The organism is Clostridium paraputrificum (assembly GCF_900447045.1).
GTDB classification, from domain to species: Bacteria; Bacillota; Clostridia; order Clostridiales; family Clostridiaceae; genus Clostridium; species Clostridium paraputrificum.
In genome coordinates, this window is sequence record NZ_UAWH01000014.1 from 56,813 (window position 1) to 114,483 (window position 57,671).

The window sequence follows — 57,671 nt, forward strand, 5'->3', positions numbered from 1 at the left end:
AAATAATCCTAAGAAAAAGAATCTTAAGCATTTAAGTATTATATGTAATATAAATGAAGATGTAAGATTATCGATTTTAAGAAATGAAAAAAGTACTGATTTAAAGATTAAGAGACTTCTAAAATTAAAGGGCATTGTTAAGGAGGGTTGATTACCTTATGTCAAAAGACGATGTTATAGAAATGCAAGGTACTGTTCTAGAATCATTACCCAATGCTATGTTCCAAGTTGAACTTGAAAGTGGGCACACAATTCTAGCACATATATCAGGCAAATTAAGAATGAACTTCATAAGAATTCTGCCTGGAGATAAGGTTACAGTAGAATTATCTCCATATGATTTAAGTAGAGGTAGAATTACATGGAGAGCAAAATAAAGCAGTATAAAATCTACTGTTACTAATACAAGGAGGGTTAGCTATGAAAGTAAGACCATCAGTTAAGCCTATTTGCGAAAAGTGCAAGATCATAAGAAGAAAAGGAAGAGTAATGGTAATCTGTGAAAATCCAAAGCACAAGCAAAAACAAGGCTAATATAAAATAATATTAGACAAAAAATACAAATTAGGCATTTAAAATTTATTGACTTTTTTAGTAAAGTCAAATATGATTATATAGTCAATAATCTAATAATTAGGTTTTAGGAGCGGCTGCATTAGTGAAAATATCACTAATGACCTAAACTTTATTATATATATTAAATTACTATAGAATCTATTTTTTAAGGCATTTTAATTACCAGGAGGTGTAAATTTTAATGGCAAGAATAGCAGGTATTGACCTACCAAGAGAAAAAAGAGTTGAAATAGGTCTAACATATATATTCGGAATTGGTTTAGCAACATCTCAAAAGATTTTAGCTGAAACTGGAATAAATCCGGATACAAGAGTTAAAGATTTAACTGAAGATGAAGTTAATGCAATTAGAACATTTATAAAAGAAATGAATGTTGAAGGTGATTTAAGAAGAGAAGTTGCTTTAAACATTAAGAGATTACAAGAAATCGGATGCTACAGAGGAATTAGACATAGAAAAGGTCTTCCAGTTAGAGGACAAAAAACTAAGACTAATGCGAGAACAAGAAAAGGTCCTAAGAAGACTATCGCTAATAAGAAGAAGTAATAAGGAGGGAAGATAATGGCAGCTCAAAAAGTTAAAAAGACTAGAAGAAGAAAAGAAAGAAAAAACGTTGAGCATGGTGCTGCACACATCAAGTCAACTTTCAATAACTCAATAGTTACTTTAACGGATGCAGCAGGAAATGCTTTATCATGGTCAAGTGCTGGAGCTCTAGGATTTAGAGGTTCAAGAAAGAGTACTCCTTTCGCAGCGCAAATGGCAGCTGAAACAGCAGCTAAGGCAGCGATGGAGCATGGATTAAAGAGCATCGAAGTATATGTAAAGGGACCAGGTGCAGGTAGAGAAGCAGCTATAAGATCCCTACAAGCAGCAGGATTAGAAGTAACTTTAATTAAAGACGTTACTCCTATCCCTCATAATGGATGTAGACCACCAAAAAGAAGAAGAGTCTAGTATTAACCATCATAGGAGGTGTAATTAATGGCAAGATATACTGGAGCTACATGTAGATTATGTAGAAGAGAAGGTATGAAACTGTTCCTTAAAGGGGATAGATGTTATACAGATAAATGTGCTTTTGCAAGAAGAAGCTATGCGCCAGGACAACATGGAGCTAGCAAGAAGAAGTTATCAAACTACGGAATTCAATTAAGAGAAAAGCAAAAAGCTAAGAGAATATACGGAGTTTTAGAAAGCCAATTCAGAAATTACTATGAAAAGGCTGAACACATAAAAGGAATTACTGGTGAAAACTTATTAAAGTTATTAGAATTAAGACTTGATAACGTAGCATATAGATTAGGATATGGTGCATCAAGAAATGAAGCTAGACAACTAGTAACTCATGGACATTTCTTAGTAAATGGAAAGAAAGTAGATATTCCATCATACAAAGTTTGTGTAAATGATGTAATAACTGTTTGTGAAAAGAGTAGAGGAAGCGAAAAGTTCAAGACTTTCGTTGAAAATCCAAAGACTTTACCAAAATGGTTAGAAGCAAATATCGAAAACTACGAAGGCAAAGTAGTTGCTGAACCAACAAGAGAAGATATTGACGTTCCTGTTAATGAAACGCTTATCGTCGAGTTATACAGCAAGTAGTATATTAATATTTGTTAATCATACATTTCGTATGATTACAAATATGAGAATCAGTTGCCCTCAAAATAAGGTTGCCATTTTAAATATAAGGAGGGTTTGTGTATGTTAGAGATTGAAAAGCCAATAATTGAGTGTGTAGAATCAAACGAAGATGGTACTTACGGTAAATACGTAGTAGAACCACTTGAAAGAGGATACGGAATTACTTTAGGTAATGCTCTTAGAAGAATTTTATTATCATCTTTACCAGGTGCTGCAACAACATCAGTTAAAATTGATGGAGTTCTTCATGAGTTCTCAACAGTTACTGGAGTTAAAGAGGATGTTACAGAATTAATTCTTAACATTAAAGCTTTAGCTTTGAGAATGAATGGTGAAGGTCAAAAGACAATTTATATAGATGCAAAAGGTCCTGGGGTTGTAACAGGAGCTGATATAAAGACTGACGGTGATGTAGAGGTTGTTAATAAGGATTTACATATTGCAACGCTTGATGAAAACGGAAGACTTTATATGGAACTAACAGTAAACAAAGGTAGAGGATATGTTACTCAAAATAAAAATAAGAGTGAAGATTTACCAATATCCGCTATTGCTGTAGACTCAATATACACACCAGTTAAGAGAGTTAACTTTACAGTTGAAAATACTAGAGTTGGTCAAATTACTGACTATGATAAGTTAACTTTAGAAATCTGGACTAATGGTACAATTAAGATTGATGAGGCTATAAGCTTATCAGCTAAAATTCTTATAGAACATTTCAAGTTATTCATGTCATTAACTGACAATACGAATGATGTTGAAATCATGATAGAAAAAGAAGAAGATAAAAAAGAGAAAGTACTAGAGATGACTGTAGAAGAGCTAGATTTATCAGTTAGATCTTATAACTGTTTAAAGAGAGCTGGAATTAATACAGTTCAAGAACTTGCATCAAAGTCAATGGATGATATGATGAAAGTAAGAAATTTAGGAAAGAAATCTCTTGAAGAAGTTGAAAGAAAATTAAAAGAACTAGGCTTAGGTTTAAGACTAAACGATGAGTAAGGAGGTAAATCCATGGCAGGTTATCGTAAGTTAGGTCGTCCTACTGACCAAAGAAGAGCTATGCTAAGAAGTCTTGTAACAAGTTTCTTAAAATACGGTAAGATTGAAACAACTGAAACTAGAGCTAAAGAAGCAAGAAGCCTTGCTGAAAAAATGATTACTCTTGCGAAGAAGGGTGATTTACATTCAAGAAGACAAGTTCTAGCTTTTGTACAAGAAGAAGCTGTTGTAAAGAATCTTTTTGATAATATAGCTCCACAATACGCTGAAAGAAACGGTGGATATACAAGAATGTATAAGAAAGGTCCTAGAAGAGGGGACGGAGCTGAAATAGTTATACTTGAATTAGTATAATAATAAGGGGATTAAGTTGATACTTAGTCCCCATTTTGTAATATAAAAATATATTTTTAGAGTATAAAGAATGTTCTATATAGTCTAAAGATATATGTCAAATAGGAGGTAGTATATGGATAACTTTATGATAGACATAGATAATGTAACCTTTAAATATACATCAACTGAAGAACAAGAGGGTAAGGTGGTAATTAAAGGGGTTAATTTAAAAGTATCTAAAGGTGAATTTGTAGTAGTGCTAGGACATAATGGGTCTGGAAAATCAACTATTGCAAAACATATTAATGCATTGTTAACACCTTCATCGGGTACTGTATTAGTGGATGGGATGGATACAAAAGATCAGCAAAACTTATGGGATATTAGAAGCAAAGCAGGAATGGTTTTTCAAAACCCAGACAATCAACTTGTAGCAACAATAGTTGAAGAAGATGTAGCTTTTGGTCCTGAAAATTTAGGGGTAGATCCTAAGGAGATAAGAAAGCGCGTTGATGATAGTCTTGCTAAGGTTGGGATGAGTGAGTATAAGAGACATGCTCCACATTTATTATCTGGTGGGCAAAAGCAAAGAGTTGCCATAGCAGGAGTTTTAGCTATGCAACCTGATTGTATTGTATTTGATGAGCCTACTGCAATGTTAGACCCTAGTGGTAGAAAAGAAGTTATAAACAACATTAAAGAGTTAAATAAACAGCACAATATTACTATAGTGTTAATAACTCATTATATGGATGAAGCAGCACAAGCTGATAGAATTATAGTTGTTGATGATGGCCAAATTAGGATGGAAGGAACACCTAGAGAAGTATTTTCTAAAGTTGATGTTATGAAAAAAATAGGATTAGATGTTCCGCAAGTTACTGAGTTAGCTTATGAATTGAGAAAAGAAGGTATAGATATAAGTACTGAAATTTTAAATATAGATGAGATGGTGGATGCAATATGTCAATTAAAATAGAAAGTTTAACACACATTTATATGCCTGGAAGTCCCTTTGAGAAAGTTGCTTTAAAGGACATTAATTTAACAATAAATGATAATGATTTTGTAGCTTTGATTGGGCATACAGGTTCAGGAAAATCAACTTTAATACAACATTTAAATGGATTGTTATCTCCTACAAAAGGGAAAATATATATTGATGATATAGATATAACGGAGAAAAATGTAAAGTTAGTAGATATCAGAAAAAAGGTTGGTTTAGTATTTCAATATTCAGAATATCAGTTATTTGAAGAAACAATAGAAAAAGATATTGAATTTGGACCCAAAAATCTTGGGTTATCTGATGAAGAAATACATCAAAGAGTAGTTAAAGCTATGGAAATGGTAGGATTGGATTATAATGAGTATAAAGATAAATCACCATTTGATTTAAGTGGTGGACAAAAAAGAAGGGTAGCAATAGCTGGAGTAATTGCAATGAATCCTAAAACATTAATTCTTGATGAACCTACAGCTGGTCTGGATCCAAAGGGAAGAGATGATATATTAACTCAGATTAAAAAGTTACATGATAACTATGGAATGACTATAATACTTGTTAGTCATAGCATGGAGGATGTAGCCAATATTGCTGATAAAGTTATAGTGATGAATAATGGAAGTGTAGAGTTACAGGGTCCTATTGATACTGTATTTAAAGAAGTAGAGAAATTAGAGAGTATTGGATTAGCAGTGCCACAGGTAACATATTTAATGTTGAAGCTAAAATCATTGGGATTTGATGTATCAGATGGTATTTATACAATAAAACAAGCTAAAGAAGAAATAATTAAGCTTCTTAACAAGAATAACTAAGGAGGTGGAATTATGTTAAAGGATATAACTATTGGACAGTATATACCTGGTGAATCATTTACACACAAATTAGATCCGAGAACAAAAATAATAATAGCTATATTATTCATTGCTTCTTTATTTATAATAAATAAGTTTGTTGGATATATTTTAGTAATTTCCTTCTTAGGAGCTATAATAGCAAATGCTAAAATTCCAGTTAAATTTATTTTTAAAGGATTAAAGCCGATTTTATTTTTAATAATATTAACTGCTGCATTAAATATATTTATGATAAAAGGTACTGCTGATACATTAGTATTTGAGTTGGGGCTTATTAAGATATATTTAGAAGGATTGAGAACAGCTGCATTTATGGCCTTGAGGTTGGTATTTTTAATTACTGGAACTTCATTGCTAACTCTTACAACATCTCCTATAGAATTAACAGATGGAATAGAAAGGTTATTAAGACCTATTGGAAAAGAAATAGCACATGAACTAGCAATGATGATGACTATTGCTTTGAGATTTATTCCTACATTAACAGAAGAGACAGACAAAATAATGAAGGCTCAAAAAGCAAGAGGTGCAGATTTTGAGACAGGAAACATTATTGAAAAAGCTAAGAGTTTAATACCTTTATTAGTTCCTTTATTTATAAGTTCTTTTAGAAGAGCTGATGAATTAGCTATGGCAATGGAAGCTAGATGCTATAGAGGTGGTGCTGGGAGAACTAGAATGAAAGAATTGCAGTTTGGTTCTGTAGATATTATAGCTTTTGGAATTTTTTCTGTTTTATTTATTGGAAGCTTTATAATAAGATTTGTTTTGTAGGGTGTAGAAATCTATGAGAAATATAAAGTTAACTATAGAATATGATGGAACAAGCTATGGGGGATGGCAGAAGCAAAAGAATAACAGAACCATTCAACAGTGCATTGAAGAAGCAATTAAGTTACTTACAGGTGAAGAGGTTGAATTAATAGGAAGTTCTAGAACTGATGCTGGGGTTCATGCTAAAGGTATGGTTGCAAACTTCATTACTAATAGTAAAATTCCAGCTGATAAATTTAGAGAAGCTATTAATACTAAATTACCAGATGATATAGGAATAATTAAATCTGAAGAAGTTGATAAGAACTTTCATTCAAGATATGATAGTAAAGGTAAAACTTACTGTTATACATTAGTAAATAGATATGAAAAAGTATGCTTAGGAAGAAGTTATGTATATCAAGTTAGAGATGAATTAAATTATAATCTAATGAAAGATGCTGCAAAATATTTTTTAGGTAAGCATGACTTTAAGGCTTTTAAAACTAATGGAAGTTCTGTAAAGACTTCAGTAAGAACAATAAGTGGATTAGAACTAGAGTTAAAGGGTGATGTTCTAAAGATATTTATTAGTGCAGATGGATTTCTTTATAATATGGTAAGAATTATAGTAGGTACCTTAATTGAAGTTGGAAAAGGAAAAATAAAACCAGAAGATATAGAAAGTATAATAAGAAACGGAGATAGAAGTAAGGCAGGACCTTGCGTACCACCTAATGGATTAGTATTAGAAAAAGTTTTTTATTAATAAAAAAAGATATAAATAATGTTGACACGCCCGTAAGCGTGTATTATAATAATATTGTTTGTTAGAATATTTATGTATATAAGATCCACTAGCCCCGGGTCTTGACATAAATGCGGTAACTTTAAAGAGTGAAGCTAAAATGTAAGTTCAGGGAGGGAAAGAGATGAAATCATACATTGCGAAAGCACAAGAAGTTGAAAGAAAATGGTATGTTGTAGATGCAGCTGGAAAGCCACTAGGAAGAGTAGCAAGCCAAGTTGCTTCAATATTAAGAGGAAAGAATAAGCCAACATTTACTCCAAATGTTGACTGCGGAGATTTCGTTATCGTTATTAATGCAGAAAAGGTTGTTTTAACTGGTAAGAAGTTAGATCAAAAATTAATGAGAAAGCACAGCCTATATCCAGGCGGATTAAAGGAAACTCCATATAGAGAAGTACTAGATAAGAAACCTGAATTCGCTTTTGAAGAAGCAGTTAGAAGAATGCTTCCAAGTGGTGTTTTAGGAAGAAAGATGCTAACTAAGTTAAAAGTATATAGAGGCGCTGAACACAATCATTCAGCTCAAAAACCAGAAGTGCTTGAATTAAAGTACTAATACAAGCTCGGGAGGAGGAATAGAAATGGCAAAAGTTCAATACATGGGTACTGGAAGAAGAAAGAAATCAGTTGCAAGAGTAAGACTTGTACCAGGAAGTGGTAAGGTTGTTGTTAATAAAAGAGATATCGAAAATTACTTTGGTTTAGAAACATTGAGAGTAATAGTTAACCAACCATTAGTTTTAACAGGAACTAAGGATAAATTTGACGTTTTAGTAAATGTTCATGGTGGAGGATTTACAGGTCAAGCTGGAGCTATCAGACACGGAATTACAAGAGCTTTAGTTAAAGCTGATGAAGCTTTAAAGCCAGAATTAAAGAAGGCTGGATTCTTAACAAGAGATCCAAGAATGAAGGAAAGAAAGAAATACGGTCTTAAGAAAGCAAGAAGAGCTCCACAATTCTCAAAGAGATAATACAAGAGTTTTTCAAAACCCCACAAACCAAATGTTTGTGGGGTTTATTTATATTTAAATTAATAAGTATTAAAAAAGCTAAGGACTTAATCCTTAGCTTTTTTTGACAGAAGAACTTTTAATTGTGGAATATATGTTCATAATAACCATGTCAACAGCTATAAATGGTTGTAACTTGTAAGGAATTTCATTGTTATTATACAAATAATAAATTAATATGAAAATATAAAAAATCAAGTGAAAAACATGGAAATAATTAATCCTTTTTTCTTTTATACTATCAATTAAAAGGTATAATTGACATAAAATAATTAATAGAAGCCAAAAAATGATACTCATGCTATATTCTCCTTATAATAGAAGTTCACATTTTAATTATATAACATAAATGTAAAATATTCCTTGAATTGTTTAGTAAATCTTTCTTTAGTATTCATTAAATAAATACATCCTTCTTAATATATATTATAAGTAGTTTCTATGTGTCCATCAAATTAGGTATACTCCAGAAGTGCGTGATACTGGAAAAAGAAAATTAGAAGAAATATTTAAAAAGAACAATAATAAAAAGGCATTTTGCTCACAGTTCAGAACATTACTATAAGTGACATATAACTAACAGAGTATATACAAGTCATTGAAATTACATAAACTCAAATTCTCAAAGACATAGTATGGAATATTCAAAAGAGAGGCTTTACATCTCTTTTTTATTGAGAAATATGGTAAAAAAAGGTTTATTAAATTCATGTTAAAAGTATTTATATTATATTAACAAAAGGTAAAAAATAAAGTAAACTAGGTTATGTAATGCTAGAAGAGTTGGAGGAGAAGAACCTTGGAATCAACAATAATGATAATTATGAAGTTAATGGGTGGTCTTGGACTATTTATTTATGGTATGAAGTTAATGGGAGATGGTCTAGAAAATGCAGCTGGGGATGGATTAAAAAAGATTCTTGAAAAAGTAACTAGCAACCCAATAAAGGCTGTTCTTGTTGGTGCTATTGTTACTGCTGTAATTCAAAGTAGTAGTGCAACAACAGTAATGGTTGTTGGATTTGTTAATGCAGGTTTAATGAATTTAACACAAGCTACAGGTATAATTATGGGTGCCAATATAGGGACAACAATAACTGCTCAGCTTGTATCATTTAAACTAGATCAAATAGCGCCGTTATTTGTATTTTTAGGAACAATAATGGTTATGTTTGCAAGAGGTAAAAAAAGAAAAGATATTGGTAATATAGTATTAGGTTTTGGTATCTTATTTACTGGAATGGGAATAATGAGTGGTGCAATGAAACCTTTAACTAGTTCACCAGTATTTGAGCAGTTAATAGTAACTATAGGAGATAACTGGCTTATAGGAGTAATTGCAGGTGCTACTATAACAGCAATATTACAAAGTTCATCTGCCACTACAGGTATATTAGTTGCATTGGCTACAGCTGGTGCTATTAACATACAGGTTGCCTTACCAATAATATTTGGATGTAATATAGGAACATGTATTACTGCTATCATTGCGAGTATTGGTGCAAATAAAACTGCGCATAAGGCTGCAGCAATACACTTGATATTTAATATAGTGGGAACAATAATATTCTTACCATTCTTAGGATTGCTAGGAGTAGCAGTAACTAAGATGAGCCCAGATGTTAGCAGACAAATAGCTAATGCACATACAGTATTTAATATTGTAAATACAATGTTATTACTTCCATTTAGCAAATACTTAATTGTAATAGTTAATAAAATCATTCCTGGTGAAGACGAGGAAGAAAAGGCTGGACCTAAATATATAGATGATAGATTATTAGAAACACCTGTAATAGCAGCAGGGCAAGTTATAAAAGAAACTATAAGAATGGCTAATAAGGCTAAAAAGAATTTAGAATTATCTATGGATGCATTCTCTAATCAAGATGAAAAGTTAGTTGAAAAGGTATATGAGAATGAGAAGATAATTAATATCTTAGAAGAATCAATAACTACATACTTAGTAAAGCTTGCTAAATGTGAAATGTCAGATAGAGAGAAAGATATTGTTGCATCTACTTTCCATGTAATAAACGATATAGAGAGAATTGGAGATCATGCTGAAAATGTAGCAGATTTAGCCTCTCAAAGAATTAATAGAGATTTATCATATAGTTCAGATGCAATGGAAGAGCTATATGAGATATATAATTATACAGTAAATGCGTTAGAGATTTCTATAGAAAGTTATGCTAATAGAGATGTGGAAAAAGCTAGAAGTATAAGAGCTATAGAATCAAGAATAAATTCTTCGCAAAAGAAATTTAGAGATAAACATATTAAGAGACTATATGATGGAAAATGTAATGCATATGCAGGTGCCATATTCTTAGATTTAATAAGTAATTTTGAAAGAATTGGAGACCATTCAACAAATATAGCAGAGAGTGTTATTGAAAATTATTCAGCATAGTTTAATCCCCCATAATTTATGGGGGATTTTTTCTTTGAATAAATGGACAAATTAATCACATAATAACTTTGTGATAATAAGTTTGAATGGAGGATGCACTATGAAAGTAAGACGAATAATAGTGGCAGTGTTTATAGCATTATTAATGATAAAAGTACCTGTTATGGCAGAAGAAGTATCAAAAGGCATTGTACTTATAGATGCTGGTCACGGTGGCATTGATGGTGGTGCACAATCAAGAAATGGAACTATTGAAAAAGATATAAATCTTCAAATTAGTAAAAGATTAAAAGAAAAACTTGAAAAAGAAGGATATAAGGTATACATGACTAGGGAGGAAGATAAAGAATTATCTCCTAAAAAGGTAAAAGATTTAGAGGCTAGATGTAAAATGAAGATAGAAACTAAATGTGATATTTTCATTTCAATACATCAAAATAAGTTTAATAGTGAAAAATGTTTTGGAGCTCAAGTATGGTATGCAAGTAACGAAAAAAGTATGAAATTAGCAAAGTATGTACAAGGTTCCTTAAAAGAAGTAGTAAAAGATAATAACAAGAGATTAGAAAAGGCCGCAAAAGAACAATATAAGATATTAAGAGATAAATATGATGGTGCTTGTTTAATAGTAGAATGTGGTTTTTTATCAAATAATGAAGAAGAACAAAGGTTAAAAAGCGAAAGCCATCAAAATCAAATTGTAGAGGGAATAACAATTGGAATAAATAAATATTTTGATGAAATAAAATAAATTTCCGGGGAAATATGTAGAAGAAAGAAGGTGTTTGTATGCACCTTCTTTTTTATTACGAATTTTGCAAGTAATTGAAAAGTAAATGAACTATTAGTATAATATGGATGTAAATTATATTAGAGGTAGAGGTGAAGTTTATGAGAGAGATAAATGTAAGAGAAATAGAAAATGTAGTTAAACAATTATGTATTGATGCAAATTATTATATAAGTGATGATATAAAAGATGCTTTAAATAAATTTAAAGAAGAGGAACCATTCATGATAGCTGAGGATGTATTAGATAAAATTTTATTAAATGCAGATATAGCTGCTAATGAGAATGTCCCAATATGCCAAGATACTGGAATGGCTTGTATTTTTATAGAAGTTGGACAAGATGTTCATTTTGTTGGGGGATTACTTGAAGATGCAATTAATGAAGGGGTAAGAAAAGGATATGATGAGGGATTTTTAAGGAAGTCAGTAGTGAAAGACCCTATAGATAGAATAAATACTAAAGATAATACTCCAGCTGTAATATACTATAATCTAGTAAAAGGGGATAAGGTCAAAATTACTTTGGCACCTAAAGGGTTTGGCTCTGAAAACATGAGTAAAATAGCAATGTTAAAACCAGCTGACGGTTTAGAAGGTGTTAAAAAGTTTATTTTAGATACAGTTAAGCAAGCTGGACCTAACCCATGTCCCCCTATGGTTATTGGAGTTGGAATTGGTGGTACTTTTGATAAGGCTGCATATTTGGCTAAGAAGGCATTAATTAGACCAATAAATGAAAGAAATAAAAATGAATTTTATAAAGATCTTGAAATTGAACTTTTAGAAAAAGTTAATAAGTTAGGTATAGGACCACAAGGTTTTGGTGGAAGAACAACAGCCATTGGATTGAATATAGAAACTTACCCTACCCACATAGCAGGATTACCTGTTGCAGTAAATATAAATTGTCATGCTACAAGGCATAAAGAGATAATATTATAGGAGGTAATTATGGAAATAAATTTAAAAACACCATTAACTGAAGAAAAAGCAAAAAGCTTAAAGGCTGGAGATACTATATTATTATCAGGTACAATTTATACTGCAAGGGATGCAGCCCATAAAAGATTAATAGAATTAGTAGATATGGGAGAGGAGTTGCCTTTCAATATCAAAGATGAAATAATTTATTATGTTGGACCTACTCCAGCAAAGCCTGGGGAAGTTATTGGTTCAGCAGGGCCAACTACTAGTTATAGAATGGATCCATATGCTCCAATACTTTTAGATTTAGGTCTTAAAGGAATGATAGGAAAAGGTTCAAGAAGTGAAGAGGTAATAAATGCAATTATAAGAAATAAGGGGATTTACTTTGGTGCTATTGGAGGAGCAGGAGCATTAATAGGTAAGAGTATTATTAGTTCAGAAATAATAGCATATAACGATTTAGGTGCAGAAGCTATTAGAAAAATTGAAGTTAAAGATATGCCATTGGTTGTTATAGTAGATACTGAAGGAAACAATTTATATGAAATTGGACAAAAGAAATATTTAGATAGCAAAAAAGCCAGATAAAATATCTGGCTTTTTATTATAGGTTTTGGAATCCACGCCCTTTAACTTCAGAAACGTCTAAGATACTAATAAAAGCTTTGGGGTCGCATGATAATATTCTGTTTTTTAAAGTAATCATCTGCCTAGAGGTAACTAGACAGTATAACATTCTCTTGTCTTGATCTGTAAACTCTCCTCTTGCAGGAAGAGTAGTGACTCCTCTATGCATATCAGCTATTATATATTTAATAATTTCTTCTTCTTTTTCAGTTAGTATCATCATTAACTTTTTACTTGAGAAACCTCTTATAACTTGGTCCAATACAAGACCTTGAATAAACATTGATATTAATGTATATAAAGCTCTAGGAATACCAAATATTATAGCTCCTATAGTTACTATTATTAAATTTATAGCAAAGTTAACTGCTCCTATATTAAAATTAGAATATTTTTTTCTAATTAGCATGGTTATTATATCTGTACCACCAGCAGAGCCATTACGCAAAAAAACAAGTCCGTAACCTATTCCGCATAAAATCCCTCCGTAAATACAGTAAAGAAGCATATCATTTACTTTTATATATGAAGAAAATTGCTTAGTAATGATTAGTGACGTTGATAATGAAACCATACCTACGGCAGAATAAATGGTAAAATCTTTACTTAATTTTTTATAACTTAATATAAAAAGTGGGATATTTAAAATAAAAAGAGTAATACCAGAGGAGATATTCCACATGTATTCTAAAATAAGTGCAATACCTGTAGCACCACCACTTAATAATTGAGCATGACTCAAAAACAAGTTAATACCTAAAGATGCTATAAAGCAACCAATAAAAATAATAATTACATCTAAAATAAAGCTTTTGTTATTTTTTATAATTTCCATAAAAAAACCCCTAAATTAAAAAATTAATCATTTGATTTATACTCCCTGTCCATTATATATAAAGAAAAAGAGAAATAAAACACTTTACTGTTAAAATTATAGTAAAATTATGAATAGAGGTGATAGTTATGAGTAGAATAAATTTGCCAGGAAGTAAGGAAAATAAAAAGATTTTACTTATTATACTAATAATTATTGCTATAATTGTTATAGCAAAATTTAAGATAGATAATAAGCAAAGTAATACTTTTTACTTTGAAAATAATGAATATACTATAGAAGAAGGAAAGTAATAAAAACTTAATAAAGGATTAGTAAAGATATGATTTAATAAGAATAGGATATAATTTAAATATATAAGTTTAAGGGGGCAATTGGTGTGTATAATGTTTTGGTTGTAGACGATGAAAAAGAAATTAGGGATGCCATTGAAATATATCTTAGAGGAGAAAAGTTAAATGTAATAAAGGCTGAAGATGGTTTAGAGGCTTTAGATATATTAGAGGGTAAGCAAATACATTTAATTATATTAGATATAATGATGCCTAAATTAGATGGAATAAAGACATGCTTAAAAATTAGGGAAAGCAAGAATATTCCTATAATAATGTTATCAGCAAAAGGAGAAGATTCTGATAAAATTTTAGGATTAAATGTAGGTGCTGATGATTACATAACAAAGCCATTTAACAATTTAGAGTTAGTAGCGAGGGTTAAGTCTCAATTAAGAAGATATGAAAAACCTTTGAGTATAGAAGAAAGTTCAGTTATAAAGGTAAAGGACTTAGAAATAGATACTTTGCTTAAAAAAATAACTGTAAGAGGAGAAGAGATAAAAGCTACAGCAACAGAGTATAAAATATTGCTTTTATTGGCTTCAAATTTAGGTCGAGTTTTTTCAATAAAAGAAATATATGAAAAGGTTTGGGAAGAGCCGTTTTATAAAAGTGAGAATACAGTCACTGTTCATATAAGAAGAATAAGAGAGAAAATAGAATTAAATACAAAGGAGCCAGAGTATATTAAGGTGGTGTGGGGTATTGGCTACAAAATTGAAAAAGAAAATTAAGAGCTATTTCAATCATATATGGATGATTGAAATATTAATAGTAGCACTTACTTGTATATTTTTTGGAGTTGAGGTATATAAAGACGTATTTACTAGATATTCTTCGAAGAATTTATCAGCTATGCAAGCAACTATAAATCCTAAGGGATTTTATAAGCAGACATTTTTAGATGAAGTAAAAGGACTTCAAAAGTATATCTATAATAATACATTTGGATTAGAAGAATTATATTATAATGACAAAAATAGAGAAGATGTTTTAAAAGCATACTTTATTAACAACTCCTATGAGGGTAGTGATATAGATTCAAGTGATAGTAAGCTATATTTCATTATACGAGACAAGAGAGATAATTCTATTATAACCAATGATTTTAGTGAGACGTTAAGTGTAAGCAATGGATTAACAGAGCAGGATATACAGGATTATTTATATAGTAAGTATAAAGGACGTGAAATGCTTAAGATAAGTGATAACGAGAATATTTCCGAAGAGAACTTAGTATATAATAGTAGTATATTATCAAACTTTCAGGAGTATTATTATTCGGATATAAATAGATATACAAACATTAATAATTTAAAGATTGCTATTTTAAACTTCATAATTATTTTTATTGCTATATTCATGTTTATAAAAATAATATTTGTATTTATAAGAAGTAGAGGTAAAGTTGAATTAAGAGGGAATTTTGTAAAAAGCGTAATATTTGTACTTAAGTATGGAGTTGCTTATAAGGAAACTAGAAGGACTTTAATGATAACTTTCAGCAGCCTATCACTATTTTTTATAGTATATTTATACTTATTAGCAGTAAATGGTGGGTATGAGAATAATATATTAGCTAAGTTTTTTTCTATGTATCCATTTAAGGGGAGTTTCTTTATAATGTTATTACCTTTGATAGGAATAACTTATTCATTAAAGAAATCTATTGAGATAATTAAGGTGAATGAAGCTATTAAAAAATCCGAAGATGGAAATATAAAATATGAAATTAAAGATCAATGTAGTCCAGAGGTTAGAGAATTACTTAATAATATAAGTAAAATAAAAGAAGGATATAGCATTGCGGTAGAAGATGCATTGAAAAATGAAAAGTTAAAAACAGAACTTATTTCTAATGTATCCCATGATTTAAGAACACCATTGACATCTATAATAAATTATGTAAATATTTTAAGACAAGATATAACTAAAGATGAGAAGGAAGATTATCTAGCTATTGTTGAAAAGAAAGCTAAGAAGTTGAAGGTTTTAATTGATGATTTGTTTGAGATGTCTAAGATTAATAGTGGAAAGATGGAATTGTTTAAGGATAATATTGATGTAGTTTCCCTTATTCATCAAACAATAGGAGAATATTATTATATATATGAAAGCAAAAATATAGAATTTAAGGTTGATAGCTATAGAGAAGAGGTATATATTGACCTTGATGGAAAGTTGATTTCACGAGCAATAGAGAATATCATAATAAATGCTATGAAGTATTCATTAGAGGGGACTAGAGTATATGTAGATATTAGAGAAAAGGATGGATACATTGTTCTTTCTTTTAAGAATATATCTAATTATGAAATGAACTTTGATAATAAGGAGATATTTGAGAGATTTGCAAGGGGAGATTCTTCTAGAAATTCTAGAATAGAGGGGTCAGGACTAGGATTGGCTATAACTAAAAGTATAATTGAATTACATGATGGGAAAGTATATATAACAAGAGAGGGAGATATGTTTAAAATATTTATATATTTACCTTTAAATAAAGAGAATGAAGTAGATCTAGGATAAGCCTAGATCTATTTTTTTGTTCTTGGAGTAATAGGATTTATTTATTAATAATCATTACAGGTAAGTGAAGTAATATGGAGTAAAATGATAAAAAGATATAATTTTTGACCAGAAAAGGAGTATATAGAATTTTACATACTTATTTATAAAAATTATAATGTACTATATATTGTACTGTAATTAGGAAATGATTAAAAAGAATACTATATATAGTGGAGGGGTCGAGTTGGAAAAGATAGAGAAGTTATGTAGAGAAGGGCTTTTAGCAATTAAAGATAACGAGGGAATATATACCCTAGATAGGTTAAAAGAAGCTTTAGAGCATATTATAACACCTAAGATGAATGATAAACAGCTTATGGAATGTATCATTCAAGTATCATTAGAGTTAACTACGGAGATGGAACCAAAGTGGCAATATGTTTCGGCTAGATTATATACTCTTAAGCTTTATGATGAAGTTAAGAAAATAAGAGGAATAAATAGCGAATCTGGATTATATTCGGGCTTGTATAAATTTATTGAGGAGTTAACTGAGGAAGGTTTATACGGGAAATATATATTGGAAAATTATACAGAAGAGGAAGTTAAAGAATTAGAGAATGTGATAAAGCCTGAAAGAGATTTTTTATTTACATATAGTGGGATAAGCTTGTTAAGTAAGAGATATCTTGTTCATAACTATGATAGAGAGGTTGTTGAATTACCACAACAAATGTTTATGGGAATTGCTATGCACTTAGCTATTCCTGAAGAGAAAGAGAATAGAGTAAATTGGGCTATAAGATTTTATGATGTATTAAGTTCATTAAAAGCAACTATGGCAACTCCAACTATGTCAAATGCAAGAAAACCTTTCTATCAATTAAGTTCATGTTTTATTGATACTGTTGATGATAGCTTGAAGGGTATATATAAATCTCTTGATAATTTTGCAGAGGTATCAAAATTTGGTGGTGGCATGGGCATATATATAGGTAAGGTAAGAGCATTAGGATCTGCTATAAGAGGCTTTAAAGGAGCATCAGGAGGAATAATACCTTGGATAAAACTATTTAATGATACAGCTATAGCAGTAGACCAGCTAGGAGTTAGAAATGGTTCAGTAGCTATTTGGTTAGATGCATGGCATAAGGATTTGCCTGAATTTCTTCAATTAAGAACAAATAATGGTGATGATAGAAAAAAAGCACATGATATTTTCCCAGGACTATGTTATCCAGAATTATTTTGGAGATTAGCAGAAACTGATATTGATGCTAATTGGTATATGATGTGCCCACATGAAATAAGAACTGTAAAAGGATATTCATTAGAGGATTTTTATGGAGAAGAGTGGGAAGAAAGATATTATGATTGTGTTAATGATTGCAGAATAGAAAAGAGAGTAATGTCTGTAAAAGATATAGTAAGGTTAATAATTAAGAGTGCGGCAGAAACAGGAACACCATTTGCATTTTATAGAGATACTGTAAATAGGATGAATCCTAACAAGCATAAGGGAATGATATATTCATCTAATTTATGCACAGAAATAATGCAAAATATGAGTCCTATGGAAATAAGGAAATCAGAGATAGTTGACGAAAATGGAGATAAAATTGTTGTAGAAAGAACTAAGTCAGGAGATTTTGTAGTGTGCAATTTATCTTCTATAGTTCTAGGAAATGTAGATGTACTTAATGATAAGGAACTAGATTATGTAGTAGAAACTCAAATTAGAGCAATGGACAATGTTATAGATTTGAATTATTATTCTGTACCTTTTGCTGATATTACTAATAAAAAGTATAGAGCTATAGGATTGGGAACAAGTGGATATCATCATATGCTTGTAAATAATAGAATCCATTGGACATCAGATGAACATTTAGATTTTGCTGATAAGGTATATGAGAAAATAAATTATTATGCAATTAAGGCAAGTATGGAGATAGCTAAAGAAAAGGGAAGATATTCAGAATTTCAAGGCTCAGATTGGCAAAGTGGAGATTATTTTGACTTAAGAAGATATGATTCTGATGAATGGAATTCCTTAAAAAAAGATATTAATAAGTATGGGATAAGAAATGGATATATTATGGCAGTGGCCCCAAATGGTTCTACAGCTACAATCGCTGGTACAAGTGAAGGTGTTGATCCCATAATGTCTAGATTTTTCTTAGAAGAAAAGAAAGGAAGTATAGTGCCGAAAACTGCACCACAGTTATGTGATGATAATTATTGGTATTATAATTCTGCTTATAATATAGATCAAGAATGGTGCGTTAAAATAAATGGAATAAGACAAAGACATATTGACCAAGGGCAATCATTTAATTTATATATAACAACAAATTATACAATGAGAGGTATAATGAATCTTTATATTGAAGCTAATAAATGTGGAGTTAAATCAATTTATTATGTTAGAAGTAAATCTTTGACAGTAGGAGATTGTGAAAGTTGTTCTGCATAAAAATTTTAGAGGGTGAATGTTATGAAAATAAATAGAAAACCATTATTTAATGAGTTTGGAGATATTGAAGTTAGTAAAAAAAGAATGATTAACGGAAATACTACTAACTTAAATGATTTTAATAATATGAAGTATGGATGGGTTAGTGATTGGTATAGGCAGGCTATGAATAACTTTTGGATACCAGAAGAAATTAACTTATCACAAGATTTAAAGGATTATTTTAAATTGAATGAGGCAGAGAGAAGTGCATACGATAAAATATTATCATTTTTAATATTTTTAGATTCAATTCAAACTGCAAATTTAAGTAATATATCAAACTATATTACAGCAAGCGAAGTTAATCTATGTTTGACAATTCAAGCATTTCAAGAAGCTGTTCATTCACAAAGTTATAGCTACATGTTAGATACAATATGCTCTCCTGAGAAGAGAAATGAAATATTATATCAATGGAAAGATGATAAAATATTATTAGAAAGAAATAAATTTATAGGGGAATTATATAATAACTTTTTAAGAGAGCCTAACAAGTATAATTTAGTGAAGACAATTATGGCTAATTATATATTAGAGGGTATATACTTCTACTCTGGATTTATGTTCTTTTATAATTTAGAGAGAAATGGTAAGATGCCTGGATCTGCACAGGAAATTAGATATATAAATAGAGATGAGAATACTCATTTGTGGCTATTTAGAAATATAATTAAAGAACTTCAGAAAGAAGAACCAGGGTTATTTAATGATGATTTAAAAAAAGAACTAGTAGATATGATGAAGAAAGGTGTTAAAAATGAGATCGCTTGGGGACATTATGTAATAGGTGATAACATACAAGGAATAAACAAAAAGTTGATAGAAGATTATATTAAGTATTTAGGAAATTTAAGATTAAGCGCTATAGGATTACCTAAAATATATGATGGGTATGATGAAAATCCTGCATTGTGGGTAGATGTATTAGCAGATGCTAATTCGGTTAAAACAGACTTTTTTGAAGCAAAATCTACAGCATATGCAAAAGCTGCCACCCTGATAGATGACTTATAAAGATTGTATTAGGGTAAAATTTAATTATATTAAAAGTTTTTATGCGAAATGTTAAAAAAGAAAGAAATTAAATAATAGGTGTTAACATGTTTTGAAAATATGTTATAATAAATAATAGTTGCATTTATAATGTAAAAGGTTTACTATAGGGTATTAATATATTTAAATAAGAGTTGTGAGATGGTTAAATTAGTGGAATATATAGTTTGAGGAGGATCATTAATTATGAAAAAAGGTATTGCTGCTTCAAAAGGTTATGCAATAGGAACTGTATTTTTACAAGAACATGAAGAAATAGTTATAACAGATCAAAAAGTTACAGATGTAGCTGTTGAAAAAGAAGCTTTACAAAAATCTTTAGATGCTTCAAGAGCTCAATTAGAAAAGATTAAAGAAAAAGCTGCTGCAGAAATGGGAGAAGAAAAGGCTGCTGTATTTGAGGCTCATATAACATTATTAGATGACCCAGAATTTACAGGGGCTATGGCTATGGAGATTGAGTCAAATAGTATAAATGCTATGAAAGCTGTAGACAATGTTACTAATATGTTTGTATCAATCTTTGAATCAATGGAAGATGCATATATGAGAGAAAGAGCTGCTGATATTAAAGATGTATCTAAGAGAATAATTGCTAACTTAGCTGGTAAGAGTGCAGATGCATTTGCTATAACTGAAGCTAATACTGTAGTAGTTGCTCATGATTTAACTCCATCAGACACTGCTCAATTAGATAGAAGTAAAGTTGTAGGTTTTATTACAAACATAGGTGGAAGAACTTCTCATGCTGCTATTATGGCAAGAACATTAGAAATTCCAGCAGTTTTAGGATTAGGAGATATTACTTCAGCTGTTAAAACTGGAGATAAGATAATAGTAGATGGTATTACAGGTGATGTAATAATAAATCCATCAGAAGATGTAATAGCTGAATATGAAGCTAAGAAAGAAAAGTTCAAAGAAGAACAAGAAGAATTAAAGAAGTTAATAGATGTTAAGACTACTACTAAATCAGGAAAGAGAGTAGAAGTTTGTGGTAACATAGGTCAACCAGAGGATGTACTTGGCGTTATTGCTAATGGTGGAGATGGTGTTGGTCTATTCAGAACAGAATTCTTATATATGGATAGAGACAATGCTCCAACTGAAGAAGAACAATATGAAAGTTACAAGTTCGTTCTTGAAAAAATGGAAGGTAAGCAAGTTGTTATCAGAACATTAGATATCGGTGGAGATAAAACTTTACCATACTTACCATTACCAGAAGAAATGAACCCATTCTTAGGATATAGAGCAATAAGACTTTGCTTAGATAGAAAAGAAATATTCAAGGTTCAATTAAGAGCATTATTAAGAGCTTCTGTTTACGGAAACTTATGCGTAATGTTCCCAATGATTTCTGGATTAGAAGAATTCCAAAATGCTAAGGCTGTTGTTGAAGAATGTAAAGCTGAATTAAGAGCAGAAGGAAAAGAATATTCAGATTCAATCCAATGGGGTATCATGGTTGAAATCCCAGCTGCAGCAGTATATGCTGACGAATTAGCTAAGCATGTTGATTTCTTCTCAATAGGAACAAATGACTTAATACAATACACATTAGCTGCTGACAGAATGAGTGAAAAGGTATCATACCTATACAACCCAATGCATCCAGCAGTATTAAGATTAATAAAGATGACTATCGATGGTGCACATAAGCATGGTAAGTGGGTAGGAATGTGTGGAGAAATGGCAGGAGATGAAGCTGCTATTCCAACATTGGTAGAATATGGATTAGATGAGTTCTCAATGAGTGCTACATCAATTTTAAATGCTAAAAAGATAATATTAGATCAAGAATAATATAAAAACACTCGCATATGGCGAGTGTTTTTTTTTTTGCAAAGTTATCCTACAGTTGATAAAATAGAAAATGTTTTGGATTTATATTACATATATGAAAAAGAAGGTTATAGGAATATTAAGTTTTAGAATAAAGGTGTTGTCGAATAGCAACACCTTTTATTTTATAAAATATAAATATAAAATCTATTATAAGCACACAATATTTATATGATAGAATATAAGTTGAAAAATAAGGAGATTATATAGCAATATGGAAAAGTTATTAAAAATGTTCTTTTCTTTTTTTAAAATTGGAGCATTTACATTTGGTGGTGGATATGCTATGATTCCGCTTATTGAAGAAGAAGTTGTTAATAAAAATAAGTGGATAGAAAAAGAAGAATTTATGGATATGTTAGTTATATCTCAGAGCTTTCCGGGAGCTTTGGCTATCAATTGCTCAACATTTATAGGATATAAATTAGGAGGTGTGATAGGAGGTATAATTGCAATATTAGGAGTAACGTTACCGTCTTTTATGATAATATTATTTGTAGCTACAGTATTTATGCAATTTAGAGATAATTACTATGTAAATTTAATATTTAGTGGGATTACAGCTGCAGTACCTATGTTAGTTTTAGCTGGTGTAGTAAGCTTATTAAAAGGTGTAAATAAAAATATATCTAATTTAATAGTTGGAATTATAGCTTTAATTGCATTAGTAGTATTTGATATTCATCCTGTTATAGTTATTATTTGTTCAGCTATTTATGGTATGGTATTTCTTAGAGAGAAGGTGGGATGATGGATATCCTATTAAAATTATTATTCACATTCTTTAAGATAGGTTTGTTTAGCTTTGGTGGTGGCTATGCAATGATACCATTTATGCAAAGAGAAATTATTGAAAAACATCAGTGGTTAAGCAGCAGTGAATTTGTAGATATAATAGGGATATCTCAAATGACACCAGGACCAGTGTCAGTTAATTCAGCAACTTTTGTAGGATATAAAGTTGGTGGAGTAGTAGGAAGTATTTTGGCTACATTAGGAATAACGGTGATTTCCTTTATACTTGTATCTATTGCATCTAAGGCTATAGATAAGTTTAAAGAATCTAAATATTTAAAGGCAGCACTTTTGGGAATGAGGCCTGTTCTTATTGCGTTAATAATAAATGCATTTATATCATTAGCTAAAGATGCATATGTAGATGTGAAATCTATTATAGTTACTTTGATTGTAGGAGGATGTTTATTCTCTAAAAAGATTCATCCTATAGTTATAATAGTATTAGCAGGTTTATTAGGAATTATATTTTGGGGGATTATTTAAATGAAACAAAAGAATAACAATAAATTATATTCAAAGGCAATTAAATATTATGAAGAAGGAAAGCTTGAGAAAGCATTATTACAGTGTGAAGAGGCAATAAGTTTAAATTTAAGAAATTCTGCTGCGTTGAATTTAAAAGGACTTTTACTATATTTAAAAGGAAATTTAGATGAGGCAGTTGCTACTTGGAAGATTAATTGGGATTTTAATGATGATAAAATTGCAAAAAATTATATTCAAGATAGCAAAGCTGATTATAATAGAGTGAAATTATTTAATAAGGGAGAAAAACATTTAGCTAGATTAGAAATAGATGAAGCTATAGAGAGTTTTATGAAATGTAGAGAAAGTGATTTTAATTCATTAAATGTAAATCTCTCTTTAGCAAAGTGCTATTTAAAAAAATGTGAGTATGTTTTAAGTTCATATTACTTAATAAAAGCTCTAGAAATAGATAGGTTTAATAATGAGGCAAATAATATAAAAAAGAGTATAGAGTCATATAGTAATGAAAAAGTGAATGTGGCCAATAATTTATTAGATTTGAAGAAAGTTATAATTTTTATAGGAATTATATTAATAATTATTGCGATACCTTTAATAAGCAGCTTATATGCATCTTCTGCAAAACAGCAGGAAAATGTAGACAAGCAGTATTTTAATGATAATAATATGAATGAAGATACTAAAAAAGAAGATAATAAAGAAGAGAGTTCTGTAGACTTTAGTAAAATAGATAAATACATAGATGAAAAAAATTATATAGAATTACATAATATAATTAGTAAAGTAAGGTTAGAGAACCTAAGCAAAGAAGAACAAGTATTTTATTATAAGGGCAAAGAAGCCTTAGAAGCTAATAGTGCTGATTACTTATACAAAAGAGGAATGGAATCTTATAATAATAAAAAATATGAGAGCGCAAAAAGTGATATGAATTTAGCTTACATATATGGAAGAGAAAATTATTTATATCCACATATATTGTTTTTTAATGCAGTAATTGAAGCAAAATTAAATAATGTTGATGAGTCAATAAAGTTTTATGAAGAATATGAGAAGTTGTTTTCTAAAGGAGAATATATTGAAGAAGTATTGTATGAATTAGCATTAATGTATAAGGAAAAAGATATTAATAAAAGTATTTACTATGCGAAGAAGTTGAAAAAGAGCTACTCAAAATCTATTTATTATAATAAAAATATACAGAATATCTTAGAGCTTAATTAGAAGGGATGTGTCTTTGTGATAACTGTAATAAGGGATGTAGAAGTATATTCGCCTGAATATTTAGGTAAGAAGAATGTAGTTGTGGTAGGAAACAAGTTTGAAGGAATATATGATGAAATAAATATACCTAGTGATTTTATAGAGATAAAGATAATTGAGGGAAAAGGTAAATTGATGTTTCCTGGATTTATAGATGCTCATGTACATATACTAGGTGGAGGAGGAGAAAATGGATTTTCATCGAGAACACCAGAAATTAAGTTTACAGATTTAACCAAGGCGGGTATTACAACAGTAGTAGGTTGTTTAGGCACAGATGATGTATGTAGAGATGGAAGAGCTTTATTAGCAAAAGCTAGAGCTCTTGAAATAGAAGGAATAACAAGCTATTGCTATACTGGATCATATTCTATTCCTGTAAAAACAGTTACTAATAGCATTAAAGAAGATATAATGTTAATTGATAAATATATTGGTGTTGGTGAAGTCGCCATATCAGATAATAGAAGTTCTCAACCAGCTTTTGAAGAGTTTACAAGAGTTGTTTCTCAATCAAGGGTTGCGGGGTTATTGTCTAATAAAGCTGGAGTAGTGAATATACATGTTGGAGATGGTAGTGATAAGTTGAATATGATTTTTAAGTTAAAAGAAAATACAGAAATCCCTGTATCTCAATTATTACCAACTCACATAAATAGAAATATAGATTTATTTAATGAAGGGATTAAACTGGTTAAAGAAGGTGGATTCATAGATTTAACTACAAGTTGTGATCCGGATAATATGGAAGAAGGGGAAGTAAGAGCAAGTAAGGGATTAAAGATGGCCTATGATTTAGGGGCAGATTTAAATAGAATAACATTTTCGTCAGATGGAAATGGAAGTTTACCTAAATTTGATAGTGAAGGAAACTTAAGTGGTATGGGAATATGTTCTGTTTTTAGTTTATATGAAGAGGTAAAAATTGCAATACAAGAGCATAAAGTACCTATAGAAAGTGCAATTAAGGTTATAACATCTAATATTGCAGATGTATTAAAGTTAGATTTAAAAGGGAGAATAGAGTCTAAAAAAGATGCGGATTTTGTATTAGTAGATAAAAATGAATTGACAGTTATTGATGTGTATGGAAAGGGAGAGCCTTTAATAGAAAACAGAGCAGTAATTAAAAAAGGTATTTTTGAATAAAAAAAGAGGGGTATAAAGCCCTCTTTTTAACATTTGAAAAATACGTGATTACCAATTGATTTGGTATCTTTTTTTTGTGTTTGTTTCATCCATGAGCAGGTAGCTATGGCAGGATTATAGAAGTAAAGCGCTTCATTTGTTGGATCCGTACCATTAATAGCTTCATAGACAGCATCATAACAACTTTGATCTGGATTAGCTTTAATATCTCTATTTCTAACGCAAGAAAATGCATTAGTTTGAAATATAACACCTTCAATACTATTTGGGAAACCTGGATTAAGTAATCTATTTAGCACAACAGATGCTACAGCTACTTTTCCTTCGAAAGGTTCCCCTCTACTTTCTGCATAAACGAGTTTAGCCATTAGATCTATATCACATTGTGTTATATATATCTTTTCCTGACCATGATTAAAAACTTCCACTGTTTCTTCTGTATTTATATTATTTAATTTATTTACTATATTAATTTCCTCTAGTGTAATGTCATAACTAGAAGTGTTACCCATTACTATTGCTTTAGCTGGGATTGCTGAGCAAAACAAACTGAGAAGAGCTAAGCAAAGAGTAAATTGGCACATAAATTTTTTCATAAATAACCTCCTTTTTCTAACCCAGTCAAGTGTTAGTATTGCCAAAAGAAGATTATTTATACTTATTTATTATTAAAATTATCCAACTCAGATTTTAAATCTTTTAAGCTATCAGTAAAGTCTTCATATTTTTCAAAACTATTTTCATAGTTTATATCTATATTATCATCCTTATCTTTTTCGTTAGATGTTTTTTCTACTACTATGGAATGTTCAAGAGAAGTTATATATAGTTCATAGTAGTTTAATGTGTCTTGAAGTACTTGATAACATTCATTTCCGTTTTCAGGAATGCTAAATGAATAAGTTTTGCTTTTTAATTCATTAAATTTACTTCTCTTATCCTTTACGTCTTTAAGTAGATTATCAAGAGAACGACCATCTTCTCTAATTTTATTTAGAGCAGGACGTAAATCTTCGTTAATAGAATTTAGAACTTCTATGCATTCTTCAAGATTTAGTATATAAGTACTTTTTTGACTTATTTTTATATCATTTTCTCTATTGAGCTTTATTAAGGTATTGATAAATGTAGTGGATGTTGTAAAAAATTCATCTGCTTCTGAAGGAAACTCTATATCTAGTCCTAATAAATGTAGTGTATCATAATTGTTTTTAAGTAATTCATATGTTTGGGTATATTCATTGTATGTTTGTAATATTTCCGTAGAATTAGGATTTTTTATAATTGATAATGTTAATTGGTATAGATTTATATTATATTCAAGTGTTTCAGATAATTTTGTTTTTAATTCTTTATTTTGGTCTAATACATTAGCTGAATCTAAAGTAGATTGGATATTTGATAATTCTATTAATTCATTAGTTAATGTCTCTTTTGTGGTATCAGAATTTATACCATTATCATCTAAACAATCTTTTAGTTTTTTGTTACAAGATTCTATTTTTTTTCCTATGTTATTTAATTGAGATATATTTCTATTACTTGGTGTTAATTTAATTACGCATAAAATAACAATAGGGAGTAAGATTATACATATGATTGCAATAATATATTTTTTATTGATGTTAAGTTTATCTAGTTTCATATTTTTTATCCCTCCTTTTACGGATATAAATGTTCTATATAAGATTTATATTATTTATTTATGTAAAATAGTATGATTAATTAAAAAAAATCATAATTTTGTAATCTCGATTATATTAAGAATTGGTAAATTAGTGTATAATTTAAATAGTGATTAAGAAGAGGGGTGAGACCAATGAATGAAATAGGAACATTAATAATTAATACGGTGAAAAATATTACCATTTGGTCTATTTTAGATATACTAGTTGTATCTTTTATTTTTTATAAGGGATATATGTTGATAAAGGAAACAAGAGCAGAGCAATTATTAAAAGGTACTGTATTCATATTTGCTCTTATTCCAATAAGTCTATTTTTAAGGTTGGATACATTGAATTTTATATTAAACAAAACACTTACTATTGGTGTTTTAGCTATGATTATAATATTTCAACCTGAAATTAGAAGGGTATTAGAGCATTTAGGTAGGAGTACATTTGAAGATATACATTATGGTCAGCCAATTGAGTATAGAAACGAAGTAGTAAATGAGATAGTAACAGCTGTGGAGAATCTTGCAGCTACTAAGACTGGAGCATTAATAGCTATAGAGCAAGGAACAGGTCTAGGAGAGATTATATCCTCAGGAACACTTATAGATGCACAGGTTAGTGCAAATCTTTTAGAAAATATATTTGTTGTAAATACTCCATTGCATGATGGAGCAACAATAATTAGAAGAAATAGAATTCATGCTTCAGGATGTGTTTTGCCGTTAACAAATAATAATAGCATAAATAAGAAGCTTGGAACTAGACATAGAGCCGCAATGGGGCTGTCAGAGAATTCAGATGCATTAGTTATAGTAGTATCTGAAGAAACAGGAGTTATTTCATTAGCTGTTAATGGTAGATTGACTAGAAATTATGATAAGGAAAAATTAAAAACTATACTTTTGAAAATAATGGAAAACAGAGATGCTAAAAGAGTAAAAAGTGCTGGAGAGAAGGTGAAAACATGGATAAAGGGAATGAAAAAAGAGGCGTAGTACAATTAGTTTGCGTTTTATTAGCTTTTTGTCTATGGCTTTATGTAACTAGCATAGAAAATCCTAATAAATCTTCAGAAATAAAAGATATACCTGTAGATATAATTAATTCAGAGGTACTAAGAGAATCTAATTTGGCATTATCCCCTAATCAAAACTTTACTGTTAATTTAAGGGTAGAGGGACCTGCAAATGCGGTTTATTCTGCCAAAGTAGCTGACTTTAAAGTTACAGCTGACTTAGGAACTTATGTATTAAAGAAGGGTGAAAATAATGTTCCAGTAAGAGTGGTTAATTATCCGCAAGATGTAAATGTAATGAATACTGGAGTATTATCAATAAAAATTAATGTAGAAGAGTATACCGAAAAGTATGTTAATGTTGTATCTAAAGTAGATACATTTTTTAAAGAAGGTTTCGTAGAAAGAGCTGTAGAATTTACGCCACAAAGTGTTAAGATTTATGGTCCTGAAAGTGCAGTTTCAAAGGTAGAATCAGTAGCCTTAATTGGAGAGACTAAAGATATATCAGAAGACTTTGAAAGTGAATATGAGTTGATTCCTATAGATAGTGAAGGAATTGTGGTAAAAGGTGTAAATTTAGATAGGTCAAAAGGAACGTTAAAAATGCAGGTGGGAAAAGGAACGGAAGTTCCTATAAAAGTTAAATATACAGGTTCATTAAAAAATGGATTAAGTATAGAGAAGGAAACATTATCAAAGAGTAAAGTAAGTATTATTGGTAATCCTAAGGATGTTGAAAATATTAAATATATAGAAACAGAGCCGTTAAATTTATCTGATATAGTATCTAGTAAAGATGTAAACTTGAAGTTATCAATACCGGAGGGAATAACAGTAAGTTTAGATGAGCAGTATGTAACTGTTAACTTGAAGATAAAGGATGAGATTCCAGTAACTAAAAGCTTTGATGTTAAGGTGGATTATATTGGAGTTGATACAAGTCATGAGTATACACCTAACACAGTAAAGGTGGTATTAGAAGGGACAAAAGAAGCTTTATTATCAATAAAAGCTGATAATATTAAAGTTGAAGCAAGTGTTGGCGGATTAGTTGAAGGAAATCATGAAATTGAGTGGAAAGCAACTTTAGTAGGAATTGATAGACAGGATGTATCCATAAAAACAAATAGTGGAAAGGTTACGGTAGTTATAACGACATTGCAGTAAAAACTATTAATTCTTCCAATTAAAAAAGTGGCGTAGCCACTTTTTTTTTGTTATAGTAGGAAATAAAAGATATCTAATAAGAAAAGGTGAGAATATGACAATTAGAGTTAATAATATAAGCTTAAGTATAGAAGAACCATTGGAGAATTTAAAGGGAAAAGTAGCTAAAAAACTTAGAATAAATGAATCAGATATTTTCAAGTTTAAAATTTTAAAAGAAAGTGTTGATGCTCGTAAAAAAGACAATATAAAATTTAATTATTCTATAGATATAAGTTGTAATGGAGAAAAGAGAATAGTATCTAAACTAAAAGATAAAGATATAAAAATTGAGGATAACATAGAAGAAGTTAAGGTTGAATCGGGAAATGTAGTATTAGAACATAGGCCTGTAGTAGTTGGATTTGGACCAGCCGGTATATTTTCTGCATTAAGACTAGCTCAATACGGATATAATCCTATTGTAATTGAAAGAGGAGAAGATGTAGATTCTAGAACAAAAACTGTAGAGGAATTTTGGATGGGGAATTGTAAGCTAAATCTAGAATCAAATGTACAGTTTGGAGAAGGTGGAGCAGGAGCATTTTCAGATGGTAAACTTACTACTAGAATAAAAGACAATAGATGTGGATATGTTTTAGAAGAACTAGTGAAAGCAGGAGCGCCAGATGAAATAATATATTCTGGGAAGCCACACGTAGGCACAGACTTATTAAAGGGAGTAGTTAAAAATATAAGAAAAGAAATTATTAGGTTAGGTGGAAAAGTTAAATTTAACTCAAAGTTAGAAAAGGTAAATATCAAGGATGGAGAGTTAAAGAGCATTATTGTAAATGGTGAAGAGATTCCTTGTGAAGCATTGATTTTAGCAATAGGACATAGTTCAAGAGATACATATGAAATGTTATTTAGAGAAGGAGTTTTTATGCAACCTAAGGCTTTTGCAGTAGGTGTAAGAATTGAACATCCACAAAATATGATTGATGAAAGTCAGTATGGTAGGTATGCTGGTCATCCTAGATTAAAGGCAGCAGATTATAGGTTAGCTTATCAAAGTGAAAAAACAGGAAGAGGAATATATTCTTTCTGTATGTGTCCTGGAGGAGTGGTTGTAGCAGCTGCTTCAGAGGAGAATAGATTAGTTTCTAATGGAATGAGTTATCATGCAAGAGATTTAGAAAATGCAAACTCTGCATTAGTTGTAACTGTTGGACCTGACGATTTTTATGGAGATTCACCGCTTAAAGGTATGGAGTTTCAAAGATATTATGAAAGTTTAGCATATAATTTAGGTGGCGGTGGCTATAAGGCACCGATTCAACTAGTTGGAGACTTTATGAAGGATGAAGTAAGTAAAAAATTAGGCTGTGTGACACCATCATATAAACCAGGATTTGAATTTAGGGATTTAAGAGAATGTTTACCTAATTATGTGGTTGATTCTCTAAAAGATGGTATAACTAAATTTGATACTAGAATAAAAGGATATGGAATGAATGATGCAGTACTTACAGGTATAGAGACTAGAACATCAGCACCTGTAAGAATGTCAAGAAATGAGAATTTAGAAAGTATAAATACATCAGGATTATATCCTTGTGGAGAAGGAGCGGGTTTTGCAGGAGGAATAATATCAGCTGCAGTAGACGGAATTAAGGTTGCTGAGAAAATTATAGGTAAATATAAAGAAATTTAATGAAATATTCTGAAAACTTCGGTTTTCAGGATATTTTTTGTTACAATGGAATTAATATCTATGGATAAGTATAACTATGAATGTTATAAATTTAACATAGTTTTATGTTGTTTAACTTGTAAATAATTAAAAATATAGATAAAGAGTATAAGAGGTGTGTAAAATGAGTAAAAATTTTGATGATTTATTATCAAGGGTAAAAGAGTGCAAAAGAAAAAAGGTTTCTGTTGCAGTAGCACAAGATGAACCAGTATTAGAAGCTATTAAAGCTGCTAAGGAACAAGGAATTGCTGATGCGATTTTAGTAGGAGATAAAAATAAGATTAAAGAAATAGCTGATTCAATAGGTATGGATATAACTCAATTTGAAGTTATTCATGAACCAGATGTAAAAAAAGCTGCATTATTTGCAATCCAACTAGTATCTAGTGGCAGAGCTGATATGGTAATGAAGGGGTTAGTAGATACAGCTACTTTTTTAAGAAGTGTTTTAAATAAAGAAGTTGGATTAAGAACAGGAAAGGTAATGTCTCATGTATCAGTGTTTGAAATTGAAGGATTTGATAGGTTAATATTCTTAACTGATGCTGCATTTAATACTTATCCTGATTTAAAGGCTAAAGTACAAATAGTACAAAACTCTGTTAGTGTTGCACATGCATGTGGAATAGAATGTCCAAAAGTAGCTCCAGTTTGTGCGGTTGAAGTGGTAAATCCAGATATGCCAGCTACAATAGATGCTTCATTATTATCAAAGATGAATGATAGAGGACAAATAAAGGGATGTGTAGTAGATGGACCATTAGCTTTAGATAATGCATTATCAGAAGAAGCTGCTCATCATAAAGGAATAACAGGACCAGTTGCAGGAAAAGCTGATGTTATAATGCTTCCTAATATAGAAACTGCAAATGTAATGTATAAAACTTTAACTTATACATCTAATAGCAGAAATGGTGGAATACTTGTTGGTACTTCAGCACCAGTTATATTAACTTCAAGAGCAGATAGCTTTGAAACAAAGGTTAACTCAATAGCTTTAGCAGCTGTTGTAGCTGAATCTATTAAATAATCAAGAGAATTAATGGAGGTTATGGTATGTCATACAAATTATTAATTATAAATCCAGGCTCAACTTCAACTAAAATTGGAGTGTATGAAGATGAAAAGGAATTATTTGAAGAAACTCTTAGACACTCAACAGAAGAAATAGCAAAATATGATAGCATATATGCGCAAAGAGGGTTTAGAAAAGAAGTTATTTTAAATGTTCTAAAAGAAAAGAACTTTGATATAAAGACTTTAGATGCAGTAGTAGGTAGAGGGGGAATGCTTAAGCCAATTCCAGGTGGTACTTATGCTGTAACTGAAGAATTATTAGAAGACTTAAAGGTTGGAGTTCAAGGACAACACGCTTCCAACTTAGGTGGAATATTATCTAATGAAATAGCAAAAGAAATAGGAGTACCAGCGTTTATAGTTGATCCAGTTGTTGTTGATGAATTAGAAGATATAGCAAGATATTCAGGTGTTCCAGAACTACCAAGAAAGTCAAAATTCCATGCTTTAAATCAAAAAGCTGTAGCAAAGAGATATGGAAAAGAAAGTGGAAAAGGATATGAAAATCTAAATCTTATAGTTGTACACATGGGTGGAGGAGTTTCTGTTGGGGCTCATAACCATGGTAGAGTTGTGGATGTAAATAATGCATTAGATGGAGAAGGAGCTTTTTCTCCAGAAAGAGCAGGTACAGTACCAGCTGGAGATTTAGTTAAGCTTTGTTTTAGCGGTAAGTATACTGAAAAAGAGGTTTATAGCAAGTTAGTTGGTAATGGTGGATTAAATGCATATGCTAACACTAACGATATGAGAGATGTATTAAAAATGATAGATGAAGGCAGTGAAGAAGCAAAGGAGTTATTTAGTGCGTTTATTTATCAAGTTGGAAAAGATATTGGAGCTATGGCAACTGTCTTAGAAGGTAAGGTTGACCAAATAGTTTTAACAGGAGGAATAGCATATTCTCCAGTAGTTACTGAAGCTATAAAGAAAAGAGCTGGATGGATAGCTGGAATAACAATTTATCCAGGTGAAGATGAATTACTTGCTTTAGCACAAGGAGCTATAAGAGTTCTTAGTGGGGAAGAAGAGGCGAAGGTTTACTAAAATAAATTATTACTTATAGAAGAAGCTTGTTTTAAACGAGCTTCTTTTTGTTTTTAAGAACTTAAAAACTTAAGAAGTTAAGAAGTAATAGTAAAAATGCGGTGTTGAACGGATTTTGACGAGATAAATTCTAATTAGAAATAATTTATTCGTTAATAATACAATGAATAAATTTGTGATAAAATTAAGATAAAAAATATTGAGGTGAGTTTATGAGAACATCTATGAATATTCAAAACAAATTGACTATGTTATCAGAGATGAGAAATGATTCGAAGTTTCAGATTTTAGAATTTGATCGTTTAGAAGGAGCAACAGATGTTGGAACAGCTCTTGGATTACAAATAATGAATGACAGTGGAATAAAGCTGAGACAAGTTAGAATTATTCTTGAGGATAGTTCAGTAAAGCTTGAATCAGGCGCGTTAAGTTATATGAAGGGTGAAATAGAAATAAAGACTAAAACAGGTGGAGTAGTTGGATTAGGGAAAAAGTTTTTAAATAGTAAGTTGACAGGTGAAACTATGTTTAAACCAACCTATGAAGGAACAGGTGAAATATTTTTAGAGCCGTCATTTGGACATTTTGCCTTAATAGAATTAGAAGATGAAGAAATTATAGTTGATGATGGATTGTTTTATGCTTGTGAAGAAGATGTTGAAGTTGGGGCAGCCATGCAAAAAAGTGTTTCTTCAATGTTATTCGGAAATGAAGGAATATATCAAACAAGTATTTCTGGAAGTGGAATAGTTGTATTAGAGATTCCTGTACCGGAGTCAGAAATTTTTAAATGTAAATTATTTAATGATACCTTAAAGGTAGATGGTAATTTTGCTGTATTAAGAACTAGTAATATTAAGTTTACTGTAGAAAAATCATCTTCTTTAATAGGAAGTGTTACTAATGGTGAAGGGTTATTAAATGTATATAGTGGAACAGGAGAGGTATGGTTATTACCAACGATGAGTATTTATCAAGATTTAAGGTTAGAAGGATTAAACTCTTTAGCTAATCCAGAGGGCAGTAGGAATACAGAAGTATAAAATAAATCTTGCTTTAACTATATGAAGTTGTGAATTGTAAAAGCTTAGAGTATAATTAACTAGTATATTATTCTAAGGAGTGAATAAAATGAGTGAGATAAACTCAAAGATAAAAAGTAAAGAGATGGATTTGTTTTTTGAAGCTATACTCAAACTTGAAAATTTAGAAGAGTGTTATAATTTTTTTGAGGATGTTGCAACCATAAATGAAGTAAAATCCTTAGCACAAAGAATGCATGTGGCTAAGCTGTTAAATGAAAAAAAGACATATACAGAGATAGTTGAAATAACAGGAGCAAGTACTGCTACTATAAGTAGGGTAAATAGATGTTTAAATTATGGTAGCGATGGCTATAGTTTATTACTTGAAAGAATAAGAAAAGACTAGGAATAGTGTTGCCAATATTGAGGGCAATGATTATACTAAATTATAGAAACTTAAGAAATTAGAGTACTTTTAATGAAAAGAGGTAAATTATGAGTAGAATGTTTGGAACAGACGGAGTAAGAGGTATTGCAAATACTGAATTGGATGCAAGGCTAGCTTATAATTTAGGAAGAGCTGGTGCGTATGTTTTAACTGAGGGTGCACATAAGCCAAAGATATTAGTAGGTAAAGATACAAGAATATCAGGGGATATGTTAGAAGCAGCTTTAGTTGCAGGAATACTATCAGTAGGAGCTGAAGCAGTTGTTTTAGGAGTAGTACCAACACCAGCAGTAGCACATTTAACTAGAGAATATGGAGCAGATGCAGGGGTAATGATTTCAGCATCACATAATCCTGTTGAGTATAATGGAATAAAGTTCTTTGATGATAAGGGATATAAATTATCTGATGAATTAGAAGATGAAATTCAAAGAGTTATTGAAAGTGATTTTGAAGGTGTTCCAAGTCCTGTAGGAACACAATTAGGAAGAGAAATAATAGAAGTTGGAGCATTAGACGATTATATAGAGTTTGCGAAAAATACTATACCGTTTAAATTAAATGGCTTAAAGGTTGCTTTAGATTGTGCAAATGGAGCTTCATATATGTCATCAGTTAGAGCATTTAGGGAATTAGGTGCAGATGTATATGTAATAAATGATAATCCGGATGGGACTAACATTAATGAGAAATGTGGCTCTACACATCCAGAAGAATTAATGGAGTATGTAGTTAAAAAGGGATGCGATATAGGATTTGCATTTGATGGAGATGCAGATAGATGCTTAGCAGTAGATGAAAAAGGAAATTTAATAAATGGTGATTTCATCCTTGCTATATGTGGAAAGCACTTAAAGGAAATTAATAGATTGAAAGACAATACTTTAGTAGTTACAGTAATGAGTAATTTAGGATTAGATATTGCATGTAATGAATTAGGAATGAATACATTAAAAACTAAGGTTGGAGACAGATATGTATTAGAAGAAATGATTAAAGGAAAATATGTTTTAGGTGGAGAACAATCTGGACATATTATATTCTTAGATTACAATACAACTGGAGATGGCTTAGTTACGGCTCTTCAAATAGCATCAATAGTTAAGAAAGAAGGAAAGACATTAAGTGAACTTTGTTCAATAATGAAAGAACTTCCTCAAGTGTTAGCTAATGCAACTGTACCTAACAATAAGAAAAATATTTATTTGGAAGATAAAGAAATACAAGATGAAATAAATAGAATAGAAGAATTATTACATGGAAAAGGAAGAGTTTTAATAAGGCCTTCAGGAACAGAACCTTTAGTAAGAGTGATGCTAGAGGGAGAAAATCAAACTGAAATTGATGAATTAGCCCATAATTTAGCTAATATGATTGAAGAGAAGAGTAGTAAGTAAAAAAAGTTAAATAAGTAGAATTGTAAACCGTGCTTTATGATTAAATGAAGTACGGTTTTTTATTGTATTGCTTTGATAGAAAGTTTGACTATATAGCAGATTTAACAAAATCAGAAAAGAAGTTTAACTAAATGGTAATAAAGTTGCAAAAGTAATAATATTATAATAAAAAAGATATATAAATATTTAACTATAATACAAATAAGTATGTGATTAATTGATGAATTGTCAAAAAACAATTAATTATATCTAAAGAAATCTTAAAAGATAAAATAAGAATAGGATTTCACTAACAAATTTATAAAAGTAAATTTGATTCATTGACAATACATGGATGAAATAGTAAAATTTTATCAACAAAACATTTATGGAAATTAATCGCTATGAAGGAGACGTTTATTTAAGCAAGAAGGTTTCAGAGAGTCGATGGTAGGTGCGAATCGATACTTTATTTAAATAATTATCACTCCAGAGCTGAATCCAGAAAGTTCTTTTAGAATGAGTAAGCGATATCCGGTGTGCATCCGTTATATGCAAGGGTTTGTTGGAACCTAGTGATATTATATTTCAGGCGGATTTTTATCCCACCTCTTATGGTTCATATCATTAAGGGTGGGTATTTTTATACCTTTTATCTAGTATTATTGGGGATATATTTTAATAAGGAGGAGGCTATATGGAACAAAGGCATGTGTTATCTGTTTTGGTAAAAAACTCATCAGGAGTTTTAAGTAGAGTTTCTGGATTATTTTCAAGGAGAGGCTATAACATAGATAGTCTAACTGTAGGAAGAACAGAAGATGAAAAAATCTCAAGGATGACTATTGCGATAGTTGGGGACAATGACACTTTAGAACAAGTGAAAAAACAATTAGATAAGCTTGAGGATGTAATCAAGGTCATCGACTTAAAAAGCGGAAATTCTGTGTATAGAGAACTTGTTTTGATTAAAGTTAAAGCAGATGCTGAAAAGAGAGCGGCAATTAATGAAATAGTTACTATTTTTAGAAGTAAGATTATTGATGTGTCAGTAGATACTCTAACTATAGAATTAACAGGTGACGAGAGTAAGATAACAGCATTAATAAAACTTATGGAAGAGTATGGAATACAAGAGTTGGTAAGAACAGGGGTAACAGCTCTTGAAAGAGGGGACAAAAATATAAGGAATCATTAATTAGCAATAAATAAAGGGGGCATTATATATGGGGCAGAGAAAGATTGATATATTTGATTCCACCTTGAGAGATGGGGCACAAGGTCAAGGAATATCTTTCTCTCTAGAGGATAAGTTAAAAATAGTTAGGGTACTAGATGATTTAGAAGTTACCTATATTGAGGCTGGAAATCCAGGATCTAACCCTAAAGATATGGAGTTTTTTAAGAGATTAAAGGGCGAAAGACTTAAGAATTCTAAAATAGTGGCTTTTGGTTCTACTAGAAGACCTAATACCGAAGTAGGTGAAGATAAAAATATAAAAAATTTATTGTTGGCTGAAACTTCAGTCGTTACTATATTCGGTAAGTCATGGGACTTCCAAGTGAAGGAAATATTAAAAACATCTCTAGATGAGAATTTAAATATGATTGGGGACACAATTAAATATCTGGTAAGTAAAAATAAAGAAGTGATATTTGATGCAGAACATTTTTTTGACGGATATAAGCAAAATAAAGAGTATGCAATTTCAACAGTAAAGATAGCTGCTGAAGCGGGGGCAAAATCAGTAGTTTTATGTGATACAAATGGGGGAACTTTACCAGACGAGATAAGAAATATTACTAAAGAGGTAGTAAATATAATAGGGGGCAACGTAGGTATACATTGTCATGATGATATGGGGATGGCGGTAGCTAATTCAATCGTGGCAGCACAAGTTGGGGCTAATCAAATTCAAGGAACTTTCATTGGTATAGGTGAAAGATGTGGTAATGCAAATCTAAGTACAATCATCCCAACATTAAAGTTGAAAATGGGTTATAGGGTTATTGATGATAATAACCTTTCTAAACTTACAACCGTTGCTAGATTCATAGCTGAAATTTCAAATATAACATTACAAGATGAAGCACCTTATGTAGGAGGATCAGCCTTTGCTCATAAGGGAGGAATGCATATAGATGCTGTTTGTAAGGCACCTAAGTCTTATGAACATATTAAACCAGAGTTAGTAGGAAATAAGAGAAGATTTTTGATATCTGAAGTTAGTGGTAAAAGTACTGTATATTCAGAAGTTCAAAAGATATTTCCTAATATATCTAAAGATAGTGAAGAAGTTAAGAAGATTACAAATAAATTGAAGGAATTAGAATATGAAGGATATCAATTTGAAGGTGCTGAGGGTACTGTAGAACTGGTAATGAGAAAAATTATAGGAAAATATAAACCGTTCTTTAAGTTGAATTACTTTAAAGTATTTTCAGAACAACCTTCTTGGGATAAAGAGTTTAGTTCTTCTGTAATGATAAATATAACAGTTGATGGGAAAGAAGAGATGAATGCAGCAATAGGTGATGGGCCTGTAAATGCATTAGACAAAGCTTTAAGAAAAGCATTAGATGTATTCTATCCACAATTACAAGATGTAAGGCTTGTTGACTATAAAGTAAGGGTTTTAGATTCTGAGAGTGCTACAGGCGCAAAAGTAAGAGTATTAATAGAGTCTACTGATGGGGTAGAAAATTGGAGTACAGTTGGGGTGTCAAGAGATGTAATTCAAGCAAGTTGGATAGCTCTAGTGGATTCTATTGAATATAAGCTTATAAAAGATATTGAAAGAAAAGCAAGAACATATTTTTAAGGGGGATGATTTACAAATGGGAATGACAATGACACAAAAAATATTAGCAGCACATGCAGGATTAGATAGTGTAAAGGCAGGACAATTAATTGAAGCTAAACTTGATTTAGTGTTAGGTAATGATATCACAACACCAGTTGCAGTAACAGAGTTTAAGAAATTTGGTGTTGATAAAGTATTTAGCAAGAGCCAAATAGCTATTGTTCCAGACCACTTTACTCCGAATAAGGATATAAAGGCTGCAGAACAAGTTAAATATATAAGAGAATTTGCTAAAGAAAAGGAAATTGAAAATTTCTTTGAGGTTGGTGAAATGGGGATAGAGCATTGTTTAATTCCTGAAAAAGGACTAGCTGTAGCAGGAGATGTAGTAATTGGTGCAGATTCTCACACTTGTACTTATGGTGCATTAGGAGCATTTTCAACAGGAATTGGTTCTACAGATATGGCAGCTGGAATGGCTACAGGACAATGTTGGTTTAAGGTTCCATCGGCGATTAAATTTGTGTTGAAGAATAAACCAGCTAAATGGGTAAGCGGTAAGGATATTATCTTACATATCATTGGAATGATAGGTGTAGATGGTGCTTTATATAAATCAATGGAATTTGTAGGAGATGGATTAGAATATCTTTCTATGGATGATAGATTTACAATGGCTAATATGGCTATTGAGGCAGGTGGAAAAAACGGAATTTTTCCTGTAGATGAAAAAACAGAAGAATATTTAAAAGAGCATGCTTCAAGGGAATGGAAAAAGTATGAAGCTGATAGTGATGCAGAATATGATGAGGTTTATGAAATTGATTTAAGTACTTTAAGACCAACAATTTCTTTCCCTCATTTACCAGATAACACAAGAACTATAGATAATGTGGGAGATGTAAATATAGATCAAGTAGTTATAGGGTCTTGTACAAATGGTAGAATGTCAGATTTAAGAGTAGCAAGAGACATAATGAAAGGTAAGAAAGTTAAGAAGGGAATAAGATGCATAGTGTTCCCGGGAACTCAAAAAATATATCTTCAAGCATTAGAAGAAGGAATTATAAAAGATTTAGTAGAAGCAGGAGCTGTAGTTTCAACTCCAACATGTGGTCCATGTTTAGGTGGTCATATGGGAATCCTAGCAGCTGGTGAAAGGGCTGTTTCAACAACTAATAGAAACTTTGTAGGAAGAATGGGTCATGTAGAATCAGAAGTTTATCTAGCAAGTCCAGCTGTGGCAGCTGCATCTGCAATAACAGGAAAGATTACAGATCCAGAGTTAGTATAAGGGGGAGTTTGAAATGAAAGTAACAGGAAAAGTTTTTAAGTATGGCGATAATGTAGATACAGATGTAATAATTCCAGCAAGATATTTAAATACTTCAGTGCATAAAGAACTTGCTGCACACTGTATGGAAGATATAGATAAAGAGTTTGTTAAGAATGTGGAAGATGGAGATTTTATTGTAGCAAATAAAAATTTTGGTTGTGGATCTTCACGAGAACATGCACCTATAGCTATAAAGGCAGCAGGGGTTAGCTGTGTAATAGCTTCAACTTTTGCAAGAATATTCTACAGAAATGCCATTAATATAGGATTACCTATTTTAGAATGTGATGAGGCTGTTAAGGCAATAGATAATGGAGATAAGCTAGAGGTTGACTTCTCTACAGGAGTAATTAAAAACCTAACTAAGAATGAAGAATATAAGGGAGAACCATTCCCAGAGTTTATGCAAAATATAATAGATAATGACGGATTAATTGGATATATAAGAAATAAATAAATTGGGGGTTAAAAAAATGAAATATCATATAGCAGTTATACCTGGAGATGGTATTGGACCGGAGGTAGTAGAATCAACTATTAAAGTTTTAAATGCAGTAGGAGAAAAATTTGGTCATAGATTTGATTATGAATATTTATTGGCAGGGGGATGTGCAATAGATAAAACAGGCAATCCTTTACCTCAAGAAACAATAGATGCATGTAAGAAAAGCGATGCTGTATTACTGGGGGCAGTAGGAGGGCCAAAGTGGGATAATCCAACAGCTAAAGTAAGGCCTGAACAAGCTTTGTTAGGTTTAAGAGGTGGGCTTGGACTTTATTGTAACTTAAGACCAGCATTGTTATATGCACCACTTAAAGATGCGTCACCATTAAAGGAAAGCATAATTGGTGATGGTATAGATGTACTTGTGGTAAGAGAATTAACTGGTGGAATTTACTTTGGAGATAGAGGACAAACTACTGTAGATGGAATTCCTGCAGCATATGATACTGAAAGATATAACGGAGAAGAGGTTAGAAGAATTGCTAAAATTGCTTTTGACTCAGCAATGAAGAGAAAGAAGAAGGTAACTTCAGTAGATAAAGCAAATATACTTGAAAGCTCAAGGTTATGGAGAAGAATTGTGGAAGATGTAGCTAAGGATTATCCGGAAGTAGAATTAAATCACTTATATATTGATAATGCAGCAATGCAAATGGTAAGAGATCCAAGACAATTTGATGTAATAGTTACTTCAAATATGTTTGGAGATATATTATCAGATGAAGCAAGTATGGTAACAGGATCTATTGGTATGCTTCCATCAGCATCATTAGGGAAAAATAGTTTTGGTATGTATGAACCTATACATGGAAGTGCACCTGATATTGCAGGTAAAGGAATTGCAAATCCTCTTGCTACAATACTTTCAGGAAGTATGATGCTTAAGCACACATTTAAACTAGACGATGAGGCTGCATTAATAGATAAGGCTGTTTTAAGAGTTTTAGAATCAGGATATAGAACAGGAGACATAATGAGTGAAGGTATGAAACTTGTTGGTACTGAAGAAATGACAAAGTTAGTTTTAAGTGAGATAGAAAAGGGGATGTAAAATATGAGAAGTGACGTTGTAAAAAAAGGTCCTCAAAGGGCTCCGCACAGGTCACTATTCAAAGCGGCAGGTCTTACTGAAGAAGAATTAGAGAGACCTCTAATAGGAGTAGTAACCTCACAAAATGATATTATTCCAGGGCATGTGCATTTAGATCAAATTGTTGAAGGTGTAAAAAAAGGAGTACTTATGTCAGGTGGAACTCCACTAGTATTTCCAACTATAGGAGTTTGCGATGGAATTGCTATGGGACATGAAGGAATGAAGTATTCTTTAGTAACTAGGGAGCTTATTGCAGACACAATTGAGTGTATGGTTAAAGCTCATGGATTCGATGCATTAGTGTTAATACCTAATTGTGATAAGATTGTTCCAGGTATGATGATGGCAGCGTTGAGATTAAATATTCCAGCTGTAATTGTTAGTGGAGGTCCAATGCTACCAGGAAAGTTTAAAGATACAGATGTTTCTTTAACAACTGTATTTGAAGCTGTAGGAGCATATGAAAATGGAACAATGCTTGAGGGAGATTTAAAGGAGCTAGAAGATAATGCATGTCCAACTTGCGGCTCGTGTTCAGGAATGTTCACAGCAAATTCAATGAATTGCTTGGCAGAAGTATTAGGATTAGCTTTGCCTGGAAATGGTACAATACCTGCTGTTTATTCAGAAAGAATTAGATTAGCAAAGCAAGCTGGTATGGCAGTAATGAATCTTTTAGAAAAAGATATAAAACCAAGAGATATAGTAACTGAAAAAGCTATTGAAAATGCATTAGCCTGCGATATGGCGCTTGGTTGTTCGTCAAACTCTGTATTGCATTTAACTGCTATAGCAAATGAAGCAAAATTACCAATAAATCTTGATATTATAAATGAGGTTTCTAGTAGAACACCTAATCTTTGTCACCTTGCACCAGCATCACAAACGCATATTATAGATCTTTATTATGCAGGGGGAATTGGAGCAGTTTTAAATGAATTATCTAAGAAAAATATTATTCATTTAAATTGCATTACTGCTACAGGTAAAACTCAAGGTGAAAATATAGAAGGTAAGAAGGTCAAAGATTATTCAATTGTTAGGCCAATAGAAGAGCCATATAGTGAAACAGGTGGTATTGCTATTTTAAGAGGAAACCTTGCTAAAGATGGGGCAGTTGTAAAAAGATCAGCAGTTGCAAAAGAGATGTTAAAACATAAAGGACCAGCAAGAGTGTATGACTCAGAAGAAGAGGCAATAGAAGCTATTATGGGAAAACAAATAAAAGTTGGAGATGTTATTGTTATTAGATACGAAGGACCAAAGGGTGGTCCAGGTATGAGAGAAATGCTATCACCAACATCAGCAATTGCTGGAATGGGACTAGATAAGGAAGTTGCTTTAATAACAGATGGTAGATTTAGTGGGGCAACTAAAGGAGCTTCAATAGGACATGTATCACCTGAAGCAGCTGAAAGTGGAGTAATAGCTTTAGTTGAAGAGGGGGATATTATATCAATTGATATAAATGCAGGAAAACTAGAACTAGAGGTTTCTGATGAGGAGTTAGAAGGAAGAAGAAAAAGATTAAAGCCAGTAGAACCAAAGGTTACTGAAGGATATTTAGCAAGATATGCTAAATTAGTAAGTTCTGCAAGTACTGGAGCTGTATTTAAATAAAAAAAATTATGGTAAGGAGGGGGAGGGATGATTTTAACAGGGTCAGATATAGTTGTTCAATCACTTATAGATGAGGGTGTAGATATTGTATTTGGTTATCCAGGTGGACAAGTTATTAATTTGTATGATTCGTTATATAAGTACCAAGATAAAATACGTCATATTTTAACTTGTCATGAGCAGGGGGCTGCTCATGCTGCAGATGGATATGCAAGAGCTACTGGAAAGGTGGGAGTATGTATTGCAACCTCTGGACCAGGTGCAACAAACTTAGTAACAGGTATAGCCACAGCTTATATGGATTCTATCCCTATGGTAGCGATAACTGGGAATGTTCCTATGAGTTTATTAGGTAAAGATAGTTTTCAAGAGGTGGATATAACAGGAATAACAATGCCTATTACTAAACACAATTATATAGTTAAGGATATAAATGATCTTCAAGAGGTTATAAAGAAAGCATTTTATATAGCTAAAGAGGGAAGGCCGGGACCTGTTTTAATTGATATTCCAAAGAATATTCAAGTAGAAAAAGTAGAATACAAAAAGTTAGAACCATTAGAAGTAGCAAGAAAAGAAAAATTAATTTATGAAGATAAAGTTAATGAAGCTATTGAATTAATTAATAATTCTAAGAAGCCATTTATATATGTAGGGGGAGGAGCTATTACTTCAGACGCTAGTGAAGAGGTTATTGAGCTAGCAGAAAAGATTAACTCGCCTATATGTAATTCTTTGATGGGTATTGGAGTTGTTCCTAAGGGACATCCGTTATTAACTGGAATGATAGGGATGCATGGCACAAAAGCTTCAAATATAAGCGCTACAAAGTGTGACTTATTTATTGCGCTAGGAGCAAGATTCTCTGATAGAGTAATATCTAATCCGGAAAATTTAAGCAATGCAAAAATTCTTCATATAGATGTAGACCCAGCTGAAATAAATAAAAATATAAAGGTTGATTTATCAGTAGTTGGTGACTTGAAGTTAGTGCTTCAAAGAATTTTACCACATATAGATGAAAAGAAGAATAAAGAGTGGTTAGAGCATGTTGAATATTTAAAAACATTAACTGCTTATAAGAAGGAAGAAGAGGAGAAGTTAACTCCACAGTATTTTTTTGAAATATTAAACAAGTTGAATCAAGGTAACTTAATTATATCTACAGAAGTAGGACAACATCAAATGTGGACAGCTCAATATTTTGATTTTAATGCTCCTAGAAGATTGATAACTTCTGGAGGTCTTGGAACTATGGGATTTGGGTTGGGTGCTTCAATTGGTGCACAACTTGGTAAACCAGATTGTAAAGTTATTAATATTGCTGGTGATGGTAGCTTCATGATGAATTGTAATGAGTTAGCAACAGCAGTTAAAAATAATTTGCCAATAGTTATAGTGATTATGAATAACAATGTTTTAGGTATGGTAAGACAGTGGCAAACATTATTCTTTGATGGAAGATATTCTAATACTACATTAGATAGAAAGACAGATTTAGTTAAGCTTGCAGAAGCTTTTGGAGCAGAAGGTTATAGAGTAACTAAAAAGGATGAGTTAGAGGGTATTTTAGAAAAAGCTTTGAAGTCAAAGGGACCTGTAGTTATAGATTACGTAATAGATAATGACAAAAAGGTATTTCCTATGGTTGCACCAGGTGCACCAATTAATCAAATAATAAGCGAGGAAGATATTCAATAAATATTAGGAGGAATAAAAAATGGTAAAAATGTATTATGAAAAAGACACAAACCTAGATTATTTAAAAGGAAAGAAGGTTGCAATAATTGGTTATGGTAGCCAAGGACATGCTCATGCATTAAACCTACATGATAGTGGAATAGATGTTATAGTTGGTTTATATGAAGGAAGTAAGTCTTGGAAGGTAGCAGAAAATGATGGATTACAAGTTGCTACAGTACCAGAGGCTGTTAAAGCGGCTGATATAGTAATGATGCTTATTCCAGATGAAAAACAAGCTGCTATATATAAAGAACAAGTTGCTCCATATTTAGAAGCAGGAAATGCTTTAGCATTTGCTCATGGATTTAATATAAACTTTGGTCAAATAGTTGCACCTAAAGATGTTGATGTATTTATGGTTGCTCCAAAGGGACCAGGACATATGGTTAGAAGAACATATACAGAAGGGTCAGGAGTACCATGTTTAGTAGCTGTACATCAAGATCCAAGTGGAAATGCTAAGGATATTGCTTTAGCATATTCAAATGCTATTGGTGGTGCTAGATCAGGAGTACTTGAAACTACATTTAAAGATGAAACTGAAACAGATTTATTTGGTGAACAAGCAGTTCTTTGTGGAGGTGTAACAGCCTTAATCAAAGCTGGATTTGAAACTCTAGTAGAAGCTGGATATGCTCCAGAAAATGCTTATTTTGAATGTATGCATGAAATGAAATTAATAGTAGATTTAATGTATCAAGGTGGTATGGCAACAATGAGATATTCTATCTCTGATACTGCTGAATATGGTGATTACATGATAGGTAATAGAATAATCACTGAAGATACTAAGAAAGAAATGAAGAAAGTTCTTACTGAGATTCAAGATGGAACTTTCGCAAGAAACTGGCTAATGGAAAACCAAGTTGGAAGACCAAACTTCAATGCTAAGAGAAGAATGGAAGCAGAACATCCAATAGAAAAGGTTGGCTCTGAATTAAGAGAAATGATGACTTGGATTAATAAGAAGCTGGATTAATAATTACTTTAAAAAACGCTAAAATCCCACTAATATCCACTGAATTGTGTAACAGCAACTCTCCCCAGGATATTAGTGGGATTATTTATATTAACATTTTTTAGACTATATCAATTTTGGTTGATATAGTCTTTTAATATTTAACGAAAAAGTTAATAATGTAAATACTTGTGCTTTTTGGTTATTAATTAAGTAATATAATAGATGATATTGTTTACAAAGATTAGTCGGCTAATAATTATTTTATGAAGAATTTATTAAATAGCGCACAAAATATTGAATGATAAAATATTATGCATTATTATAATAGTTAGTCGACTAATTAAAGGAGGGCTAATTATGAACAAAAACATAGATGATGAAGAATCTTTGAGATATGTTTTTTCTCAGGTTATGCGACTGCATTTTATAAGAACTCATTCATTACTTGAAGAAACTGGTTTGTATCCAGGACAGCCGCCATTATTATTTTCTTTAAATAAGAAGAATGGTCAGAGTCAGAGAGAATTATCAGAAAATCTTAATGTTAAAGCATCTACAATGGCTGTGATGATTAAGAGAATGGAGAAGACTGGTTTAATAAAAAGAGAGCAGGATGAGAAAGATCAAAGGATTTCAAGAATTTTTATTACAGATGCAGGAAAAGAAATTTGTTCAAAATTAAAAACTGTACATGAGCAAATAGAGGAAGAGGCTTTTAGAAACTTTACAGTTGAAGAGAAGTTACTACTTCGAAGATTAATGATGCAGTTAAGAGAAAATTTAGAGGAAGCTTGCGGAAAAGATAAAAATATAAGTTTTTGTAATCATCATAAGTAGACAGAGAAAGGAGAAAGGATATGCTAAAGCTTTTAAAGTATTTAAAGAAATCAATTGTACCAATTTTAGTAATAGTTCTATTCTTAATAGGGCAAGCAGTATGTGATTTATCCTTACCAGATTATACTTCTAAGGTAGTTAATGTTGGTATACAACAAGGAGGAGTTGAAAATCCTGTTCCAGATGTAATAAGAGCTACTGAAATGGATAAGCTTATGCTTTTTATGAATGAAAGTGATAAGAATACAGTGTTAAGCAATTATAATCATTTAGATAAGGCATCTCTTTCAGATAAAGATTTAACAGGGGATGAGCCTATATATGAACTCAATACAAAAGATAAAAAAACTATAGAAGAGTTAAGTAATATTTTTGGCAAACCTATGTTAATAGTAGAGGGGTTTGAAAGTGATAGTAAAGAAACTAAAAAGATGAAGGAACAAATGATGGCTAATCTACCACCTCAAATGATTCAAAATGGTGACGTAGATGTGTTCCAAGTATTTTCATTAATGCCAGAAGAAGAATTATCAGAAATGAGAAAAACTATTGATGAAAAGTTTAGTGATATGCCAGATAGCATAATAACACAAAGTGCTATTTCTTATGTAAAAGGAGAATATAAAAACTTAGGAATTGACACAGATAAGCTTCAAACAAATTATATGTTTTTAGCTGGAGCTAAGATGTTAGGAATTGCATTATTAAGTGCATTAGCAACTATAGTTGTTGGGTTCCTAGGGGCTAGAGTAGCAGCTACTCTAGGTAAAAATTTAAGAAGTAAAGTCTTTAATAAGGTAATGTCATTTTCTAATACAGAGATGGATAAATTCTCTACAGCATCATTAATTACACGTAGCACAAACGATATTCAACAGGTTCAGATGCTAATGGTAATGATGTTAAGAGTAGTTATTTATTCACCTATTATAGCAATAGGAGGAATAATAAAGGTAACTAAGACTAATACATCAATGACTTGGATTATAGCAGTAGCAGTAATAGCAATACTTTCATTAGTAATGATTTTATTTATTGTTGTAATGCCTAAGTTCAAGGTTGTTCAAAAATTAGTGGATAGAGTTAACTTAGTAACACGTGAAATATTAACTGGTATACCTGTTATACGTGCATTTAGTACTCAAAAGTATGAAGAAAAGAGATTTGATAAAGCAAACTTAGACTTAACAAAGACAAATATATTTGTAAATAGAGTAATGGCTTGTATGATGCCAGCTATGATGCTTGTTATGAATGGAATTAGCGTTCTTATAATGTGGAATGGTGCACATGGAGTAGATTCAGGAGCAATGCAAGTTGGGGATATGATGGCATTTATTCAATATACAATGCAAATAATAATGTCATTCTTAATGATATCTGCAATATCAATAATGCTTCCAAGAGCAGCTGTTTGTGTGCAACGTGTTGATGAAGTAATATCTACAGATTTAATAATAGAAGATAAAGAACAAACAGAAAACTTTAAAGAAGATAAAAAGGGATATATTGAATTTAATAATGTATCGTTTAAGTATCCTAATGCTGAAGAAGATGTTCTAAGCGATATATCATTTGTTGCAAAACCAGGAGAGACAACAGCTTTTATTGGTAGCACAGGTAGTGGTAAATCAACACTGATTAACTTAATACCACGTTTTTATGATGTGACAGAAGGTAGTATTAAGGTTGATGGTGTAGACGTTAGAAATGTATCTCAACATGACTTAAGAGAGAAGATAGGATATGTTCCTCAAAAGGGTATATTATTCTCTGGAACAATAGATTCAAATTTAAGATATGGGAGAGAAGAAGCTACTGATGTAGAGATTGTAAGGGCTGCTGAAATAGCACAGGCAATGGAGTTTATTTCTTCAAAACCTGAAAGATTTGAAACTGAAATTTCTCAAGGTGGTACAAATGTATCTGGTGGACAAAAACAAAGACTTTCTATTGCAAGAGCAATAGCTAAGAATCCAGAAATTTATATATTTGATGATAGTTTTTCTGCTTTAGATTTTAAGACTGATTCAGCATTACGTAAGGCACTTAAGCAAGAAACAAGTGATAGTACAGTGTTAATAGTTGCGCAAAGAATAAGTACTATTTTACATGCAGATCAAATTATTGTTTTAGATGAAGGAAAAGTAGTTGGAAAAGGAACTCATAATGAGCTTCTAAAGAACTGTGAAGTTTATAAGCAAATAGCTTTATCACAACTTTCAAAGGAGGAGCTAGAAAATGAGCAATAATAAAAGTGGCGGAATGAAAAGAGGATTTGGTGGACACGGTCCTATGGCAGGAATGCGTGGCGGAGAAAAGGCAAAAGACTTTAAGGGCACAATGAAAAAGCTTTTAAAATATATTGCAGACTTTAAAGTTGCTTTAATTGGTATTGTGATTTTTGCATTTGGAAGTGCTGCGTTCTCAATAGTTGGACCTAAGATTTCAGGTGAAGCAACTACAGAAATATTTAATGGATTAGTGGAAAAGGTAACCGGAGTAGAAGGTGGAGGAATAAACTTTGATAGAGTAGGTCAAATACTTTTATTCCTAATAGGATTATATGTTATTAGTGCTATATTCTCATTTATTCAAGGGATAATAATGAGTGGAATAACACAAAAAATATGTTATAACCTTAGAAAAGATTTATCAGAAAAGATAAATAGAATGCCAATGAAGTACTTTGATACGAAGACTCATGGAGAGGTTTTATCAAGATTTACAAATGATATAGATACCCTAGGGCAAAGCTTAAATCAAAGTATGAATCAGCTTATTACTTCTGTAACAATGATAATTGGTGCATTAATAATGATGTTATCAATAAGTTGGCAAATGACTCTTGTTGCTTTACTAATGTTACCATTATCAATGGGACTAATAATGGGTATAGTTAAAAAGTCACAAAAATACTTTAAAGATCAACAAAAGTATTTAGGAAATGTTAATGGTCAAGTTGAAGAATTATATGGTGGCCATACTATAGTTAAGGCTTTTAATGGTGAAGAAAAAGCTGTAAAAGAATTTGATGAGTTAAATAATCAATTATATGGATCAGCTTGGAAATCACAATTCTTATCAGGAATTATGCAACCTATGATGATGTTTATTGGTAATTTAGGATATGTTGCAGTTGCTATACTTGGAGGCTTCTTAACTATTAAGAAAACTATTGAAGTTGGTGATATACAATCATTTATTATGTATATAAGAAACTTTACTCAGCCTATAACACAAGTAGCTCAAGTTACTAACCTTTTACAATCTACAGCAGCTGCTGCTGAAAGAGTATTTGAATTCTTAGATGAGGAAGAGGAAGACCAAACAGTTGATAATCCAGTTCGTATAGAAGGTTTAGAGGGTAGAGTGGACTTTAATAATGTTCATTTTGGATACAATTCAAATAAGACAATTATTAATGACTTTACAGCTCATGTAAAGCCGGGGCAAAAGGTTGCAATTGTTGGACCAACTGGTGCTGGTAAAACTACTATGGTTAAACTTCTTATGAGATTCTACGATGTAAATAGTGGTGAGATTTTAATAGATGGTCATAATATAAAAGACTTTAATAGAAGTGAATTAAGAGAAATGTTTGGTATGGTACTTCAAGATACTTGGTTATTTAATGGAAGTATCAAGGAAAACATTAGATATGGTAGATTAGATGCAACTGATGAAGAGGTGATTGAAGCAGCTAAGGCGGCTCATGTTCATCATTTTGTTAAGACATTACCTGATGGATACAACATGGAACTTAATGAAGAAGCAAGCAATGTATCTCAAGGGCAAAAGCAATTACTAACAATTGCAAGGGCGATACTTGCTGACCCTAAGATCTTAATACTTGATGAAGCTACAAGTTCAGTTGATACAAGAACAGAGGTATTAATTCAAAAGGCTATGGATAACTTGATGGAAGGAAGAACTAGCTTTGTTATAGCTCATAGATTATCGACAATACGTGATGCTGATTTGATTTTAGTTATGAATCAAGGGGATATAGTTGAGCAAGGAAACCATGAAGAGCTATTAGCTAAGGGTGGATTCTATTCTAAATTATATAATTCACAATTTGAAAAAGAAGAGGGAACAGCAGTATAGCATTATAAAGAACTCTTTAAGAAACTAATATTATTAAGATAAGATTTCAGAATTAAATATAATTTCAAAGAGCAAGGTGTGAAATAAACGTCTTGCTCTTTTTTAGTGAAAATACTTGGAGAATAAACGGGTTCTTTAAATTTTTCTTATTTTCTTTTATACTTGATTTATAAGTTTTAGATAGGGTGAGTTTATGAATTATGTTTATATATTAAAATGTGGCGATGATTCTTTATATACAGGTTGGACTAATAATTTGGAAAAAAGGTTTAAGGACCATTGTAGTGGAAGGGGAGCTAAGTATACTAAGGGAAGAGGTCCCTTAGAATTAGTTTATTATGAAGAATTTGAAGATAAAAGTGGAGCTATGAAAAGAGAGTATGAAATAAAGCGACTAACTAGAAAGCAAAAAGAAGAGTTGATTTTTCAGAAAGTAAATTTATAAGTTATTAGTTATATAATAAGTGAAGCTCAAGGTTTTAACCTTGAGCTTTTGCTATTGTTGAGAAACTTCATTAAAGAATGAAGCAGTAGCATCTATTAAAGGTTGAGGGGCAGGAGATAATGGATAGAATCCCTTTTTAACCATCCACTCCCAAACTTCATAAGCGTGATTACATGCCATTGTAAAAGCATCTTTTAAAAATTCTCTTAAAGTAGGATTACCGGCCTCCATGGCACTCCAAGCATACTCTCTGCCTGCTCTTTTTAAAGTTAAAAGATATGCTGTAGCCATCTCTCTATCATTAAATTGTTGAATGCTAGTGTTAGGTGTTACCGGAACCGGTGGTATAGGGGAAGTTGTAAAATCTACTAGTGTTTTATTTAATGGTGGAACATTTAGTTTTTCAGAGGGACCATTTGCTTCTTTAACAAATTTAACCTTCATATTATAGTCTTGAACATGAGCTGCGAATTGACTTTCAAAAATAGCCTTTAATTCAGGATCCATAGCTTTTTCCTTAAACATAGCCATATTTGTAATTGTGTTTACACAGCTCATCATTAATTCGCTTAAATTATGTAATTCTCCAGGTGTAAGTTGCATATAAATACCTCCTAAATAAAATTATTAACAGTATTAGGATTAGTAAAAGAATTGGGAAATATACAAAAGAATAAATGAATAATAATACAATATAAATGAATAATTATTCTTAAATAAACCTGGTGGCAAATACGATGGAAACTAGTTATATAGTTAAATAGAGGTCTAGACATCTATAAAAATAACTAAAAGAAATTAAATTGTCACAAAAATAAATGCAATTTTATACAATATTACTATAGACAAACTTTAAAAATATGATAAAATTTCAATAGGGTGTAAAATATTAATGAATGGAAGTGATTTTATAGATAATAAGATAATTAAAGATAAATAAAAGCGCCAGAACTATATTTTATATAGTTGACGAGGTTGGGGAGTATCGAAACTTTTCGGCGGGTGCCCCACGGTATCGCACTACCGTAAACAACTGGCAAAACTATGGAGCAATTCGTAGCACAAATCCAGTTTGGTGTTAAAGCCTTCAAGGTTATGGCTTTTGAGTCCTAGGATTATTATACCCTTTTATGATTTTGCTAGGAGAAGTCTTAACAGAAGATGACAATTAAATATAGGATACAAAAGGAAGGAAGAAAAAATATGTGCGGAATAGTTGGATATGTAGGAAATAAAGGAGCAAAATCTTTCTTAATAGATGGATTATCAAAACTTGAGTATAGAGGGTATGATTCAGCAGGTATTGCAGTTTTAGATGGGACAAGTATATCTCTTGCTAAGCAGAAGGGAAGACTTTCAAATCTAGAAGGAGCTTTAAAAAGTAAAAGTTCAGAAGGTACTATAGGAATTGGTCATACTAGATGGGCTACTCATGGAGAACCATCAGATAGAAACTCTCATCCACATAAAAGCTCAAAAGGAGATATAGCAGTAGTTCATAATGGAATTATTGAAAATTACCTTGAACTTAGAAAGTGGTTAATATCAGAAGGGTATGAATTCTTTTCTGAAACTGATACTGAGGTGGTTCCAAATTTAATTCACTATTATTATGAAGGAAATCTTTTTGAGGCTGTTGTAAAAGCTACTAAGAAGCTGGAAGGAAGTTACGCTTTAGGAGTGGTTTGTGGAGATGAACAAGACAAGCTAATAGCAGTAAGAAAAGATAGTCCACTAATTGTAGGATTAGGAAATGGAGAAAATTTTATTGCTTCAGATATTCCAGCAGTAATTAAGTATACAAGAGATGTATATCTTTTAGATGATAATGAATTTGTAGTTATGGATAGAAACGGAGTTTCTATTTTAAGTGCAAATGGAGAAAGAATAGATAAGAACATTTATAAAGTAACATGGAGTGAGGATGCTGCTGAAAAGGGTGGATATGATTCATTCATGTTAAAAGAAATTCATGAACAACCCAAAGCTATTAAGGACACTATATCTTCTAGAGTATCAATAGAGAATGGTGTCTTTTTTGATGACTTTAAATTATCTAAACAGGATTTGGATAATGTAGATAGAGTGTTTATAGTAGCCTGTGGTACTGCATATCATGCAGGATTAATGGGAAAAACATTAATTGAAAGAATGGCAAAGATTCCTGTTGAAGTAGATATAGCATCTGAATTCAGATATAGAAATCCACTTGTAACAGAGAAATCTTTAGTGATTATAGTAAGTCAGTCAGGAGAAACTGCAGATACATTAGCTGCATTAAGAGACTGTAATAGGATAGGGGCAAGGACTTTAGCAATAACAAATGTAGTAGGAAGTACAATTTCGAGAGAAGCAAATGATGTAATTTATACAATGGCAGGACCAGAAATAGCAGTTGCATCTACTAAGGCATATACAACACAAGTTGTAGTTATGCATTTATTAGCTCTATACTTTGGAAAGATAAAAGGAATTTTAGAAGAAACAAAGGAAAAAGAAATTGTAAGGGCTTTATTAATATTACCAGATAGAATTGAAAAACTTTTAGAGGAAAAAGAGAATATAGAAGATATAGCTAGATTGTTAGCTAAAGAAGAAGATTTGTTCTTCTTAGGAAGAGGTATGGACTATGCATTAGCTTTAGAAGGATCTCTAAAACTAAAAGAGATATCTTATATTCATTGTGAGGCTTATGCAGGTGGGGAATTAAAGCATGGAACAATAGCTTTAATTGAACCAGGTACAAAAGTAATAGGATTATTTACTCAAGGTGATCTTAAGGACAAGATGGTAAGTAATATGGTTGAAGTAAAAGCAAGAGGTGCTAATATAATTGGGTTAGGATACCATGGAGAAGAACTTGATAAATCGGTATTTGATTATGAAATTAGGATTCCCCAAATATCAGATATAGTAGCTCCAGTTTTGGCTGTAGTAGCGTTGCAATTATTAGCTTACTATACAGCAAAGGAAAAAGGTTGTGATATTGATAAGCCAAGAAATTTAGCCAAGTCAGTAACAGTTGAGTAGGAGGATAGTATTATGAGAGAAGAATTAAATAAATTAATAAGTGAATACAATGAAACTAAAAGATGCTTAGAGATGGGAATAGAATGGTTGCCAGAAAATGATTTTGCTAAAGCAAAGTTAGATATGCTTAATGTTATAATTGGGGATTTAGAAAAGTTATCTAAAAAAGAAATGAACTAATCAAAAGTTATCTTGTGAATAACTAATAAATTTGGTGGATAATTTACAAAGAGCTGTGAATAAAAAGTAATTTTGTTTAGGAGAAGGTGAGGATCACTTTCTCCTTTTAATTTTAAGAATTAGGAATATATATTCTTTTAAAAGAAAAATAATATTAATAATTTATCTTTTAAAAATATTATTATTTATTTTAATTTGTTTTTTAAGTAAAGACTAGTTAAGCAACAAGCGATTGTTATTGTAACAGAAAAAATTGCAACTAATGTTTTCATCTTAAAGTTCCTTAATAAATATTCTATATTTTATCTTATGATAGAAAAATTAATGTTGATAAAATAAATTTCTATTAGAAGTTAAATATTTAGTTCATAGAATAATAATATAACTTTAATTCAATGAGGAGTAATATGTATACTAAGGGAGACTTTCACATACATTCAACTGAGTCAGATGGGGAGCTTAAGCCAGGAGAAATTATTTTATTAGCTAAGGAAAGAAAAATTGATATAATTGCTTTAACAGATCATAATACTGTATCAGGAGATAAACAAGCAATAAGGGTTGGAAAGATTCATGGAGTAAAAGTTATTCCAGGTATTGAATTGTCAACGAGATACAAAGGAAATAGAGTTCATATACTTGGATATTTTAAAGATAATAGATATGAAGGTGAAGAGTTTAAAAAGATGCTTAACTCTATGAAAAAAGGGAAATTTAAAGAGTGCCAGATATATCATAAAGGAAAATTAAGTTTCAAATCAGAGGGAGGGAAGATAAGTACCTCTGCTGGAGTAGAATTTTTACATCATTATGGAGCTTTTGTTGTTTTAGCACATCCAACCTTATTAAAAAGAGAAGCTTTTAATGAATTAATTAATTTGAATTTTGATGGTATTGAAGCTAAATATTATAGGAATAAAGAAAATGAAACTGAATATTTTATTAGCATGGCTAAAGAAAAAGGAATTATATATACAGCAGGATCCGATTTTCACTCTTTAAGAAAAGTGGATTTAAAGCATGGGACCTTAGGACAAATTTTTTTGGAAGAGGATGAAATAAAAGTTTTTTTAGATAAACTATATGAGAAGGGTGTATAATCTTTCTCTATACATATAAAAGGAGAGCAAGAAGAATGCAAAAGATTATTATTGTTGAGGATACAGAGAAGATTAGAAATGAGTTGAAAGAGTTCTTAAGTAAATACGGCTATGATGTTAAAGTGCCCAAAGATTTTAAAAATATAATTAATTACATTTTTGAGGAAAATCCAGATTTAATATTGTTAGATATTAATCTACCTGTTTTTGATGGATATTATATTTGTAGAGAGATTAGAAGTAAGTCAGATGTACCTATTATTATTGTAACAAGTAGAGATAGTGAGATGGATGAGTTGATGAGTATGAACCTAGGTGCGGATGATTTTATAACTAAGCCATATAATACTCAAATCTTATTAGCTAGGATAAGTTCTATATTAAGAAGAGTTAATAGTTCATCATCTCAATTATTAATGCATAATGGACTTAATCTAAATTTATCTAGTGGGAGTATATCTTACAACAATAATATATCAGAGCTTACCAAGAATGAACTGAAAATATTAAACTATTTAATATTAAATAAGGAAAAGATAGTATCAAGAGATGAACTAATGGAGTATTTATGGTCTTCAGAAGCATATGTAGATGATAATACTCTTTCGGTAAATGTAACTAGGCTAAGAAAGAAGTTAGAGGAAATAGGGTTGAAGAATGTTATAGAAACTAGGAGAGGATTAGGTTATATATTAATATGAGTTTGAAAGCATATCTAAGAGATAAAGGAATGTTTTTAATAGTAAACTTATTTCTTCTATTAACTTTTTCGGCATTTTTATTATTTTTAAATATAAAGAGTGAATATGTAATTATAGTAATTTTAGCCTGGAGTATGCCAATTACATCACTTTTAATAATTGAATATTGGAAAAGGAGAGAATACTATACTTCAACAATAGAGCTTTTAAATGATTTAGATAAAAAGTTTTTATTATCAGAGCTAATACATAAACCAGACTTTATTGATGGAGAAATTTTATATGAAATTTTATTTGATACCAATAGAGATATGCATGAATTTTTAAAAGAATATGAAAGAAAGCAAATAGAGTATAGAGAGTATATTGAGACATGGGTTCATGAAGTGAAAACACCTTTAGCATCTAGTAAACTAATAATAGATAATAATAGAAATGAAATAACAAATAGTATAAAAGAAGAAATTAGTAAAGTAGAAGAGTATGTGGATCAAGTATTATATTACTCTAGGAGCAAGGATACCAGTAAAGATTATATAATCAAAGAGTTTTCATTAGGAGATTTAGTTAGAAAGATAATAGGAAAAAACTACAAAGATTTTATTAATAAAAATATTAAGCTAGAGTTAAGTGAAGTTAATGAAAATGTATTTAGTGATACTAAGTGGTGTGAATTTATAATAAATCAAATATTAATTAATTCTATAAAATACTGTGATAAAAATGATCCTAGGATAGAGATAAAATCTATTTCAAAAGATACAAAAGTGATTTTATCGATAAAAGATAATGGTGTAGGAATTTCAGAAAAAGATATAAAAAGAATATTTGATAAAGGATTTACAGGAGAAAATGGAAGAGTCTATGGTAAATCTACAGGTATGGGTCTGTATATATGTAAAAGTCTTTGTGAAAAGCTATCTATAGGGATAGAAGTGACATCAGAAAAGGATAAATGGACCAATGTAGATATAATATTTCCGTTGAATAAGAAGGAGCTATTTAAGTAGCTTCTTTTTCTTATCTTTCAAAAATGAAAGGTAAGAGTAATGTTAATCAATACTA

57 protein-coding genes (1 of these 57 cut by a window edge) are annotated in these 57,671 nt (G+C 30.9%); 53 read left to right on the forward strand and 4 right to left on the reverse strand.

Going from position 1 to position 57,671, the window contains the following annotated elements:
- The 18 genes from DR024_RS05330 to DR024_RS05415 form a co-directional block, all read left to right on the forward strand.
- A protein-coding gene (locus DR024_RS05330; protein WP_027098809.1) for a KOW domain-containing RNA-binding protein crosses the window boundary here: on the forward strand, positions 1 to 151 show its 3' portion. 131 nt of this gene lie to the left of the window's left edge; 151 of the gene's 282 nt are visible here — the last part of the coding sequence; its start codon lies off the left edge, out of view; its stop codon occupies positions 149 to 151.
- Between the two features lie 7 nt (positions 152 to 158).
- Positions 159 to 377, forward strand: a complete 219-nt coding sequence (infA, locus tag DR024_RS05335; RefSeq protein ID WP_027098810.1) for a translation initiation factor IF-1 — start codon at positions 159 to 161, stop codon at positions 375 to 377.
- A 43-nt stretch (positions 378 to 420) separates the two neighbouring features.
- The gene (gene rpmJ, locus DR024_RS05340) at positions 421 to 534 is read left to right on the forward strand and encodes a 50S ribosomal protein L36 (RefSeq protein WP_003448032.1); all 114 of its coding nucleotides are present in this window, start codon (positions 421 to 423) and stop codon (positions 532 to 534) included.
- Positions 535 to 757: 223 nt separating this feature from the next.
- On the forward strand, positions 758 to 1,123 hold the full coding sequence (gene rpsM, locus DR024_RS05345) for a 30S ribosomal protein S13 (RefSeq protein WP_027098811.1): 366 nt from the start codon (positions 758 to 760) through the stop codon (positions 1,121 to 1,123).
- A 15-nt stretch (positions 1,124 to 1,138) separates the two neighbouring features.
- A complete protein-coding gene (gene rpsK, locus DR024_RS05350; RefSeq protein WP_021876963.1) occupies positions 1,139 to 1,534 on the forward strand; it encodes a 30S ribosomal protein S11 in 396 nt (131 codons plus the stop codon).
- Positions 1,535 to 1,561: 27 nt separating this feature from the next.
- Positions 1,562 to 2,182: a 30S ribosomal protein S4 gene (rpsD, locus tag DR024_RS05355; protein ID WP_027098812.1), complete on the forward strand. Its 621-nt coding sequence runs from the start codon at positions 1,562 to 1,564 to the stop codon at positions 2,180 to 2,182.
- 102 nt (positions 2,183 to 2,284) lie between these two features.
- Positions 2,285 to 3,232, forward strand: coding sequence for a DNA-directed RNA polymerase subunit alpha (locus tag DR024_RS05360; RefSeq protein WP_027098813.1), 948 nt, complete (start codon positions 2,285 to 2,287; stop codon positions 3,230 to 3,232).
- 12 nt (positions 3,233 to 3,244) lie between these two features.
- Positions 3,245 to 3,586, forward strand: coding sequence for a 50S ribosomal protein L17 (gene rplQ, locus DR024_RS05365; RefSeq protein WP_027098814.1), 342 nt, complete (start codon positions 3,245 to 3,247; stop codon positions 3,584 to 3,586).
- 115 nt (positions 3,587 to 3,701) lie between these two features.
- Positions 3,702 to 4,547 (forward strand): energy-coupling factor transporter ATPase, encoded by an 846-nt coding sequence (locus tag DR024_RS05370; protein WP_111918290.1) that lies wholly within the window; start codon positions 3,702 to 3,704, stop codon positions 4,545 to 4,547.
- Positions 4,532 to 5,389 (forward strand): energy-coupling factor transporter ATPase, encoded by an 858-nt coding sequence (locus DR024_RS05375; RefSeq protein ID WP_027098816.1) that lies wholly within the window; start codon positions 4,532 to 4,534, stop codon positions 5,387 to 5,389. The genes DR024_RS05370 and DR024_RS05375 overlap by 16 nt, the downstream gene beginning before the upstream one ends.
- 12 nt (positions 5,390 to 5,401) lie before the next feature.
- Positions 5,402 to 6,205 (forward strand): energy-coupling factor transporter transmembrane component T family protein, encoded by an 804-nt coding sequence (locus tag DR024_RS05380; protein ID WP_111918292.1) that lies wholly within the window; start codon positions 5,402 to 5,404, stop codon positions 6,203 to 6,205.
- Positions 6,206 to 6,218: 13 nt separating this feature from the next.
- Positions 6,219 to 6,953, forward strand: coding sequence for a tRNA pseudouridine(38-40) synthase TruA (gene truA / locus DR024_RS05385; RefSeq protein ID WP_027098818.1), 735 nt, complete (start codon positions 6,219 to 6,221; stop codon positions 6,951 to 6,953).
- A 163-nt stretch (positions 6,954 to 7,116) separates the two neighbouring features.
- A complete protein-coding gene (gene rplM, locus DR024_RS05390; RefSeq protein ID WP_027098819.1) occupies positions 7,117 to 7,551 on the forward strand; it encodes a 50S ribosomal protein L13 in 435 nt (144 codons plus the stop codon).
- A 25-nt stretch (positions 7,552 to 7,576) separates the two neighbouring features.
- Positions 7,577 to 7,969, forward strand: coding sequence for a 30S ribosomal protein S9 (gene rpsI / locus DR024_RS05395; protein WP_049179275.1), 393 nt, complete (start codon positions 7,577 to 7,579; stop codon positions 7,967 to 7,969).
- A gap of 853 nt (positions 7,970 to 8,822) precedes the next feature.
- Positions 8,823 to 10,424, forward strand: coding sequence for a Na/Pi cotransporter family protein (locus tag DR024_RS05400; RefSeq protein ID WP_172458941.1), 1,602 nt, complete (start codon positions 8,823 to 8,825; stop codon positions 10,422 to 10,424).
- 100 nt (positions 10,425 to 10,524) lie between these two features.
- Positions 10,525 to 11,175 (forward strand): N-acetylmuramoyl-L-alanine amidase, encoded by a 651-nt coding sequence (locus DR024_RS05405; RefSeq protein WP_027098864.1) that lies wholly within the window; start codon positions 10,525 to 10,527, stop codon positions 11,173 to 11,175.
- A gap of 140 nt (positions 11,176 to 11,315) precedes the next feature.
- Entirely contained in the window at positions 11,316 to 12,158 is an 843-nt protein-coding gene (locus DR024_RS05410; RefSeq protein WP_027098865.1) for a fumarate hydratase, read from the forward strand.
- A gap of 9 nt (positions 12,159 to 12,167) precedes the next feature.
- Positions 12,168 to 12,731 carry a Fe-S-containing hydro-lyase gene (locus DR024_RS05415; protein ID WP_027098866.1) on the forward strand — a complete coding sequence of 188 codons (564 nt, stop codon included), beginning with the start codon at positions 12,168 to 12,170 and terminating at the stop codon, positions 12,729 to 12,731.
- 16 nt (positions 12,732 to 12,747) lie between these two features.
- Here DR024_RS05415 and DR024_RS05420 read toward each other — a convergent pair whose 3' ends face one another.
- Positions 12,748 to 13,605 carry a YitT family protein gene (locus tag DR024_RS05420; protein ID WP_027098867.1) on the reverse strand — a complete coding sequence of 286 codons (858 nt, stop codon included), beginning with the start codon at positions 13,603 to 13,605 and terminating at the stop codon, positions 12,748 to 12,750.
- 128 nt (positions 13,606 to 13,733) lie between these two features.
- Here DR024_RS05420 and DR024_RS17650 point away from each other — a divergent pair, with 128 nt between their 5' ends.
- From DR024_RS17650 to iadA, 10 genes are all read left to right on the forward strand, one after another.
- Entirely contained in the window at positions 13,734 to 13,898 is a 165-nt protein-coding gene (locus DR024_RS17650) for a hypothetical protein (protein WP_155849308.1), read from the forward strand.
- Positions 13,899 to 13,984: 86 nt separating this feature from the next.
- On the forward strand, positions 13,985 to 14,674 hold the full coding sequence (locus DR024_RS05425; RefSeq protein WP_027098868.1) for a response regulator transcription factor: 690 nt from the start codon (positions 13,985 to 13,987) through the stop codon (positions 14,672 to 14,674).
- On the forward strand, positions 14,646 to 16,469 hold the full coding sequence (locus DR024_RS05430; RefSeq protein WP_034866644.1) for a sensor histidine kinase: 1,824 nt from the start codon (positions 14,646 to 14,648) through the stop codon (positions 16,467 to 16,469). Before DR024_RS05425 ends, DR024_RS05430 begins: the two co-directional genes overlap by 29 nt.
- 235 nt (positions 16,470 to 16,704) lie before the next feature.
- The gene (locus DR024_RS05435) at positions 16,705 to 18,927 is read left to right on the forward strand and encodes a ribonucleoside-diphosphate reductase subunit alpha (protein ID WP_027098870.1); all 2,223 of its coding nucleotides are present in this window, start codon (positions 16,705 to 16,707) and stop codon (positions 18,925 to 18,927) included.
- Between the two features lie 21 nt (positions 18,928 to 18,948).
- Complete coding sequence (locus DR024_RS05440) at positions 18,949 to 19,983, forward strand: ribonucleotide-diphosphate reductase subunit beta (protein ID WP_027098871.1); 1,035 nt, start codon at positions 18,949 to 18,951, stop codon at positions 19,981 to 19,983.
- 225 nt (positions 19,984 to 20,208) lie between these two features.
- Complete coding sequence (gene ptsP / locus DR024_RS05445) at positions 20,209 to 21,828, forward strand: phosphoenolpyruvate--protein phosphotransferase (protein ID WP_055185080.1); 1,620 nt, start codon at positions 20,209 to 20,211, stop codon at positions 21,826 to 21,828.
- 253 nt (positions 21,829 to 22,081) lie between these two features.
- Positions 22,082 to 22,618: a chromate transporter gene (locus DR024_RS05450; RefSeq protein ID WP_027098873.1), complete on the forward strand. Its 537-nt coding sequence runs from the start codon at positions 22,082 to 22,084 to the stop codon at positions 22,616 to 22,618.
- Positions 22,618 to 23,148 (forward strand): chromate transporter, encoded by a 531-nt coding sequence (locus DR024_RS05455; RefSeq protein ID WP_055185078.1) that lies wholly within the window; start codon positions 22,618 to 22,620, stop codon positions 23,146 to 23,148. The genes DR024_RS05450 and DR024_RS05455 overlap by 1 nt, the downstream gene beginning before the upstream one ends.
- Complete coding sequence (locus tag DR024_RS05460) at positions 23,149 to 24,378, forward strand: tetratricopeptide repeat protein (protein WP_055185075.1); 1,230 nt, start codon at positions 23,149 to 23,151, stop codon at positions 24,376 to 24,378.
- Between the two features lie 15 nt (positions 24,379 to 24,393).
- Positions 24,394 to 25,566: a beta-aspartyl-peptidase gene (iadA, locus tag DR024_RS05465; protein ID WP_027098876.1), complete on the forward strand. Its 1,173-nt coding sequence runs from the start codon at positions 24,394 to 24,396 to the stop codon at positions 25,564 to 25,566.
- A gap of 26 nt (positions 25,567 to 25,592) precedes the next feature.
- Here iadA and DR024_RS05470 read toward each other — a convergent pair whose 3' ends face one another.
- Positions 25,593 to 26,162, reverse strand: a complete 570-nt coding sequence (locus DR024_RS05470; protein ID WP_055185073.1) for a cell wall hydrolase — start codon at positions 26,160 to 26,162, stop codon at positions 25,593 to 25,595.
- 62 nt (positions 26,163 to 26,224) lie between these two features.
- Entirely contained in the window at positions 26,225 to 27,211 is a 987-nt protein-coding gene (locus tag DR024_RS05475) for a hypothetical protein (protein ID WP_027098878.1), read from the reverse strand.
- Between the two features lie 174 nt (positions 27,212 to 27,385).
- On the opposite strand from DR024_RS05475, the gene cdaA reads away from it, so the two are divergent.
- The 20 genes from cdaA to DR024_RS05575 all read left to right on the forward strand — a co-directional run bounded on the left by cdaA (position 27,386) and on the right by DR024_RS05575 (position 51,595).
- Entirely contained in the window at positions 27,386 to 28,240 is an 855-nt protein-coding gene (cdaA, locus tag DR024_RS05480; RefSeq protein WP_027098879.1) for a diadenylate cyclase CdaA, read from the forward strand.
- The gene (locus DR024_RS05485) at positions 28,210 to 29,430 is read left to right on the forward strand and encodes a CdaR family protein (protein ID WP_027098880.1); all 1,221 of its coding nucleotides are present in this window, start codon (positions 28,210 to 28,212) and stop codon (positions 29,428 to 29,430) included. Before cdaA ends, DR024_RS05485 begins: the two co-directional genes overlap by 31 nt.
- Positions 29,431 to 29,524: 94 nt before the next feature.
- A complete protein-coding gene (locus DR024_RS05490) occupies positions 29,525 to 31,126 on the forward strand; it encodes an NAD(P)/FAD-dependent oxidoreductase (RefSeq protein WP_027098881.1) in 1,602 nt (533 codons plus the stop codon).
- A gap of 163 nt (positions 31,127 to 31,289) precedes the next feature.
- The gene (ptb, locus tag DR024_RS05495) at positions 31,290 to 32,198 is read left to right on the forward strand and encodes a phosphate butyryltransferase (protein WP_027098882.1); all 909 of its coding nucleotides are present in this window, start codon (positions 31,290 to 31,292) and stop codon (positions 32,196 to 32,198) included.
- Positions 32,199 to 32,224: 26 nt separating this feature from the next.
- Entirely contained in the window at positions 32,225 to 33,292 is a 1,068-nt protein-coding gene (gene buk / locus DR024_RS05500) for a butyrate kinase (RefSeq protein ID WP_027098883.1), read from the forward strand.
- Between the two features lie 212 nt (positions 33,293 to 33,504).
- Complete coding sequence (locus tag DR024_RS05505; protein ID WP_027098884.1) at positions 33,505 to 34,335, forward strand: AIM24 family protein; 831 nt, start codon at positions 33,505 to 33,507, stop codon at positions 34,333 to 34,335.
- A gap of 88 nt (positions 34,336 to 34,423) precedes the next feature.
- Entirely contained in the window at positions 34,424 to 34,723 is a 300-nt protein-coding gene (locus tag DR024_RS05510) for a YerC/YecD family TrpR-related protein (RefSeq protein ID WP_111918294.1), read from the forward strand.
- Positions 34,724 to 34,812: 89 nt separating this feature from the next.
- Positions 34,813 to 36,162 (forward strand): phosphoglucosamine mutase, encoded by a 1,350-nt coding sequence (glmM, locus tag DR024_RS05515; RefSeq protein ID WP_027098886.1) that lies wholly within the window; start codon positions 34,813 to 34,815, stop codon positions 36,160 to 36,162.
- A gap of 676 nt (positions 36,163 to 36,838) precedes the next feature.
- Positions 36,839 to 37,339, forward strand: a complete 501-nt coding sequence (ilvN, locus tag DR024_RS05520; RefSeq protein ID WP_027098887.1) for an acetolactate synthase small subunit — start codon at positions 36,839 to 36,841, stop codon at positions 37,337 to 37,339.
- Between the two features lie 28 nt (positions 37,340 to 37,367).
- Positions 37,368 to 38,963 (forward strand): citramalate synthase, encoded by a 1,596-nt coding sequence (gene cimA, locus DR024_RS05525; RefSeq protein WP_027098888.1) that lies wholly within the window; start codon positions 37,368 to 37,370, stop codon positions 38,961 to 38,963.
- Between the two features lie 16 nt (positions 38,964 to 38,979).
- Positions 38,980 to 40,239, forward strand: coding sequence for a 3-isopropylmalate dehydratase large subunit (leuC, locus tag DR024_RS05530; protein ID WP_027098889.1), 1,260 nt, complete (start codon positions 38,980 to 38,982; stop codon positions 40,237 to 40,239).
- Between the two features lie 13 nt (positions 40,240 to 40,252).
- Positions 40,253 to 40,738, forward strand: coding sequence for a 3-isopropylmalate dehydratase small subunit (gene leuD, locus DR024_RS05535; protein ID WP_027098890.1), 486 nt, complete (start codon positions 40,253 to 40,255; stop codon positions 40,736 to 40,738).
- A gap of 16 nt (positions 40,739 to 40,754) precedes the next feature.
- Positions 40,755 to 41,837, forward strand: a complete 1,083-nt coding sequence (leuB, locus tag DR024_RS05540) for a 3-isopropylmalate dehydrogenase (RefSeq protein WP_027098891.1) — start codon at positions 40,755 to 40,757, stop codon at positions 41,835 to 41,837.
- A gap of 3 nt (positions 41,838 to 41,840) precedes the next feature.
- The gene (gene ilvD, locus DR024_RS05545; RefSeq protein WP_027098892.1) at positions 41,841 to 43,499 is read left to right on the forward strand and encodes a dihydroxy-acid dehydratase; all 1,659 of its coding nucleotides are present in this window, start codon (positions 41,841 to 41,843) and stop codon (positions 43,497 to 43,499) included.
- A 27-nt stretch (positions 43,500 to 43,526) separates the two neighbouring features.
- Positions 43,527 to 45,200 (forward strand): biosynthetic-type acetolactate synthase large subunit, encoded by a 1,674-nt coding sequence (gene ilvB, locus DR024_RS05550; RefSeq protein WP_065254763.1) that lies wholly within the window; start codon positions 43,527 to 43,529, stop codon positions 45,198 to 45,200.
- Between the two features lie 19 nt (positions 45,201 to 45,219).
- Positions 45,220 to 46,221: a ketol-acid reductoisomerase gene (ilvC, locus tag DR024_RS05555; RefSeq protein WP_027098894.1), complete on the forward strand. Its 1,002-nt coding sequence runs from the start codon at positions 45,220 to 45,222 to the stop codon at positions 46,219 to 46,221.
- A gap of 339 nt (positions 46,222 to 46,560) precedes the next feature.
- Positions 46,561 to 47,040: a MarR family winged helix-turn-helix transcriptional regulator gene (locus DR024_RS05560; protein ID WP_027098895.1), complete on the forward strand. Its 480-nt coding sequence runs from the start codon at positions 46,561 to 46,563 to the stop codon at positions 47,038 to 47,040.
- Between the two features lie 20 nt (positions 47,041 to 47,060).
- Positions 47,061 to 49,292, forward strand: coding sequence for an ABC transporter ATP-binding protein (locus DR024_RS05565; RefSeq protein ID WP_099328330.1), 2,232 nt, complete (start codon positions 47,061 to 47,063; stop codon positions 49,290 to 49,292).
- On the forward strand, positions 49,282 to 51,150 hold the full coding sequence (locus DR024_RS05570; protein WP_055185068.1) for an ABC transporter ATP-binding protein: 1,869 nt from the start codon (positions 49,282 to 49,284) through the stop codon (positions 51,148 to 51,150). Before DR024_RS05565 ends, DR024_RS05570 begins: the two co-directional genes overlap by 11 nt.
- Before the next feature lie 193 nt (positions 51,151 to 51,343).
- Complete coding sequence (locus DR024_RS05575; protein ID WP_055185064.1) at positions 51,344 to 51,595, forward strand: GIY-YIG nuclease family protein; 252 nt, start codon at positions 51,344 to 51,346, stop codon at positions 51,593 to 51,595.
- Positions 51,596 to 51,646: 51 nt separating this feature from the next.
- Here the strand turns inward: DR024_RS05575 and DR024_RS05580 are convergent, their stop codons facing one another.
- Positions 51,647 to 52,198 carry a spore coat protein gene (locus tag DR024_RS05580; RefSeq protein WP_065254761.1) on the reverse strand — a complete coding sequence of 184 codons (552 nt, stop codon included), beginning with the start codon at positions 52,196 to 52,198 and terminating at the stop codon, positions 51,647 to 51,649.
- Positions 52,199 to 52,798: 600 nt separating this feature from the next.
- On the opposite strand from DR024_RS05580, the gene glmS reads away from it, so the two are divergent.
- From glmS to DR024_RS05600, 5 genes are all read left to right on the forward strand, one after another.
- Positions 52,799 to 54,625 carry a glutamine--fructose-6-phosphate transaminase (isomerizing) gene (gene glmS / locus DR024_RS05585; RefSeq protein WP_027098900.1) on the forward strand — a complete coding sequence of 609 codons (1,827 nt, stop codon included), beginning with the start codon at positions 52,799 to 52,801 and terminating at the stop codon, positions 54,623 to 54,625.
- Positions 54,626 to 54,637: 12 nt separating this feature from the next.
- Positions 54,638 to 54,805 (forward strand): hypothetical protein, encoded by a 168-nt coding sequence (locus tag DR024_RS17655; RefSeq protein ID WP_167539562.1) that lies wholly within the window; start codon positions 54,638 to 54,640, stop codon positions 54,803 to 54,805.
- A 407-nt stretch (positions 54,806 to 55,212) separates the two neighbouring features.
- Positions 55,213 to 55,905 carry a PHP domain-containing protein gene (locus DR024_RS05590; RefSeq protein ID WP_055185060.1) on the forward strand — a complete coding sequence of 231 codons (693 nt, stop codon included), beginning with the start codon at positions 55,213 to 55,215 and terminating at the stop codon, positions 55,903 to 55,905.
- A gap of 35 nt (positions 55,906 to 55,940) precedes the next feature.
- The gene (locus tag DR024_RS05595) at positions 55,941 to 56,606 is read left to right on the forward strand and encodes a response regulator transcription factor (RefSeq protein WP_027098902.1); all 666 of its coding nucleotides are present in this window, start codon (positions 55,941 to 55,943) and stop codon (positions 56,604 to 56,606) included.
- The gene (locus DR024_RS05600; RefSeq protein ID WP_111918296.1) at positions 56,603 to 57,616 is read left to right on the forward strand and encodes a sensor histidine kinase; all 1,014 of its coding nucleotides are present in this window, start codon (positions 56,603 to 56,605) and stop codon (positions 57,614 to 57,616) included. The genes DR024_RS05595 and DR024_RS05600 overlap by 4 nt, the downstream gene beginning before the upstream one ends.
- Positions 57,617 to 57,671: the final 55 nt, after the last annotated feature.

Excerpts from the sequence above, each read along its gene's own strand:
- infA (WP_027098810.1), top strand. The coding sequence starts at position 159 with ATGTCAAAAGACGATGTTATAGAAATGCAAGGTACTGTTCTAGAATCA.
- rpmJ (WP_003448032.1), top strand. The coding sequence starts at position 421 with ATGAAAGTAAGACCATCAGTTAAGCCTATTTGCGAAAAGTGCAAGATC.
- rpsM (WP_027098811.1), top strand. The coding sequence starts at position 758 with ATGGCAAGAATAGCAGGTATTGACCTACCAAGAGAAAAAAGAGTTGAA.
- rpsK (WP_021876963.1), top strand. The coding sequence starts at position 1,139 with ATGGCAGCTCAAAAAGTTAAAAAGACTAGAAGAAGAAAAGAAAGAAAA.
- rpsD (WP_027098812.1), top strand. The coding sequence starts at position 1,562 with ATGGCAAGATATACTGGAGCTACATGTAGATTATGTAGAAGAGAAGGT.
- DR024_RS05360 (WP_027098813.1), top strand. The coding sequence starts at position 2,285 with ATGTTAGAGATTGAAAAGCCAATAATTGAGTGTGTAGAATCAAACGAA.
- rplQ (WP_027098814.1), top strand. The coding sequence starts at position 3,245 with ATGGCAGGTTATCGTAAGTTAGGTCGTCCTACTGACCAAAGAAGAGCT.
- DR024_RS05370 (WP_111918290.1), top strand. The coding sequence starts at position 3,702 with ATGGATAACTTTATGATAGACATAGATAATGTAACCTTTAAATATACA.
- DR024_RS05375 (WP_027098816.1), top strand. The coding sequence starts at position 4,532 with ATGTCAATTAAAATAGAAAGTTTAACACACATTTATATGCCTGGAAGT.
- DR024_RS05380 (WP_111918292.1), top strand. The coding sequence starts at position 5,402 with ATGTTAAAGGATATAACTATTGGACAGTATATACCTGGTGAATCATTT.
- truA (WP_027098818.1), top strand. The coding sequence starts at position 6,219 with ATGAGAAATATAAAGTTAACTATAGAATATGATGGAACAAGCTATGGG.
- rplM (WP_027098819.1), top strand. The coding sequence starts at position 7,117 with ATGAAATCATACATTGCGAAAGCACAAGAAGTTGAAAGAAAATGGTAT.
- rpsI (WP_049179275.1), top strand. The coding sequence starts at position 7,577 with ATGGCAAAAGTTCAATACATGGGTACTGGAAGAAGAAAGAAATCAGTT.
- DR024_RS05400 (WP_172458941.1), top strand. The coding sequence starts at position 8,823 with ATGATAATTATGAAGTTAATGGGTGGTCTTGGACTATTTATTTATGGT.
- DR024_RS05405 (WP_027098864.1), top strand. The coding sequence starts at position 10,525 with ATGAAAGTAAGACGAATAATAGTGGCAGTGTTTATAGCATTATTAATG.
- DR024_RS05410 (WP_027098865.1), top strand. The coding sequence starts at position 11,316 with ATGAGAGAGATAAATGTAAGAGAAATAGAAAATGTAGTTAAACAATTA.
- DR024_RS05415 (WP_027098866.1), top strand. The coding sequence starts at position 12,168 with ATGGAAATAAATTTAAAAACACCATTAACTGAAGAAAAAGCAAAAAGC.
- DR024_RS05420 (WP_027098867.1), bottom strand. The coding sequence starts at position 13,605 with ATGGAAATTATAAAAAATAACAAAAGCTTTATTTTAGATGTAATTATT.
- DR024_RS17650 (WP_155849308.1), top strand. The coding sequence starts at position 13,734 with ATGAGTAGAATAAATTTGCCAGGAAGTAAGGAAAATAAAAAGATTTTA.
- DR024_RS05440 (WP_027098871.1), top strand. The coding sequence starts at position 18,949 with ATGAAAATAAATAGAAAACCATTATTTAATGAGTTTGGAGATATTGAA.
- ptsP (WP_055185080.1), top strand. The coding sequence starts at position 20,209 with ATGAAAAAAGGTATTGCTGCTTCAAAAGGTTATGCAATAGGAACTGTA.
- DR024_RS05450 (WP_027098873.1), top strand. The coding sequence starts at position 22,082 with ATGGAAAAGTTATTAAAAATGTTCTTTTCTTTTTTTAAAATTGGAGCA.
- DR024_RS05455 (WP_055185078.1), top strand. The coding sequence starts at position 22,618 with ATGGATATCCTATTAAAATTATTATTCACATTCTTTAAGATAGGTTTG.
- DR024_RS05460 (WP_055185075.1), top strand. The coding sequence starts at position 23,149 with ATGAAACAAAAGAATAACAATAAATTATATTCAAAGGCAATTAAATAT.
- DR024_RS05470 (WP_055185073.1), bottom strand. The coding sequence starts at position 26,162 with ATGAAAAAATTTATGTGCCAATTTACTCTTTGCTTAGCTCTTCTCAGT.
- DR024_RS05475 (WP_027098878.1), bottom strand. The coding sequence starts at position 27,211 with ATGAAACTAGATAAACTTAACATCAATAAAAAATATATTATTGCAATC.
- cdaA (WP_027098879.1), top strand. The coding sequence starts at position 27,386 with ATGAATGAAATAGGAACATTAATAATTAATACGGTGAAAAATATTACC.
- DR024_RS05485 (WP_027098880.1), top strand. The coding sequence starts at position 28,210 with ATGGATAAAGGGAATGAAAAAAGAGGCGTAGTACAATTAGTTTGCGTT.
- DR024_RS05490 (WP_027098881.1), top strand. The coding sequence starts at position 29,525 with ATGACAATTAGAGTTAATAATATAAGCTTAAGTATAGAAGAACCATTG.
- ptb (WP_027098882.1), top strand. The coding sequence starts at position 31,290 with ATGAGTAAAAATTTTGATGATTTATTATCAAGGGTAAAAGAGTGCAAA.
- buk (WP_027098883.1), top strand. The coding sequence starts at position 32,225 with ATGTCATACAAATTATTAATTATAAATCCAGGCTCAACTTCAACTAAA.
- DR024_RS05505 (WP_027098884.1), top strand. The coding sequence starts at position 33,505 with ATGAGAACATCTATGAATATTCAAAACAAATTGACTATGTTATCAGAG.
- DR024_RS05510 (WP_111918294.1), top strand. The coding sequence starts at position 34,424 with ATGAGTGAGATAAACTCAAAGATAAAAAGTAAAGAGATGGATTTGTTT.
- glmM (WP_027098886.1), top strand. The coding sequence starts at position 34,813 with ATGAGTAGAATGTTTGGAACAGACGGAGTAAGAGGTATTGCAAATACT.
- ilvN (WP_027098887.1), top strand. The coding sequence starts at position 36,839 with ATGGAACAAAGGCATGTGTTATCTGTTTTGGTAAAAAACTCATCAGGA.
- cimA (WP_027098888.1), top strand. The coding sequence starts at position 37,368 with ATGGGGCAGAGAAAGATTGATATATTTGATTCCACCTTGAGAGATGGG.
- leuC (WP_027098889.1), top strand. The coding sequence starts at position 38,980 with ATGGGAATGACAATGACACAAAAAATATTAGCAGCACATGCAGGATTA.
- leuD (WP_027098890.1), top strand. The coding sequence starts at position 40,253 with ATGAAAGTAACAGGAAAAGTTTTTAAGTATGGCGATAATGTAGATACA.
- leuB (WP_027098891.1), top strand. The coding sequence starts at position 40,755 with ATGAAATATCATATAGCAGTTATACCTGGAGATGGTATTGGACCGGAG.
- ilvD (WP_027098892.1), top strand. The coding sequence starts at position 41,841 with ATGAGAAGTGACGTTGTAAAAAAAGGTCCTCAAAGGGCTCCGCACAGG.
- ilvB (WP_065254763.1), top strand. The coding sequence starts at position 43,527 with ATGATTTTAACAGGGTCAGATATAGTTGTTCAATCACTTATAGATGAG.
- ilvC (WP_027098894.1), top strand. The coding sequence starts at position 45,220 with ATGGTAAAAATGTATTATGAAAAAGACACAAACCTAGATTATTTAAAA.
- DR024_RS05560 (WP_027098895.1), top strand. The coding sequence starts at position 46,561 with ATGAACAAAAACATAGATGATGAAGAATCTTTGAGATATGTTTTTTCT.
- DR024_RS05565 (WP_099328330.1), top strand. The coding sequence starts at position 47,061 with ATGCTAAAGCTTTTAAAGTATTTAAAGAAATCAATTGTACCAATTTTA.
- DR024_RS05570 (WP_055185068.1), top strand. The coding sequence starts at position 49,282 with ATGAGCAATAATAAAAGTGGCGGAATGAAAAGAGGATTTGGTGGACAC.
- DR024_RS05575 (WP_055185064.1), top strand. The coding sequence starts at position 51,344 with ATGAATTATGTTTATATATTAAAATGTGGCGATGATTCTTTATATACA.
- DR024_RS05580 (WP_065254761.1), bottom strand. The coding sequence starts at position 52,198 with ATGCAACTTACACCTGGAGAATTACATAATTTAAGCGAATTAATGATG.
- glmS (WP_027098900.1), top strand. The coding sequence starts at position 52,799 with ATGTGCGGAATAGTTGGATATGTAGGAAATAAAGGAGCAAAATCTTTC.
- DR024_RS17655 (WP_167539562.1), top strand. The coding sequence starts at position 54,638 with ATGAGAGAAGAATTAAATAAATTAATAAGTGAATACAATGAAACTAAA.
- DR024_RS05590 (WP_055185060.1), top strand. The coding sequence starts at position 55,213 with ATGTATACTAAGGGAGACTTTCACATACATTCAACTGAGTCAGATGGG.
- DR024_RS05595 (WP_027098902.1), top strand. The coding sequence starts at position 55,941 with ATGCAAAAGATTATTATTGTTGAGGATACAGAGAAGATTAGAAATGAG.
- DR024_RS05600 (WP_111918296.1), top strand. The coding sequence starts at position 56,603 with ATGAGTTTGAAAGCATATCTAAGAGATAAAGGAATGTTTTTAATAGTA.